The 54,938-nt window shown below is 36.9% G+C and carries 73 protein-coding genes and 1 pseudogene; 54 read left to right on the top strand and 20 right to left on the bottom strand.

All coding sequences use genetic code 11. The features are described 5' to 3' along the window. Positions 1 to 132: 132 nt before the first annotated feature. Entirely contained in the window at positions 133 to 699 is a 567-nt protein-coding gene (locus GQ593_RS08505) for a peptidylprolyl isomerase (RefSeq protein WP_160431663.1), read from the bottom strand. A 234-nt stretch (positions 700 to 933) separates the two neighbouring features. On the opposite strand from GQ593_RS08505, the gene GQ593_RS08510 reads away from it, so the two are divergent. The 3 genes from GQ593_RS08510 to robA all read left to right on the top strand — a co-directional run bounded on the left by GQ593_RS08510 (position 934) and on the right by robA (position 3,343). Beyond that, on the top strand, positions 934 to 1,647 hold the full coding sequence (locus tag GQ593_RS08510; RefSeq protein WP_160431664.1) for a phosphoribosyltransferase family protein: 714 nt from the start codon (positions 934 to 936) through the stop codon (positions 1,645 to 1,647). Between the two features lie 106 nt (positions 1,648 to 1,753). Next, positions 1,754 to 2,329 (top strand): Fe-S biogenesis protein NfuA, encoded by a 576-nt coding sequence (gene nfuA, locus GQ593_RS08515; protein ID WP_160431706.1) that lies wholly within the window; start codon positions 1,754 to 1,756, stop codon positions 2,327 to 2,329. A gap of 96 nt (positions 2,330 to 2,425) precedes the next feature. Next, positions 2,426 to 3,343, top strand: a complete 918-nt coding sequence (gene robA, locus GQ593_RS08520) for an MDR efflux pump AcrAB transcriptional activator RobA (protein ID WP_160431665.1) — start codon at positions 2,426 to 2,428, stop codon at positions 3,341 to 3,343. Positions 3,344 to 3,389: 46 nt separating this feature from the next. Here robA and trpR read toward each other — a convergent pair whose 3' ends face one another. Continuing rightward, positions 3,390 to 3,680: a trp operon repressor gene (trpR, locus tag GQ593_RS08525; RefSeq protein ID WP_237397723.1), complete on the bottom strand. Its 291-nt coding sequence runs from the start codon at positions 3,678 to 3,680 to the stop codon at positions 3,390 to 3,392. A gap of 11 nt (positions 3,681 to 3,691) precedes the next feature. Continuing rightward, complete coding sequence (gene sltY, locus GQ593_RS08530; protein WP_160431667.1) at positions 3,692 to 5,632, bottom strand: murein transglycosylase; 1,941 nt, start codon at positions 5,630 to 5,632, stop codon at positions 3,692 to 3,694. Between the two features lie 163 nt (positions 5,633 to 5,795). Between sltY and iscR the strand changes: the two genes are divergently transcribed. From iscR to rplQ, 35 genes are all read left to right on the top strand, one after another. Further along, positions 5,796 to 6,251 carry a Fe-S cluster assembly transcriptional regulator IscR gene (gene iscR, locus GQ593_RS08535; RefSeq protein WP_065638303.1) on the top strand — a complete coding sequence of 152 codons (456 nt, stop codon included), beginning with the start codon at positions 5,796 to 5,798 and terminating at the stop codon, positions 6,249 to 6,251. A gap of 44 nt (positions 6,252 to 6,295) precedes the next feature. After that, a complete protein-coding gene (locus tag GQ593_RS08540; protein ID WP_160431668.1) occupies positions 6,296 to 7,510 on the top strand; it encodes an IscS subfamily cysteine desulfurase in 1,215 nt (404 codons plus the stop codon). 15 nt (positions 7,511 to 7,525) lie between these two features. Further along, positions 7,526 to 7,912, top strand: coding sequence for a Fe-S cluster assembly scaffold IscU (gene iscU, locus GQ593_RS08545; RefSeq protein WP_085247144.1), 387 nt, complete (start codon positions 7,526 to 7,528; stop codon positions 7,910 to 7,912). Further along, complete coding sequence (gene iscA / locus GQ593_RS08550) at positions 7,912 to 8,235, top strand: iron-sulfur cluster assembly protein IscA (protein ID WP_085247145.1); 324 nt, start codon at positions 7,912 to 7,914, stop codon at positions 8,233 to 8,235. The genes iscU and iscA overlap by 1 nt, the downstream gene beginning before the upstream one ends. Positions 8,236 to 8,250: 15 nt before the next feature. Continuing rightward, entirely contained in the window at positions 8,251 to 8,769 is a 519-nt protein-coding gene (gene hscB / locus GQ593_RS08555; protein WP_160431669.1) for a Fe-S protein assembly co-chaperone HscB, read from the top strand. A 36-nt stretch (positions 8,770 to 8,805) separates the two neighbouring features. Continuing rightward, the gene (gene hscA, locus GQ593_RS08560; RefSeq protein WP_160431670.1) at positions 8,806 to 10,665 is read left to right on the top strand and encodes a Fe-S protein assembly chaperone HscA; all 1,860 of its coding nucleotides are present in this window, start codon (positions 8,806 to 8,808) and stop codon (positions 10,663 to 10,665) included. A gap of 14 nt (positions 10,666 to 10,679) precedes the next feature. Then, positions 10,680 to 11,018 (top strand): ISC system 2Fe-2S type ferredoxin, encoded by a 339-nt coding sequence (gene fdx / locus GQ593_RS08565; protein ID WP_160403062.1) that lies wholly within the window; start codon positions 10,680 to 10,682, stop codon positions 11,016 to 11,018. Between the two features lie 374 nt (positions 11,019 to 11,392). Then, positions 11,393 to 11,704, top strand: coding sequence for a 30S ribosomal protein S10 (gene rpsJ, locus GQ593_RS08570; protein ID WP_006120582.1), 312 nt, complete (start codon positions 11,393 to 11,395; stop codon positions 11,702 to 11,704). A gap of 31 nt (positions 11,705 to 11,735) precedes the next feature. After that, positions 11,736 to 12,362 carry a 50S ribosomal protein L3 gene (rplC, locus tag GQ593_RS08575; protein ID WP_065567159.1) on the top strand — a complete coding sequence of 209 codons (627 nt, stop codon included), beginning with the start codon at positions 11,736 to 11,738 and terminating at the stop codon, positions 12,360 to 12,362. A gap of 16 nt (positions 12,363 to 12,378) precedes the next feature. Beyond that, positions 12,379 to 12,981, top strand: coding sequence for a 50S ribosomal protein L4 (gene rplD, locus GQ593_RS08580; protein ID WP_065586696.1), 603 nt, complete (start codon positions 12,379 to 12,381; stop codon positions 12,979 to 12,981). Continuing rightward, entirely contained in the window at positions 12,978 to 13,280 is a 303-nt protein-coding gene (rplW, locus tag GQ593_RS08585; protein ID WP_034885052.1) for a 50S ribosomal protein L23, read from the top strand. Before rplD ends, rplW begins: the two co-directional genes overlap by 4 nt. Positions 13,281 to 13,298: 18 nt before the next feature. After that, positions 13,299 to 14,123: a 50S ribosomal protein L2 gene (rplB, locus tag GQ593_RS08590; protein ID WP_025314386.1), complete on the top strand. Its 825-nt coding sequence runs from the start codon at positions 13,299 to 13,301 to the stop codon at positions 14,121 to 14,123. Between the two features lie 19 nt (positions 14,124 to 14,142). Beyond that, positions 14,143 to 14,421 carry a 30S ribosomal protein S19 gene (rpsS, locus tag GQ593_RS08595; protein WP_024496505.1) on the top strand — a complete coding sequence of 93 codons (279 nt, stop codon included), beginning with the start codon at positions 14,143 to 14,145 and terminating at the stop codon, positions 14,419 to 14,421. 13 nt (positions 14,422 to 14,434) lie between these two features. Continuing rightward, positions 14,435 to 14,767, top strand: a complete 333-nt coding sequence (gene rplV, locus GQ593_RS08600; RefSeq protein WP_034884235.1) for a 50S ribosomal protein L22 — start codon at positions 14,435 to 14,437, stop codon at positions 14,765 to 14,767. Positions 14,768 to 14,781: 14 nt separating this feature from the next. Beyond that, positions 14,782 to 15,519 carry a 30S ribosomal protein S3 gene (gene rpsC, locus GQ593_RS08605; RefSeq protein ID WP_065638310.1) on the top strand — a complete coding sequence of 246 codons (738 nt, stop codon included), beginning with the start codon at positions 14,782 to 14,784 and terminating at the stop codon, positions 15,517 to 15,519. 12 nt (positions 15,520 to 15,531) lie between these two features. Continuing rightward, on the top strand, positions 15,532 to 15,942 hold the full coding sequence (rplP, locus tag GQ593_RS08610; RefSeq protein ID WP_034911153.1) for a 50S ribosomal protein L16: 411 nt from the start codon (positions 15,532 to 15,534) through the stop codon (positions 15,940 to 15,942). Further along, positions 15,943 to 16,134, top strand: coding sequence for a 50S ribosomal protein L29 (gene rpmC / locus GQ593_RS08615; protein WP_034902373.1), 192 nt, complete (start codon positions 15,943 to 15,945; stop codon positions 16,132 to 16,134). A gap of 1 nt (position 16,135) precedes the next feature. Beyond that, positions 16,136 to 16,396, top strand: a complete 261-nt coding sequence (gene rpsQ / locus GQ593_RS08620; protein ID WP_034911151.1) for a 30S ribosomal protein S17 — start codon at positions 16,136 to 16,138, stop codon at positions 16,394 to 16,396. Positions 16,397 to 16,590: 194 nt separating this feature from the next. After that, positions 16,591 to 16,962 carry a 50S ribosomal protein L14 gene (gene rplN, locus GQ593_RS08625; RefSeq protein WP_025314392.1) on the top strand — a complete coding sequence of 124 codons (372 nt, stop codon included), beginning with the start codon at positions 16,591 to 16,593 and terminating at the stop codon, positions 16,960 to 16,962. Between the two features lie 10 nt (positions 16,963 to 16,972). Then, on the top strand, positions 16,973 to 17,287 hold the full coding sequence (gene rplX / locus GQ593_RS08630; RefSeq protein ID WP_065561017.1) for a 50S ribosomal protein L24: 315 nt from the start codon (positions 16,973 to 16,975) through the stop codon (positions 17,285 to 17,287). A gap of 17 nt (positions 17,288 to 17,304) precedes the next feature. Next, the gene (gene rplE, locus GQ593_RS08635) at positions 17,305 to 17,844 is read left to right on the top strand and encodes a 50S ribosomal protein L5 (protein WP_065558584.1); all 540 of its coding nucleotides are present in this window, start codon (positions 17,305 to 17,307) and stop codon (positions 17,842 to 17,844) included. Between the two features lie 11 nt (positions 17,845 to 17,855). Next, positions 17,856 to 18,161: a 30S ribosomal protein S14 gene (gene rpsN / locus GQ593_RS08640; RefSeq protein ID WP_025314395.1), complete on the top strand. Its 306-nt coding sequence runs from the start codon at positions 17,856 to 17,858 to the stop codon at positions 18,159 to 18,161. Between the two features lie 17 nt (positions 18,162 to 18,178). Then, on the top strand, positions 18,179 to 18,571 hold the full coding sequence (gene rpsH / locus GQ593_RS08645) for a 30S ribosomal protein S8 (protein ID WP_065567155.1): 393 nt from the start codon (positions 18,179 to 18,181) through the stop codon (positions 18,569 to 18,571). An 11-nt stretch (positions 18,572 to 18,582) separates the two neighbouring features. Then, a complete protein-coding gene (rplF, locus tag GQ593_RS08650) occupies positions 18,583 to 19,116 on the top strand; it encodes a 50S ribosomal protein L6 (RefSeq protein ID WP_065638311.1) in 534 nt (177 codons plus the stop codon). 9 nt (positions 19,117 to 19,125) lie between these two features. Next, positions 19,126 to 19,479: a 50S ribosomal protein L18 gene (gene rplR / locus GQ593_RS08655; protein WP_025314398.1), complete on the top strand. Its 354-nt coding sequence runs from the start codon at positions 19,126 to 19,128 to the stop codon at positions 19,477 to 19,479. Positions 19,480 to 19,493: 14 nt separating this feature from the next. Continuing rightward, positions 19,494 to 19,994 (top strand): 30S ribosomal protein S5, encoded by a 501-nt coding sequence (gene rpsE / locus GQ593_RS08660; RefSeq protein ID WP_025314399.1) that lies wholly within the window; start codon positions 19,494 to 19,496, stop codon positions 19,992 to 19,994. A 6-nt stretch (positions 19,995 to 20,000) separates the two neighbouring features. Further along, complete coding sequence (gene rpmD / locus GQ593_RS08665; protein WP_025314400.1) at positions 20,001 to 20,180, top strand: 50S ribosomal protein L30; 180 nt, start codon at positions 20,001 to 20,003, stop codon at positions 20,178 to 20,180. Positions 20,181 to 20,185: 5 nt separating this feature from the next. Next, entirely contained in the window at positions 20,186 to 20,620 is a 435-nt protein-coding gene (gene rplO, locus GQ593_RS08670) for a 50S ribosomal protein L15 (RefSeq protein WP_065567153.1), read from the top strand. A gap of 8 nt (positions 20,621 to 20,628) precedes the next feature. Further along, a complete protein-coding gene (secY, locus tag GQ593_RS08675; RefSeq protein WP_160431671.1) occupies positions 20,629 to 21,969 on the top strand; it encodes a preprotein translocase subunit SecY in 1,341 nt (446 codons plus the stop codon). 26 nt (positions 21,970 to 21,995) lie between these two features. Next, positions 21,996 to 22,109 (top strand): 50S ribosomal protein L36, encoded by a 114-nt coding sequence (gene rpmJ / locus GQ593_RS08680; RefSeq protein ID WP_025314403.1) that lies wholly within the window; start codon positions 21,996 to 21,998, stop codon positions 22,107 to 22,109. Between the two features lie 170 nt (positions 22,110 to 22,279). After that, a complete protein-coding gene (gene rpsM, locus GQ593_RS08685; protein WP_160431672.1) occupies positions 22,280 to 22,636 on the top strand; it encodes a 30S ribosomal protein S13 in 357 nt (118 codons plus the stop codon). 15 nt (positions 22,637 to 22,651) lie between these two features. Continuing rightward, positions 22,652 to 23,041, top strand: coding sequence for a 30S ribosomal protein S11 (rpsK, locus tag GQ593_RS08690; protein ID WP_025314405.1), 390 nt, complete (start codon positions 22,652 to 22,654; stop codon positions 23,039 to 23,041). Between the two features lie 41 nt (positions 23,042 to 23,082). Then, a complete protein-coding gene (gene rpsD, locus GQ593_RS08695; RefSeq protein ID WP_065567150.1) occupies positions 23,083 to 23,703 on the top strand; it encodes a 30S ribosomal protein S4 in 621 nt (206 codons plus the stop codon). Positions 23,704 to 23,728: 25 nt separating this feature from the next. Further along, complete coding sequence (locus GQ593_RS08700) at positions 23,729 to 24,718, top strand: DNA-directed RNA polymerase subunit alpha (protein WP_034911133.1); 990 nt, start codon at positions 23,729 to 23,731, stop codon at positions 24,716 to 24,718. A 29-nt stretch (positions 24,719 to 24,747) separates the two neighbouring features. Further along, a complete protein-coding gene (rplQ, locus tag GQ593_RS08705) occupies positions 24,748 to 25,137 on the top strand; it encodes a 50S ribosomal protein L17 (RefSeq protein ID WP_025314408.1) in 390 nt (129 codons plus the stop codon). Between the two features lie 190 nt (positions 25,138 to 25,327). On the opposite strand, the gene GQ593_RS08710 is transcribed toward rplQ, so the two are convergent. From GQ593_RS08710 to fabI, 4 genes are all read right to left on the bottom strand, one after another. After that, positions 25,328 to 25,531 carry a SlyX family protein gene (locus GQ593_RS08710; protein WP_085247156.1) on the bottom strand — a complete coding sequence of 68 codons (204 nt, stop codon included), beginning with the start codon at positions 25,529 to 25,531 and terminating at the stop codon, positions 25,328 to 25,330. 60 nt (positions 25,532 to 25,591) lie between these two features. Next, positions 25,592 to 26,260, bottom strand: a complete 669-nt coding sequence (radC, locus tag GQ593_RS08715) for a RadC family protein (protein ID WP_160431673.1) — start codon at positions 26,258 to 26,260, stop codon at positions 25,592 to 25,594. Positions 26,261 to 26,435: 175 nt separating this feature from the next. Beyond that, positions 26,436 to 27,014: a peptidylprolyl isomerase gene (slyD, locus tag GQ593_RS08720; protein ID WP_160431674.1), complete on the bottom strand. Its 579-nt coding sequence runs from the start codon at positions 27,012 to 27,014 to the stop codon at positions 26,436 to 26,438. Positions 27,015 to 27,217: 203 nt separating this feature from the next. Then, complete coding sequence (gene fabI / locus GQ593_RS08725; RefSeq protein WP_085247159.1) at positions 27,218 to 28,006, bottom strand: enoyl-ACP reductase FabI; 789 nt, start codon at positions 28,004 to 28,006, stop codon at positions 27,218 to 27,220. 194 nt (positions 28,007 to 28,200) lie between these two features. Here fabI and tehB point away from each other — a divergent pair, with 194 nt between their 5' ends. Continuing rightward, the gene (gene tehB / locus GQ593_RS08730) at positions 28,201 to 29,061 is read left to right on the top strand and encodes an SAM-dependent methyltransferase TehB (RefSeq protein WP_160431675.1); all 861 of its coding nucleotides are present in this window, start codon (positions 28,201 to 28,203) and stop codon (positions 29,059 to 29,061) included. Positions 29,062 to 29,104: 43 nt separating this feature from the next. Here the strand turns inward: tehB and fmt are convergent, their stop codons facing one another. Both fmt and GQ593_RS08740 read right to left on the bottom strand, forming a co-directional pair. Further along, on the bottom strand, positions 29,105 to 30,067 hold the full coding sequence (fmt, locus tag GQ593_RS08735; protein WP_160431676.1) for a methionyl-tRNA formyltransferase: 963 nt from the start codon (positions 30,065 to 30,067) through the stop codon (positions 29,105 to 29,107). Between the two features lie 375 nt (positions 30,068 to 30,442). Further along, positions 30,443 to 32,320, bottom strand: coding sequence for an SLC13 family permease (locus GQ593_RS08740; RefSeq protein ID WP_160431707.1), 1,878 nt, complete (start codon positions 32,318 to 32,320; stop codon positions 30,443 to 30,445). Positions 32,321 to 32,531: 211 nt separating this feature from the next. Between GQ593_RS08740 and GQ593_RS14240 the strand changes: the two are divergent. The 8 genes and pseudogenes from GQ593_RS14240 to GQ593_RS08780 form a co-directional block, all read left to right on the top strand. Next, a pseudogene (locus tag GQ593_RS14240) lies at positions 32,532 to 32,953 on the top strand (thiamine pyrophosphate-binding protein); the annotation flags it as partial. A 145-nt stretch (positions 32,954 to 33,098) separates the two neighbouring features. Continuing rightward, entirely contained in the window at positions 33,099 to 33,404 is a 306-nt protein-coding gene (locus tag GQ593_RS08750) for a hypothetical protein (RefSeq protein ID WP_160431677.1), read from the top strand. Positions 33,405 to 33,418: 14 nt separating this feature from the next. Further along, positions 33,419 to 33,748 carry a hypothetical protein gene (locus GQ593_RS08755; protein ID WP_160431678.1) on the top strand — a complete coding sequence of 110 codons (330 nt, stop codon included), beginning with the start codon at positions 33,419 to 33,421 and terminating at the stop codon, positions 33,746 to 33,748. 55 nt (positions 33,749 to 33,803) lie between these two features. Then, positions 33,804 to 34,130, top strand: coding sequence for a hypothetical protein (locus GQ593_RS08760; RefSeq protein ID WP_160431679.1), 327 nt, complete (start codon positions 33,804 to 33,806; stop codon positions 34,128 to 34,130). Positions 34,131 to 34,314: 184 nt separating this feature from the next. Further along, positions 34,315 to 34,506, top strand: a complete 192-nt coding sequence (locus GQ593_RS08765) for a hypothetical protein (RefSeq protein WP_141683350.1) — start codon at positions 34,315 to 34,317, stop codon at positions 34,504 to 34,506. A gap of 569 nt (positions 34,507 to 35,075) precedes the next feature. Further along, on the top strand, positions 35,076 to 35,267 hold the full coding sequence (locus GQ593_RS08770; RefSeq protein ID WP_141683350.1) for a hypothetical protein: 192 nt from the start codon (positions 35,076 to 35,078) through the stop codon (positions 35,265 to 35,267). A 184-nt stretch (positions 35,268 to 35,451) separates the two neighbouring features. Beyond that, positions 35,452 to 35,649: a hypothetical protein gene (locus tag GQ593_RS08775; protein ID WP_160431680.1), complete on the top strand. Its 198-nt coding sequence runs from the start codon at positions 35,452 to 35,454 to the stop codon at positions 35,647 to 35,649. Positions 35,650 to 35,833: 184 nt separating this feature from the next. After that, complete coding sequence (locus GQ593_RS08780; protein WP_160431681.1) at positions 35,834 to 36,031, top strand: hypothetical protein; 198 nt, start codon at positions 35,834 to 35,836, stop codon at positions 36,029 to 36,031. A 181-nt stretch (positions 36,032 to 36,212) separates the two neighbouring features. On the opposite strand, the gene edd is transcribed toward GQ593_RS08780, so the two are convergent. Beyond that, positions 36,213 to 38,018 (bottom strand): phosphogluconate dehydratase, encoded by a 1,806-nt coding sequence (gene edd / locus GQ593_RS08785; RefSeq protein ID WP_160431682.1) that lies wholly within the window; start codon positions 38,016 to 38,018, stop codon positions 36,213 to 36,215. A gap of 42 nt (positions 38,019 to 38,060) precedes the next feature. After that, positions 38,061 to 38,588 carry a gluconokinase gene (gntK, locus tag GQ593_RS08790; RefSeq protein ID WP_160431683.1) on the bottom strand — a complete coding sequence of 176 codons (528 nt, stop codon included), beginning with the start codon at positions 38,586 to 38,588 and terminating at the stop codon, positions 38,061 to 38,063. Positions 38,589 to 38,879: 291 nt separating this feature from the next. Here gntK and gatA point away from each other — a divergent pair, with 291 nt between their 5' ends. The 7 genes from gatA to GQ593_RS08825 all read left to right on the top strand — a co-directional run bounded on the left by gatA (position 38,880) and on the right by GQ593_RS08825 (position 45,034). After that, entirely contained in the window at positions 38,880 to 39,332 is a 453-nt protein-coding gene (gene gatA, locus GQ593_RS08795; RefSeq protein WP_160431684.1) for a PTS galactitol transporter subunit IIA, read from the top strand. Positions 39,333 to 39,347: 15 nt separating this feature from the next. Continuing rightward, complete coding sequence (gatB, locus tag GQ593_RS08800; RefSeq protein WP_160431685.1) at positions 39,348 to 39,632, top strand: PTS galactitol transporter subunit IIB; 285 nt, start codon at positions 39,348 to 39,350, stop codon at positions 39,630 to 39,632. 4 nt (positions 39,633 to 39,636) lie between these two features. Further along, positions 39,637 to 41,019 (top strand): PTS galactitol transporter subunit IIC, encoded by a 1,383-nt coding sequence (locus tag GQ593_RS08805; RefSeq protein WP_160431686.1) that lies wholly within the window; start codon positions 39,637 to 39,639, stop codon positions 41,017 to 41,019. A 101-nt stretch (positions 41,020 to 41,120) separates the two neighbouring features. Beyond that, the gene (locus GQ593_RS08810) at positions 41,121 to 42,164 is read left to right on the top strand and encodes an alcohol dehydrogenase catalytic domain-containing protein (RefSeq protein ID WP_160431687.1); all 1,044 of its coding nucleotides are present in this window, start codon (positions 41,121 to 41,123) and stop codon (positions 42,162 to 42,164) included. Between the two features lie 94 nt (positions 42,165 to 42,258). Beyond that, on the top strand, positions 42,259 to 43,032 hold the full coding sequence (locus GQ593_RS08815; protein ID WP_160431688.1) for a DeoR/GlpR family DNA-binding transcription regulator: 774 nt from the start codon (positions 42,259 to 42,261) through the stop codon (positions 43,030 to 43,032). Positions 43,033 to 43,213: 181 nt separating this feature from the next. Further along, positions 43,214 to 44,158, top strand: a complete 945-nt coding sequence (lacC, locus tag GQ593_RS08820) for a tagatose-6-phosphate kinase (RefSeq protein ID WP_160431689.1) — start codon at positions 43,214 to 43,216, stop codon at positions 44,156 to 44,158. A gap of 21 nt (positions 44,159 to 44,179) precedes the next feature. Continuing rightward, entirely contained in the window at positions 44,180 to 45,034 is an 855-nt protein-coding gene (locus tag GQ593_RS08825; RefSeq protein WP_160431690.1) for a tagatose bisphosphate family class II aldolase, read from the top strand. A 1,125-nt stretch (positions 45,035 to 46,159) separates the two neighbouring features. On the opposite strand, the gene nagA is transcribed toward GQ593_RS08825, so the two are convergent. The 9 genes from nagA to GQ593_RS08870 form a co-directional block, all read right to left on the bottom strand. Next, on the bottom strand, positions 46,160 to 47,326 hold the full coding sequence (gene nagA, locus GQ593_RS08830; RefSeq protein ID WP_160431691.1) for an N-acetylglucosamine-6-phosphate deacetylase: 1,167 nt from the start codon (positions 47,324 to 47,326) through the stop codon (positions 46,160 to 46,162). Then, complete coding sequence (gene agaF, locus GQ593_RS08835) at positions 47,316 to 47,753, bottom strand: PTS galactosamine/N-acetylgalactosamine transporter subunit IIA (RefSeq protein ID WP_160431692.1); 438 nt, start codon at positions 47,751 to 47,753, stop codon at positions 47,316 to 47,318. Before agaF ends, nagA begins: the two co-directional genes overlap by 11 nt. A 10-nt stretch (positions 47,754 to 47,763) precedes the next feature. Beyond that, on the bottom strand, positions 47,764 to 48,660 hold the full coding sequence (locus GQ593_RS08840) for a PTS system mannose/fructose/sorbose family transporter subunit IID (protein ID WP_160431693.1): 897 nt from the start codon (positions 48,658 to 48,660) through the stop codon (positions 47,764 to 47,766). Then, on the bottom strand, positions 48,650 to 49,426 hold the full coding sequence (agaW, locus tag GQ593_RS08845) for a PTS N-acetylgalactosamine transporter subunit IIC (protein WP_160431694.1): 777 nt from the start codon (positions 49,424 to 49,426) through the stop codon (positions 48,650 to 48,652). Before agaW ends, GQ593_RS08840 begins: the two co-directional genes overlap by 11 nt. A 15-nt stretch (positions 49,427 to 49,441) precedes the next feature. Next, positions 49,442 to 49,930, bottom strand: coding sequence for a PTS N-acetylgalactosamine transporter subunit IIB (gene agaV, locus GQ593_RS08850; RefSeq protein WP_160431695.1), 489 nt, complete (start codon positions 49,928 to 49,930; stop codon positions 49,442 to 49,444). Positions 49,931 to 49,977: 47 nt separating this feature from the next. Further along, positions 49,978 to 51,144, bottom strand: a complete 1,167-nt coding sequence (locus tag GQ593_RS08855; RefSeq protein ID WP_160431696.1) for an SIS domain-containing protein — start codon at positions 51,142 to 51,144, stop codon at positions 49,978 to 49,980. A 49-nt stretch (positions 51,145 to 51,193) separates the two neighbouring features. Continuing rightward, on the bottom strand, positions 51,194 to 51,976 hold the full coding sequence (agaR, locus tag GQ593_RS08860) for a transcriptional repressor AgaR (protein WP_160431697.1): 783 nt from the start codon (positions 51,974 to 51,976) through the stop codon (positions 51,194 to 51,196). A 656-nt stretch (positions 51,977 to 52,632) separates the two neighbouring features. After that, a complete protein-coding gene (locus GQ593_RS08865) occupies positions 52,633 to 53,793 on the bottom strand; it encodes an ABC transporter permease (RefSeq protein WP_202115434.1) in 1,161 nt (386 codons plus the stop codon). Further along, positions 53,790 to 54,902, bottom strand: a complete 1,113-nt coding sequence (locus GQ593_RS08870; protein WP_160431698.1) for an HlyD family secretion protein — start codon at positions 54,900 to 54,902, stop codon at positions 53,790 to 53,792. Before GQ593_RS08870 ends, GQ593_RS08865 begins: the two co-directional genes overlap by 4 nt. Between the last annotated feature and the right edge of the window lie 36 nt (positions 54,903 to 54,938).

Below are 54,938 nucleotides of genomic sequence, written 5' to 3' on the forward strand. Positions count from 1 at the left end.
CATAGAAGAATTCCTCTTATCATGGACTCTTCTCTATTAGATCAAAGAACTCGCCAAAAAGCGAGTTCTTTGTCATCAATCTGAAACCACTTGAAAAAGTGGTTTTTTTATTTCTTTGATAGTATCAATTATTTAATTACTTTCAATAACAGTCGCTTTTTTAATGTAAATCGGCTCAACAGGTACATTTTGATGAGGACCTACACGTTTAGTTTGTACATTAACAATCTTGTCAACGACCTCCATGCCTTTAATCACTTTACCAAACACCGCATAACCGTACTTTGCTGGAGATTGGTAATTAAGAAAACTATTATTAGCTACATTGATAAAAAATTGGCTAGTTGCACTATTTACTTCACCGGTTCTTGCCATTGCAATGGTGCCGATATCATTTTTTAAGCCGTTATCTGCTTCATTTTTGATGGGTGGATTATTATCTTTGAACTGTAGTTGATCATCAGCACCACCACCTTGAATCATAAAGCCTGGAATGACGCGATGAAAGGTCAAATTCTCATAGAATCCACTGTTTACATAATCAAGAAAATTTTTAGTGGTAATTGGGGCATGTTCGCTATCTAGTTCAATTTCAATGTCGCCCATGCTGGTTTGTAATAATACTTTGGTGTCTGCAAAAGCAACGGTAGAAAGCAAAGTTAGTAATATTGTAATAAATAATAGTTTGATTTTTTTCATATATTAATTCCTTGAACCCAGGGGGGAGGCTGATTATACCGGATATTTGATTATTATAAATAACTATTATGAAAAATCAGATAATTTTTTGTGTTATAGATCGTAGAAGTATTTAATTGTATGCAGTTACAAGATTAGTTTGTCTATTATATTTTGTTTCTTGATAAGAAAAACAAAAGTCAGTGGTTTATAAAAAAATGGTTTTTATGACTTCAGTTTTTATATTGAAACGTTATGTTACCTGAAACTTTTTTACAAATAAGTCTATTAAATTTTATGCGATGTATTTTATGTGATATGCCTTTATTTTTATCTCATCATAGTATTTGTAGCCAATGTGTTAAAAATCTACCTAAATTTAATAAGGTTTGTCATCAATGCTGTTTGCCGCATTCTTTATCGACTGATATCTGTTATCGTTGCCGTGCAAAGAAACCGTACTGGGATGAGCTCATTGCTGTTTCAGAGTACATTAATCCACTAAAAAAATTGATTCATCATTTAAAGTTCTATCGTAAAATTGAACTAAATACTGCATTGGCAAGATTGATGTTTTTAGCTTGGTATCAACGGCGAGAAGTCGATGCTTTAATTAAACCCGATTTGGTCACTTGTGTGCCACTGCATCATATTCGTTATTGGTCTCGTGGTTTTAATCAAGCTGAGTTATTAGCACAACCAATTGCGAGATGGTTAAATCGTGACTTTTTTCCTTATCTATTATCTCGAAAACCAACTGTGCAAGATCAAAAAAATCTATCGCTTACCGAACGAATCGCTAATGTTGAAACGCTTTTTATGTGCCACCAAGATCTTTCCCACAAATCGGTGATGCTTATTGATGATATCGTCACAACCGGTAATACGATTAATGCTATTAGCCAGCAACTCAAAAAATGTGGTGCAACAAGTGTCCATATTGTTTGTTTATGTCGTACAGTATTGTAAAATCCTGAACAACCCCTATAATAACCAACAAAGTTAGTCAACTATTATTATCAATGATATTAGGTCTGTCTATTACCTAATTACATTAAAGTGAGGGATTATGTCTATTATCACTATTTCTGAATCAGCGCAAAAGCACTTTAAAAAATTGCTTGCTAATCAACCTGAAGGAACACAAATTCGAGTCTTTGTTATGAATCCCGGTACGCCAAGCGCTGAATGTGGGGTTTCTTATTGTCCGGCTGATACTGTAGAAGATAGCGACATAGAAGAAAATTTTGCTGATTTTTCAGTTTATATTGATGAAATGAGTGCACCATTTTTAGAAGAAACGGTTATTGATTATGTGACTGATGAATTAGGTTCGCAGTTAACATTAAAAGCACCAAATGCAAAAATGAAAAAAGTGGCTGATGATGCACCACTTATTGAACGTGTTAATTATGCAATTCAAGCGCAGGTTAATCCTCAGTTAGCCAGTCATGGCGGGCATGTGAGTTTAGTTGAGTTGACCGACGATAATTATGTTATATTGCAATTTGGTGGTGGATGTAATGGTTGTTCAATGGTTGATTACACTTTGAAAGAAGGTATCGAAAAACAATTAATGGCAGAGTTTCCTGAACTTGCTGGTGTAAAAGATATTACTGAACATCAAGCAGGAGCGCATTCTTTTTGTTAGAAATAGCTGGAAATAATTTTTATTTAAACCTTGCTTATTACTAAGATTAAGTCATAATCGATAGATGTTTGCCATTTGATATTGTGATGGAGTTTTATGAATCAAGTTAGTATTATTTCAGATCTTATCGTTTGGATTGAAAAAAATTTGGAACAGCCATTATCTATTGATCATGTTGCACAAAAATCAGGCTATTCTAAGTGGCATTTACAACGTATGTTTAAAGATGTAACCGGTCAAGTTCTTGGTACTTATATTCGCCATCGTCGTTTAACTTATGCCGCACTTGCTTTGCGTATGACAAGTAAGCCTATTTTAGATATTGCGATGCAATATCGTTTTGATTCCCAACAAACTTTTACCCGATCTTTTAAAAAACAATTTAATGAAACTCCAGCAAGTTACCGTCGGGGGGAATTTTGGGATCCTACAGGGTTAACACCGGCTATTGAACTTAATAAAAACCGGCTTTCATTGCCCGAGCCAAAGTTTGTGAATATGCCTCAAAAAACTTTTTGGGGTATTACCTTTAAGAATAACTGCAATTTGAGTCAATTATTGGATGAAGAAAATAAACTAAGATCGCAATTTTTTTATAATTATATATCTCGTTGTGGTCATACATGTGAAACCCTACCAGACAAAATTTATGCTTTTAGCAGGATATTAAAAAGCAAAGATAATGCCAATGAACAAGAGCTTCTTTATACCATCGCTTTAGATCATAATAATAATCTTGAAAATATTGAACAGGTTGTGAGTGAAGGGGGCTTGTATCTTTGTTTTAAATATATTGGCTCTCCTGATGAGTTTTGTGATTTTATTTCGCAAGTGCATTTAGCCGCTATGCCAGCTTTAAAAGTACGTTTACGTAGCTCTAGTTGTGTAATTGAAATTCATCATAACCATCATGATGGTACCGCTGAGTCGGTTAAGGATATCACACATATGGAGTGTGATTATTGTGTGCCGGTTGTTACTGAAAGTGAAGTCAATATCCAATCCAGTTTATAGTTATTATGTGATATAAAAATCGGTTAATAGATATTGACTGATGTATTTAATTATTTGAATTTAATAAAATATTTTCTAACCATTTTTTGAATTCTGGGGTTACTTCTTTTAGACTGTTCGATCCGCGTGTTACAGTCGCAATGCCTATTCCAAGCTGGTCTTTTAGTTGGCGTTGATTGATTGAACCATCAAGTAATGAATGTACAATTTTGACGCGAGTAATTAAAGCGTCGCGCTCATCAGCGGTCATTAATAATTTTAATATATCAAGTGAATAACCATCGTTAAATGCTTGGTGTAATATTGCAACCGTCTGTTGCCATTCATTAGTTTTCATTATAATCACCATTAATATTGTTTATTAAATTCATTTGAATTAAGAATATTGACATTTTTTTGCCCTAAGACTATTTGATAAATGTAATCATATACCAATACATTTTTCACATAATTACGCGTTTCGGTAAACGGTATGCTATCAATAAATGCAACAGCATCGAGTTTTCCATGACTATTATTAAGCCATCTTTTTACACGATTAGGGCCTGCATTATAAGCTGCTGAAGATAATATACGATTATTTTCATTTTGTAGATAAACAGTGTTTAAATAGGAAGTACCTAATTCTATATTAGTTTTAGGATCAAACAATTGTCCCGATGAAACATAAGTGACTGAATTGACTTTTTTAGCGGTTTCTTTGGCTGTCGCTGGCATTAATTGCATAAGTCCGCGGGCGCCGGCAGGGGACTTGGCAGTGGTATCTAGCGCACTTTCTTGACGAGAAATAGCTAAAGCATAAGATAACTTAACTGCTTTATCTTTTAATGCGTTGTTATATAAGTCTTTGTACATAATTGGTAAACGTTCAGTCCAGTTATTCCAAAGCTTACCAGCAATGGTTGCTTGAATACTAAGATCACCCCAGCCTTTTTGTAAGGCATATTGAGCTAATGCTAAATATTCATTTTTGTTGGTTTGCTTATTTAACATATATCGCCATTCGTTGCTTGATTCTGATACCATACCCAAATAATATAACTCGTTAATTCTTTTTATATAGGGTTGATTATCATATTTAGACTTTAGTGTTGATATTTCAGATGGTGTAATCTTTTTAGATTGGTTATTGAGCGAGTAAGGTTGATTAAGTGTTTGTGCACTTACCATACCATAAAATCCACGTTTGCTTGTCAGTGTTTGTAAAATTTGGTTAGCTTCATTTTTTTGATTTTTATTGAGTAATACTCGAGCTTGCCAATATTGCCACTCTTCTTTTAATTGATCGTCTGGCGGTAATTGCGCTATCCAATAGGCAATATCAGTAAAGTTATAGTCATCGATAGCCAGGCGGATGCGCTTTTCCACTAATGTAGTATCATGATATTTAGCAATATAGTTATCACGCCATTTAATTTGTGCATCAGTTGCGGAATCTTTAAAGTAGCTGTTAGCCAAACTCTTTTGTAATGCAACTTGCTCAGCTTCACTTAAAGTTTGCTGTTTAACCAGTTTTGGCAATAACGATGCTGCTAAGTTGCTATCTGCCTTTACTAAGCGAGGAAATGATGCGAAGACAATTTTTTTAGTCAAAGGGCTAGCTTTAATATTTTTTGAAAAAGCTTCTAATTTTTTAGGATTATCAAGTACAGCGAGTAAATGACTTTTGATTGTTTTGTTGTTGTCATCAAGTAAGTTAGCTAGATGTCTGGCTAATTTTAAATTATGTGCTTCAATAGCTAGTTCAATACGTGATAGTATTAAATTAGCTGTGCGCTTACCTACTTGAGCCCATGCATCGAGTAATGGATCGCATGCAGAAGGAAGTTCTTTACCAGTCATCCAAAGCGATTCAATAGCGCTAAAGGCCGCCTTATTATTTCCTTGTTGTAGCAATGCATATTGATAGCGACAATTAGAGAGTGTGGAATTATCTTTGGGGAATGAAACGATTGCACTCCAATCTTGACGATTGCTTAATTCTGTTAGATAAGATTGTATTAATGAAGATGTTAGCGGAAAGTCACTGTATTGTTTGACAAAATCACTTACCATTTGTGGTGAAACTAATTTAATATTATTCTGAAAAAACTGTATGGCAGCATAAGGGTATAATGGATAATCTTTTATGGCAGTGAGCAATGTTTGCTGTTGTTCAAAATTTAGTGATTGATAAGAATTAAGCCATCTTTGATAATGTTCTCGTAGCGCCTTTTGAGAATCAGTCGCGTAAGTGTTACTTGTGAACAGTAGGCCTATTATTAAAAAATAACGTAAAACTAATTTCATCCTTTAACCCCTATCAGAATTCATTTTTATTAGATTAGCATATTAAGCTATGATTCGTCGATGATGAACTACAGCTTAATTCCTACTAAAACACTCAACTAAATACTTGACTAAATTAAGAGGATATATACAATAAGCGTTAACAAATATAGGGGAATAATCAATGAAACTGACATCAAAAGGACGATATGCAGTGACGGCAATGCTTGATGTTGCTCTACACGCTGATTCAGGACCGGTATCACTTGCTGATATTTCAGAGCGTCAAGAAATTTCACTTTCTTATCTGGAACAATTGTTTGCTCGATTACGAAAAAATGGTTTAGTTCAGAGTGTTAGAGGTCCTGGCGGTGGTTATATACTGAGCCGTTCTATGGATCAAATTGCGATTAGCTCAATTGTTAAAGCTGTCGATGAGACAGTGCATGCAACAAAATGTCACGGGCAAGATGGATGCCAAGGCGGTGTTAGGTGTTTAACTCATACACTATGGAATGATTTAAGTGAACGAATTGAGGACTTTTTAACGAGCATTACATTGAGTGAACTGGTCAATAATAAAGAAGTTAAAGCCGTAGCTAGTCGACAAAGTAATATACAACACGTTCAAATTAATTAATAAAATACAATATATAATACAGAATTTGTCATTGGGAGTAATTAATGAAACTACCTATTTATATGGATTATGCAGCAACAGCGCCTGTAGATCCTAGAGTTGCTGAAAAAATGATGCAATATTTAACGCCAGACGGTATATTTGGTAATCCGGCATCTCGTTCCCACAAATTTGGTTGGCAAGCTGAAGAAGCAGTTGATATTGCACGTAATCAAATAGCTGATCTTATCGGAGCCGATGCGCGCGAAATCGTTTTTACGTCAGGTGCAACTGAAGCGGATAATTTAGCAATCAAAGGTGCTGCTCATTTTAATCAAGCCAAAGGTAAGCACATTATTACTTGTAAAACAGAGCACAAAGCTGTACTTGATACTTGTCGCCAACTTGAGCGGGAAGGCTATGAAGTGACTTATTTAGCACCAGAATCTAATGGTATAATCAATCTAGATAAACTTGCAGAGGCAATGCGTAGTGATACAACCGTTGTATCAATTATGCACGTCAATAATGAAACAGGTGTAATACAAGACATCGAAAAAATTGGTGAGATGTGTCGTGAGCGAGGCATTGTTTTTCATGTTGATGCAACACAATCGGTTGGTAAATTACCCATTGATGTGGCTAACTTAAAAGTTGATTTAATGTCATTTTCGGGTCATAAGATTTATGGTCCAAAAGGTATTGGTGGCCTTTATGTAAGACGCAAACCACGTGTGCGCATTGAAGCACAAATGCACGGTGGTGGTCATGAACGTGGGATGCGATCAGGCACTTTACCGGTACACCAAATTGTGGGTATGGGCGAAGCATACCGTATCGCTAAAGAAGAGATGGCAACCGAAATGCCACGCTTATTAGCCTTAAAAAATCGTTTATGGAATGGTTTAAAAGATATCGAAGAAGTCTATCTTAATGGATCTTTAGAGCACAGTGTGCCAAATATCTTAAATGTGAGCTTTGCTTATATTGAAGGTGAATCATTGATGATGGCTTTAAAAGATTTAGCTGTTTCGTCTGGTTCGGCGTGCACGTCTGCGAGCTTAGAGCCATCTTATGTACTTAGAGCATTAGGTCTGAATGATGAGCTTGCACATAGTTCAATTCGTTTTTCTATTGGTCGTTTCACCAAAGAAGAAGAAATTGATTATGTTATTAAATTAATTAAAGAATCTATTGGTAAGTTAAGAGATTTATCGCCGCTTTGGGAAATGTTTAAAGATGGCATTGATTTGACAAAAATTAAATGGTCAGCACATTAAAATTAGGAGTAAATTATGGCATATAGTGAAAAAGTCGTTGATCATTATGAAAATCCACGTAATGTTGGTTCATTTGATCAAAATGATCCTAATGTTGGTAGCGGTATGGTTGGCGCGCCAGCGTGTGGGGACGTGATGCGTCTACAAATAAAAGTGAATGATAACGGCATTATTGAAGATGCTAAGTTTAAAACTTATGGTTGTGGTAGTGCAATTGCATCAAGTTCTTTGGTTACCGAATGGATAAAAGGTAAATCATTAGATGAAGCCGAAGCAATCAAAAATACCGATATTGCTAAAGAACTTGCTTTACCTCCAGTTAAAATTCACTGTTCGATTCTAGCGGAAGATGCAATTAAAGCAGCTATTGAAGATTATAAAACCAAAAAAGGACAACGCTAATGGCGATCACATTGACTCATAGCGCAGCTGATCGTGTCCAAGCTTTCCTTGCCAATCGCGGAAAAGGTATTGGATTACGATTAGGGGTTAAAACATCCGGTTGTTCTGGTATGGCGTATGTTTTAGAATTTGCCGATGTGATTAATGATGATGATAACGTCTTTGAAGACAAACAAGTCAAAGTTATCGTCGATAAAAAGAGCTTAGTGTATATTGATGGTACGGAACTTGATTTTGTTAAAGATGGATTGAACGAAGGTTTCAAGTTTAATAATCCCAATGTGCAACATGAATGTGGTTGTGGTGAAAGCTTTAATGTGTAATTGGACACAATAATTATGGTTAATTACTTTAAGCTATTTAATTTGCCGGTGCAATTACCGGTAAATACTATTGAGCTAACCACTCATTATCAGCAATTGCAAAGGCAATATCACCCAGATAATTTTGCCGCTGCAACCGATAGTGATAAAGTGGCAATTGTTCAAAAATCAGCAACCATTAATGATGGTTACCGTACGTTAAAAAATCCAATCAAAGCCGCTGAGTATTTTTTATCTCTACAAGGTTTTGATGTGGCAACTGAACAAAATATTATTCATGATGCCGATTTTTTAATGGAGCAATTCGTTTTACGTGAAAGACTTGATGATATCGAAAGCAAAGGTAATTTTGAGTTATTAGATGATTTTCATGCTGAAATTATTGCGCGTCAAAATACCGTTTATAATGAATTATTACAATTTATTGCTAATCAAGATTGGTCAACTGCACTTAATCAGATCTATAAAATCCGCTATCTTGCCAGGTTGATTGAACAAATCGAAAAGTTACAAGAAAAGCAATTTGATTTATAATTTAAAATAAGTAACGTATCGATAGAGATAGATTAAATGGTATTATTACAGATCAGTGAACCAGGGCAAACTCCACTACCACATCAGCGTCGTCTTGCAGTAGGGATTGATCTTGGTACAACAAATTCATTAGTAGCAACAGTTCGAAGCGGACAAGCAGAGGTATTGCCTGATTTAGAAGGTAATTCACTGTTACCATCTGTTGTACATTATGGTGTTGATCATGATGATAACCCCGTTATCACGATTGGTAAAAATGCCAAAGACAACGCCGTTAATGATCCGCAAAATACAGTCAGCTCTATTAAGCGATTAATGGGGCGAAGTTTATCTGATATAGATTTATCACATTTTCCTTATAGTTTTTCACAAACTGAAAATGGTGTTCCTTTATTAAACTTGTCTAATGTTCAAGTCAATCCGATACAAGTTTCATCAGAAATTCTCACCGCTTTAGCTGAGCGGGCAAAAGAGAGTTTGCAAGGTGAAATTGATGGGGTAGTTATTACCGTGCCGGCCTATTTTGATGATGCACAACGGCAAGCAACAAAAGATGCTGCAAAATTAGCTGGCTTGCATGTACTGCGTTTACTCAATGAGCCTACAGCAGCTGCGATTGCCTATGGTTTAGATTCTGGAAAGGAAGGGGTTATCGCTGTTTATGATTTAGGTGGTGGTACTTTTGATATTTCTATTTTGCGGTTAAATAAAGGTGTTTTTGAAGTCCTAGCAACCAGTGGTGATTCTGCACTTGGTGGTGATGATTTTGATCAGTTACTGGCTGACTATATAAAGAAGGAATTAGGATTAGTTAATAATATAGACCCTTATATTAATCAAAAAATCAGTAACCAAGCGACCGAAATAAAAATTCTACTGAGTCGTCAAGATTCGGCTGTATTGTCGTTTGATAATCAGTCATTAACTATTACTCGCCAGCAATTTCAACAATTAATTGAGCCATTGGTTAAACGTACTTTAGCTGTTTGTCGCCGAGCGTTAAAAGATGCCGAGATTAGTGTAGATGAAGTGGTTGAAGTTGTTATGGTTGGTGGCTCTACTCGCGTGCCATTAGTACGGCAATCAGTGGGACATTATTTCAAAACTAATCCGTTAACATCTATTGATCCGGATAAAGTAGTTGCCATTGGTGCAGCTATTCAAGCTGATATTTTGGTTGGGAATAAGCCTGATTCGGATATGTTATTACTTGATGTGATCCCATTGTCGTTAGGCATTGAAATCATGGGCGAATTGATTGAAAAAATCATTCCACGTAATAGTACGATCCCATGTGCAAGGGCTCAAGAATTTACCACTTTTAAAGATGGTCAAACAGCAATGATGATTCATGTTTTACAAGGAGAACGTGATAGTGTCGCTGACTGTCGATCTTTGGCTCGTTTTACACTGCAAGGTATCCCCCCGATGCCGGCAGGTGGTGCGCACATTAGGGTGACTTTTCAAGTTGATGCCGATGGTTTATTAAATGTTACAGCAATGGAAAAATCAACAGGTATTGAAGCGACTATCCAAGTAAAACCTTCATATGGATTAACTGATAATGAAATTGCTAATATGATTCAAGATTCAATCAGTTATGCAGAGCAAGATAAACAGATTCGAATGCTTGCTGGACAAAAAGTTGAGGCAGCTAGAGTGCTTGAAAGCTTACAAAGTGCCTTAGATAAAGATGCTGACTTATTAAATGAAAATGAGCTGAGCCAGATTTTAGCAGCTAAGCATCAATTACAAGTAGCAAGTGAATCAGATGATAGTTACACAATTGAAAAGCAAATTAAAGTTGTTGATAACATGACACAAGATTTTGCTGCCAAGCGAATGGACAGATCTATTCGTCATGCTTTAACTGGTCATAGAATTGATGATATTTAACTAACGAGATTATTATGCCAAAAATTACTTTTTTACCGAATGCCGATCTTTGCCCAGATGGAAAAACTGTTGAGGCGCAAGAAGGTGAATCTATTTTGGAAGTGGCATTGCGCAATGATATTGAAATTGAGCATGCATGTGAAATGTCATGCGCTTGTTCTACATGCCACTGTATTGTTCGCAAAGGATTCGATTCTCTAGACGAAAGTGATGAACAAGAAGATGACATGTTAGACAAAGCGTGGGGGGTTGAGCCTCATAGCCGTTTAAGTTGTCAAGCTCGTGTCACAAATCAAGATCTAGAGGTCGAGATTCCAAGATATAGCCTAAATCATGCCAAAGAAGATCATTAACTCGCTATCATAATGACGAATGATATCCATTATAGTTCGCTATAAAAATTAATCTTAAATCTGGTTATTTGATTGAAATTTGATGCTTATAAATCAGTAACCAGAAAAAACGCTTTATCTTTAAACCTAAATATCTGTATTTATTTCTTGCCGTTAGTTAACTAAAGGGGTATAATCAGTCCACTTTGTTTATTGCCTTTATATAAGCAAATGAGAAAAAGATATAATTGCTATATAGAAAATAGCTAATTATATCAACAATACTCCCGATTTGGGGGTTACGAAAAAGAACGGATTACACTCTCCTGTCAATCGAAACAGGGCAAGAGGAGTAGTCTTTTGTTATAACTTTTAAATAATGGAGCTCTGGTCTCATGTCGAACCAAAGAATCCGTATCCGGTTAAAAGCGTTTGATCATCGTTTGATTGATCAATCAACTGCTGAAATTGTAGAAACCGCGAAGCGCACTGGTGCGCAAGTTCGTGGTCCTATTCCATTACCGACACGCAAAGAGCGTTTTACTGTATTGATTTCTCCGCACGTTAATAAAGATGCACGTGATCAATACGAAATTCGCACTCATAAACGTCTAGTTGATATCGTTGAGCCAACTGAAAAAACAGTTGATGCTTTAATGCGTCTAGATCTTGCTGCCGGTGTTGATGTGCAGATCAGTTTAGGTTAATCCTAAGCTGAATGATTGAGAGGTCGAAACAATGATTGGTTTAATCGGTCGTAAAGTAGGAATGACACGTATCTTCACCGAAGAAGGTGTTTCTATTCCTGTCACCGTAGTAGAAGTTCAAAGCAACCGCATTACTCAAGTTAAAACACTTGAGAATGATGGTTATCAAGCTATTCAGGTTACTACAGGCAGTAAAAAAGCAAGCCGCGTAAACAAACCTGAAGCAGGTCATTTCGCTAAGGCTGGCGTTGAAGCTGGTCGTGGTCTATGGGAATTCCGTTTTGAAGAAGGCGAATTTACTGTAGGTCAAAGTATTAACGTTGATATTTTCACTGACGTTAAAAAAGTTGATGTTACTGGAACATCTAAAGGTAAAGGTTTTGCTGGCGTAACTAAGCGTTGGAATTTCCGTACTCAAGATGCAACTCATGGTAACTCTTTGGCACACCGTGGTCATGGCTCTATCGGTCAAAACCAAACTCCGGGTAAAGTGTTTAAAGGTCGTAAAATGGCAGGTCACTTAGGTAATGAACGTGTAACTGTTCAGAACTTAGATATTGTACGTGTTGATGCAGAACGTAATCTTTTATTAATTAAAGGTGCAGTTCCTGGCGCAATCAATAGTGACGTAATTGTTAAACCGGCAATCAAGGCTTAACGTCGAGGAGATAGAGATGGAATTAGTAGTAAAAGACGCGCAAGCGCTTTCTGTTTCCGAAACTACCTTCGGACGTGAGTTTAATGAAGCGTTAGTTCATCAAGTAGTTGTTGCTTATGCATCTGCTGCTCGTCAAGGTTCTCGCGCACAAAAAACTCGTGCAGAAATCGCTGGTTCAGGCAAAAAACCATGGCGTCAAAAAGGCACAGGTCGTGCTCGTGCAGGTTCTGTTAAGAGCCCAATTTGGCGTAGTGGTGGTGTAACATTTGCAGCAAAACCACAAGATCATAGCCAAAAAGTTAACCGTAAAATGTATCGTGGTGCATTAAAGAGTATTTTCTCTGAATTAGTGCGTCAAGAACGTTTAGTTGTGGTTGAAACATTTACTGTTGAAGCACCTAAGACTAAATTATTAACTCAGAAATTAAATGATATGAACCTGAATGATGTTCTTATTATCGCTTCTGAAGTTGATGAAAATCTTTTCTTAGCAGCACGTAACTTGCATAAAGTTGATGTGCGTGATGTGGCAGGTATTGATCCAGTTAGTTTGATTGCATTTGACAAAGTGGTTATCACTGTTGATGCCGTTAAACAAGTAGAGGAGATGTTAGCATGATTCGTGAAGAGCGTCTGCTTAAAGTCCTGCGAGCACCACATGTTTCTGAAAAAGCATCTATTTCAATGGAAAAAACAAATACATTAGTATTGAAAGTTGCTAAAGATGCTACTAAGAGAGAGATTAAAGCCGCAGTTGAACAACTATTTGAAGTTAAAGTAGATGACGTTAATACCCTTGTTGTTAAAGGCAAAGTTAAACGTCGTGGTCAACAAATCGGTCGCCGTAGCGACTGGAAAAAAGCTTACGTTACTTTAGCAGAAGGTCAAAATTTAGACCTTGCTGGCGTCGCTGAGTAATTCGGAGGAGTAAGAACAATGGCAGTTGTTAAGTGTAAACCTACATCTCCGGGTCGTCGCCACGTTGTTAAAGTGGTTAACCCAGAGTTGCATAAAGGTAAGCCTTATGCACCGTTGCTTGATTCAAAAAGCAAAACTGGTGGTCGCAATAATAATGGTCGAATCACTACCCGTCATATTGGTGGTGGTCATAAACAACATTATCGTATTGTCGACTTTAAGCGTAATAAAGATGGTATTCCAGCAGTTGTTGAACGTTTGGAATATGATCCAAACCGTAGTGCAAATATTGCATTGGTTTTATATAAAGACGGTGAACGTCGTTATATTTTAGCGCCTAAAGGCTTAAAAGCAGGTGATCAGATCCAATCTGGTGTTGATGCATCAATTAAAACAGGTAACTGTTTACCAATGCGCAATATTCCAGTCGGTTCTACCGTGCATAATATTGAAATGAAACCAGGTAAAGGCGGACAACTTGCTCGCTCTGCTGGTAGTTATGTTCAAATCGTTGCGCGTGATGGTGCTTATGTAACATTACGTCTACGTTCAGGTGAAATGCGTAAAGTATTATCTGATTGCCGTGCTACTATCGGTGAAGTGGGTAATTCAGAGCATATGCTTCGCGTATTAGGTAAAGCGGGTGCAGCGCGTTGGCGTGGTGTTCGTCCTACTGTTCGCGGTACAGCAATGAACCCGGTAGACCATCCACATGGTGGTGGTGAAGGTCGTAACTTTGGTAAACATCCTGTGTCTCCATGGGGTCAAAAAGCCAAAGGATTGAAAACGCGTAGCAACAAACGTACTGATAAGTATATTGTTCGCCGTCGCAATAAGAAATAATTAATATAGAGGATTAGCTATGCCACGTTCTCTCAAGAAGGGTCCTTTCATTGACCTACACTTGCTGAAGAAGGTAGAGAAAGCGGTGGAAAGCGGGGACAAGAAACCAATTCGTACTTGGTCCCGTCGTTCAACGATCTTTCCTAATATGATCGGATTGACCATCGCTGTCCATAATGGTCGTCAGCACGTTCCAGTTTATGTTTCCGACGAAATGGTTGGTCATAAATTGGGTGAATTCGCGCCGACTCGTACTTATCGCGGTCACGCAGCTGATAAGAAAGCTAAGAAGAAATAAGTAGGAGAAAGAGATGGAAACAATTGCAAAGTACCGCCACGCTCGTTCTTCTGCACAAAAAGTTCGCTTAGTTGCAGATCTTGTTCGCGGTAAGAAAGTGTCTCAGGCACTAGATATTTTAACGTACACCAATAAAAAAGCGGCTGTACTTGTTAAAAAAGTATTAGAGTCTGCTATTGCTAATGCAGAGCATAACGATGGTGCTGATATTGATGATCTAAAAGTTGCGAAAATTTTCGTAGACGAAGGCCCAACCATGAAGCGTATTATGCCTCGTGCGAAAGGTCGCGCAGATCGAATTTTGAAGCGTACGAGTCACATCACCGTGATCGTCTCAGATCGCTAGGCTGGAGAATAGCAATGGGTCAAAAAGTAAATCCAAATGGTATCCGATTAGGCATTGTCAAGCCTTGGACATCTACATGGTATTCGGGTACAAAGACATTCGCTGATAATTTAGAAAGTGATTTTAGAGTGCGTCAATTCTTGAATAAAGAATTAGCACAAGCATCAATCTCTAAGATTGTGATCGATCGTTCAGCAGAAACTAACGTTCGCATTACTATTCACACTGCTCGTCCAGGTATTGTGATTGGTAAAAAAGGTGAGGACGTTGAAAAATTACGTAATGCCGTAGCTTCTATTGTCAATAAATATAAAGACAAAAAAGAGAAACGCGATGTTGCAGTCCAAATTAATATTGCCGAAGTTCGTAAACCAGAACTTGATGCTAAATTAGTGGCTGATAGCATTACTTCTCAGTTAGAACGCCGTGTTATGTTCCGTCGTGCTATGAAACGTGCGGTACAAAACGCAATGAAAGCGGGTGCTAAAGGTATCAAAGTTGAAGTAAGTGGTCGTTTAGGCGGCGCTGAAATTGCTCGTAGTGAATGGTATCGTGAAGGACGTGTGCCTTTACATACATTACGTGCTGACATCGACTATGGATTGTCTGAAGCATTAACTACCTATGGTATTATTGGTGTTAAAGTGTGGATCTTCAAAGGTGAGATCCTTGGTGGTATGGCTGCCGTTGAACAAGCAGAAAAACAACCTGCTGCTCAACCGAAAAAGCAGCGCAAAGGCCGAAAACAATAAGGAGCGTCGCTGATGTTACAACCAAAGCGTACAAAATTCCGTAAAGTGCACAAGGGCCGCAATCGTGGTCTAGCTGTAAGTACTGATGTTAGTTTCGGTACATTCGGTCTTAAGGCTGTAGGTCGTGGTCGTTTGACTGCGCGCCAGATCGAAGCGGCACGTCGTGCAATGACTCGTGCAGTTAAGCGTCAAGGTAAAATCTGGATTCGAGTTTTCCCTGATAAACCAATTACTGAAAAACCACTTGCGGTGCGTATGGGTAAAGGTAAGGGTAACGTTGAATACTGGGTTGCACAGATTCAACCAGGTAAAGTCCTTTATGAAATGGACGGTGTACCGGAAGAAGTTGCTCGTGAAGCATTTGCGTTGGCAGCTGCAAAACTGCCAATTAAAACCACCTTTGTGATTAAGACGGTGATGTAAATGAAAGCAAAAGAGCTACGCGAAAAAAGCGTTGAAGAGTTAAATACTGAACTTCTTAATTTATTACGTGAGCAATTTAACTTACGTATGCAATTAGCTGGAGGTCAGTTAACACAGACTCATATGTTAAAACAAGTGCGTCGTAATATTGCACGTGTTAAAACATTATTAACTGAGAAGGCGGGTGCGTAATATGACTACTGAAGTAAAAATTCGTACTCAGCAAGGTCGTGTTATTAGCGACAAAATGGATAAATCTATTACTGTAGCTATAGAACGTAAAGTGAAGCATCCGTTATATGGTAAGTTCATTAAACGTACGACTAAATTGCATGTACATGATGAAAACAACGAGTGTGGTATTGGTGATACTGTAGAAATTAAAGAGTGTCGTCCATTATCAAAAACCAAATCTTGGACTCTTGTTCGAATCGTTGAAAAAGCAGTTATCTAATCTTTTTGATTAAAAACTGTACATAATATAATAAACGGCTGAGCGGCCGTTTATTTTATGCTATCCATTTTATTTGAGTGGTGTTATACTATGCGCCCTCACGTAAGTGGGTTTTTGGTTGTCTATTCTTATCCATGGTAGTTGAAGTGGATGAAGGTAGATTAGACAATAATTTATTTATACGGAGCATTAAAATGATCCAAGAACAGACTAGGCTAGATGTTGCCGATAACTCTGGCGCACGTAGCGTAATGTGTATCAAGGTTCTCGGTGGATCGCACCGTCGTTATGCAGCGGTAGGTGATATCATCAAAGTTACCATTAAAGAAGCAATTCCACGTGGTAAAGTTAAGAAAGGTGATGTGCTTAAAGCTGTTGTTGTGCGCACTAGAAAAGGTGTTCGTCGTCCTGATGGATCTGTCATTCGTTTCGATCGTAATGCTTGTGTTATTTTAAATAATAACAGTGAGCAACCGATTGGTACGCGTATTTTTGGACCGGTCACTCGTGAACTTCGTTCTGAGAAGTTTATGAAGATCATTTCATTAGCACCAGAAGTACTGTAAGGAGCGGGTAATGGCAGCGAAAATCCGTCGAGAAGATGAAGTTATCGTGTTAACCGGTAAAGATAAAGGTAAACGCGGTAAAGTAAAAAGCGTTTTGTCTACTGGGAAAGTGATTGTTGAAGGTATTAATTTGGTGAAAAAACATCAAAAACCAGTACCTGCATTAAATCAAGAAGGTGGAATTGTTGAAAAAGAAGCAGCAATTAATGTTTCTAACGTGGCAATTTTCAACCCAGCTACAGGCAAAGCAGATCGCGTAGGCTTTCGTATTGAAGACGGTAAAAAAGTCCGTTTTTATAAGTCTACTAATGAATTAATCAATTAAGTAATTTGGAGTGTACGATGGCGAAACTGCATGATTACTACAAAGCACAGGTAGTAAATAAACTGCAAGAACAGTTTGGCTACAAATCTGTCATGCAAGTCCCTCGGATCGAAAAGATCACCTTGAATATGGGTGTGGGTGAAGCAATTACTGATAAGAAATTATTAGATAATGCGGTTGCAGATTTAGCTGCAATCAGTGGTCAAAAACCACTTGTCACAAAAGCACGCAAATCAGTTGCTGGTTTTAAAATCCGTCAAGGGTATCCTATTGGTTGTAAAGTCACTTTACGTGGCGAACGTATGTGGGAATTTTTTGAACGTCTAGTTTATATTGCTCTTCCTCGTACTCGAGATTTTCGTGGTTTAAGCGCAAAATCTTTTGATGGTCGTGGTAACTATAGCATGGGTGTTCGTGAGCAAATCGTTTTCCCTGAAATCGATTATGATAAAGTTGATCGTGTTCGTGGTTTAGATATTACTATCACAACAAGTGCACAATCAGATGAAGAAGGCCGAGCTTTATTATCTGCCTTTAACTTCCCATTTCGTAAGTAAGGTAGGGCATAATGGCTAAACAATCAATGATTGAACGCGATAAAAAACGCGTAAAGCTAGCAGAAAAATATTTTGCAAAGCGTCAAGAATTAAAAGCGATTATCTCTGATCTTAATGCATCAGATGAAGATCGTTGGAATGCAGTGCTTAAATTGCAAACGCTTCCTCGTGATTCTAGTCCATCACGTCAACGTCGTCGTTGTCGTCAAACTGGTCGTCCTCATGGCGTCCTTCGTAAGTTTGGTTTAAGTCGTATTAAGGTTCGTGAGTCAGCCATGCGTGGTGAGATTCCTGGTCTTAAAAAGGCAAGTTGGTAATCAGGGGAGTGTTATAGATGAGCATGCAAGATCCTATAGCAGATATGTTGACCCGTATTCGTAACGGTCAATCTGCGAATAAAGTTGCAGTCACCATGCCTTCCTCTAAGCTGAAAGTGGCTATTGCCAATGTGCTAAAAGAAGAAGGTTATATCGGGGACTATAAAGTTGTTGGTGACACTAAGCCAGAATTGGAAATTACTTTAAAATATTTCCAAGGCAAAGCTGTTGTAGAAAGTATCAAACGTGTTAGCCGTCCAGGTTTACGTATTTATAAACGTAAAGATGAATTACCAAAAGTTATGGCTGGACTAGGTATCGCAGTTGTTTCTACTTCTAAAGGTGTTATGACTGATCGTGCAGCACGCCAAGCAGGTCTTGGTGGTGAAATTATCTGCTACGTAGCGTAAGGGAGAAAAAAATGTCTCGTGTTGCAAAAGCACCTGTCGTTGTTCCTGCTGGCGTAGAGGTAAAACTCAATGGTCAGGTAATTACGATTAAAGGTAAAAATGGCGAGTTATCTCGCACAATAAATAATGCTGTTGTGATTAATCAAGAAGAAGGTCAAATTAAATTTGCTCCTCGTGATGGTTTTGCAGATGCTTGGGCTCAAGCAGGTACTGCTCGTGCATTGATTAATGCAATGGTCATTGGTGTTACTGAAGGTTTTACTAAAAAACTTCAGCTAGTTGGTGTCGGTTATCGTGCACAAGTTAAAGGTAATGCAATTGGTTTATCTCTTGGATATTCACATCCAATTGAACATCAATTACCTGCAGGTGTAACAGCTGAATGTCCTTCTCAAACTGAAATCGTGCTAAAAAGTGCTGATAAACAGTTAATTGGACAAGTAGCTGCTGATATCCGTGCTTATCGTCGTCCTGAGCCTTATAAAGGTAAAGGTGTTCGTTACGCAGATGAAGTTGTGCGTACTAAAGAAGCTAAGAAAAAGTAAGGTAACACTATGGATAAGAAATCAGCTCGTATCCGTCGTGCAACTAAAGCGCGTCGCAAGATGCATGAACTACTTGCAACTCGCTTAGTGGTTCACCGCACTCCGCGTCATATTTATGCGCAGATTATCGCACCAAACGGATCAGAAGTACTGGCAGCTGCTTCTACATTAGAAAAAGCTATCAGTGAAAGTTTAAAATACACCGGAAACAAAGATGCAGCAGCGGCGGTTGGTAAAGCAATTGCTGAACGTGCATTAGCGAAAGATATCAAAGAAGTTTCATTTGATCGTTCAGGTTTCCAATATCATGGTCGAGTTCAGGCGCTAGCAGATGCTGCTCGCGAAGCTGGCCTACAGTTCTAAGGTAGGAGTTAAAGATGTCAAACATCGAAAAACAAGCTGGTGAACTGCAGGAAAAACTAATCGCAGTTAACCGAGTTTCTAAAACCGTAAAAGGTGGTCGTATTTTTAGTTTTTCTGCACTAACAGTTGTTGGTGACGGTAATGGCCGCGTAGGTTTTGGATATGGTAAAGCACGTGAAGTGCCAGCAGCAATTCAAAAAGCAATGGAAAAAGCACGTCGCAATATGATCAACGTTGCATTAAATAACGATACATTACAGCATCCAGTTAAAGGTGCTCACACAGGTTCTCGTGTTTATATGCAACCAGCATCAGAAGGTACTGGTATTATCGCTGGTGGTGCAATGCGTGCCGTTTTGGAAGTTGCAGGTGTTCGTAACGTTCTAGCTAAAGCATATGGTTCTACTAACCCAATTAATGTGGTTCGTGCAACGATTGATGGCTTAGAAAATATGAAATCACCTGAAATGGTTGCTGCTAAACGTGGTAAAACCGTCGAAGAAATTTTGGGGTAAGTAACCATGGCAAAAACAATTAAAATTACACAAACTCGTAGTTCTATTGGTCGTCTACCGAAGCACAAAGCGACGTTAGTTGGTCTTGGATTACGTCGTATTGGTCATACTGTTGAGCGTGAGGATACACCTGCTATTCGCGGTATGGTAAACCAAGTTTATTACATGGTTAAAGTAGAGGAGTAATAGTAATGCGTTTAAATACTTTATCTCCTGCTGAAGGTTCAAAGCATGCACCAAAACGTTTAGGTCGAGGAATCGGTTCTGGACTGGGTAAAACAGGTACTCGTGGTGTTAAAGGTCAAAAATCTCGTTCAGGCGGTGGCGTTCGTCGCGGCTTTGAAGGTGGTCAAATGCCTTTATATCGTCGTTTACCAAAATTTGGTTTTACCTCACGTAAAGCTCTAGTTACAGCTCAAGTTCGTCTTTCTGATTTGATGAAAGTCGAAGGCGATATTGTTGACCTAAATAGCTTGAAAGTTGCAAATGTGATTAATTCGCATATCGAATATGCAAAAATCATGTTATCTGGTGAAGTAACTAAACCAGTAACGGTTCGTGGTATTCGAGTAACAAAAGGTGCTAAAGCTGCAATTGAAGCTGCTGGCGGAAAAATTGAGGAATAATTAGAAAGATGGCAAAGCAACCAGGATTAGATTTTCAAAGTGCACGAAGTGGTAGTGGTGAGCTTAAAAGACGTTTGATGTTTGTGCTTTTGGCGCTTATTGTGTTTCGTCTTGGCTCTTACATTCCTGTTCCTGGTATTGATACTAAAGCGTTATCGGATTTGTTAACGAAAGCATCGTCTGATGGTATCGTTGGTATGTTCAATATGTTCTCTGGTGGTGCTTTAAGCCGTGCTTCAATTTTTGCTTTAGGGATAATGCCTTATATTTCTGCATCAATTATTGTGCAGTTATTAACGTCAATTAGCCCTAAACTTGCAGAATTGAAGAAAGAAGGTGAATCTGGTCGTAAAAAAATTAGTCAGTACACTCGTTATGGCACGCTTGCTCTAGCAATTGTACAGGCAGTTGGTATTGCGACTGGTTTGCCGAATATTCCCGATTATGAAAAAGTTGTGATTAATCCGGGATTTTCTTTCTATTTTATCGCATCGGTTAGCTTAGTTACTGGCACTATGTTTCTTATGTGGCTAGGTGAACAGATCACAGAGCGAGGTGTAGGTAATGGTATTTCAATCATTATCTTTGCGGGTATCGTGGCTGGTCTACCTCATGCAATATATGAAACAATTGAACAAGCTCGTTCTGGTTCATTGCATCCGATTTTATTATTAGTAGTTGCTGCATTAGTTGTTGGTGTTACTTATTTTGTTGTGTTTGTTGAACGTGGTCAACGACGTATTGTTGTTAACTATGCGCAACGCCAGCAAGGTCGTCGTGTTTACGCGGCACAAAGTACACACTTACCATTAAAGATTAATATGGCAGGCGTTATTCCGGCAATATTTGCCTCGACAATTGCTATGTTACCGTCAATGATGGCTTCTTGGTTTCAAGGAGATGGTGAAGGATGGAGATATATTATTGTACTTATTAAGCAATATTTTTCTCATGAGCAACCTTTATACATAATCTTTTTTGCAGCAGCGATTGTCTTCTTTTGTTTCTTTTATACAGCATTGGTTTTCAATCCAAGAGAAACAGCAGATCAGCTTAAAAAATCTGGTGCATTTATTCCAGGTATTCGCCCAGGTGAACAAACATCTAAGTATATCGACAAAGTGATGACTCGTTTAACGCTAATTGGCGCAATCTACATTACTTTTGTATGTTTGGTACCAATGTTTATGACAAGCGCAATGAATGTTCCTGTTCAATTTGGTGGGACATCTTTATTAATTGTTGTTGTTGTAATCATGGATTTTATGGCACAAGTACAGACTTTAATGATACCAAATCGTTATGAGTCAATGTTAAAGAAAGCGAATCTTAAAGGCTACGGCCGATAAGTTAGCCAGAAGTTACGGAGAGAAAAATGAAAGTTCGTGCTTCAGTCAAGAAATTATGCAGAAATTGTAAAATCATTAAACGTAATGGCATTGTTCGTGTTATTTGCGTTGAAGGTAAGCACAAACAACGTCAAGGTTAATTTATTTAATCCAAAAGTTGAGCTTCTGCATATTTTACTTGCCAAAGTATAGTAAAGCTGGCTAGAATAGCCAGCCTACATTTAGTTGTGAATTCACTGTTTGAGTATCCTGAAAACGGGCTTTTCAGTATGGTGAATTCATTAGATTATTAATAATAAAGGAGTGCATAGTGGCCCGTATAGCAGGCATTAACATTCCTGATCAACAACATGCTGTAATTGCGTTACAAGCAATTTATGGAATTGGAAGTACTCGCGCTAAGACAATTTGTGCTCAAGCGGGTATTGCTGAACATGTGAAGATCAGAGAACTATCTGAAGATCAGATTGAAACGTTACGTGAACAAGTCGCTAAATTCACAGTTGAAGGTGATTTACGTCGTGAAGTAACTATGAGTATCAAGCGTTTATTAGACCTTGGTTGTTATCGTGGCATGCGTCACCGTCGTGGACTACCAGTCCGTGGTCAACGCACAAAGACTAACGCTCGTACCCGTAAGGGACCGCGTAAGCCAATCAAGAAATAATTGAGGTATAATTAAATGGCAAAGACACCTGTTCGTACACGTAAACGTGTAAAAAAGCAAGTTTCTGATGGTATAGCTCATATTCATGCATCATTCAACAATACAATCGTAACTATTACCGATCGTCAAGGTAATGCGTTGGGTTGGGCAACCGCTGGTGGTTCTGGTTTCCGTGGCTCTCGTAAGTCAACTCCGTTTGCAGCTCAAGTGGCCGCAGAACGTTGTGCTGAAGCCGTCAAAGATTACGGAATTAAGAATCTAGAAGTTATGGTTAAAGGACCTGGTCCTGGTCGTGAGTCAACAATTCGTGCATTAAATGCAGCGGGTTATCGCATCACTAACATTACTGATGTTACTCCGATTCCTCATAACGGTTGTCGTCCACCAAAGAAACGTCGTGTTTAATTTTTTAAACATTGAATGTTTAGGATTATTGGAGAAATAAAATGGCAAGATATTTGGGACCAAAACTCAAATTAAGTCGTCGTGAAGGTACAGATTTATTCCTTAAATCTGGTGTCCGAGCGGTTGATAGTAAATGTAAATTAGAACAAGCTCCTGGACAACATGGTGCGCGTAAACCGCGTTTATCCGATTATGGTGTTCAGTTACGTGAAAAACAAAAAGTTAGACGTATTTATGGAATTTTAGAACGTCAATTCCGTAATTACTATAAAAGCGCTGCGCGTATTAAAGGCAATACTGGTGAAAACCTACTTGGTCTTTTAGAACGTCGCCTAGATAACGTTGTTTATCGCATGGGATTTGGTGCAACTCGCGCTGAAGCTCGTCAATTAGTTAGTCATAAAGCTGTTCTTGTTAATGGTCGCGTTGTTAATATTGCATCTTATCAAGTTTCACCTGAAGATGTGATTAGTGTTCGCGAAAAATCAAAAAAACAAGCACGTATTAAAGCCGCTTTAGAGCTAGCTGAGCAACGTGAAAAACCAACATGGTTAGAAGTTGATGCTAGCAAAATGGAAGGTGTATTTAAACGCTTACCAGAACGTTCAGATTTATCTGCTGATATCAACGAACATTTGATCGTCGAACTTTACTCTAAGTAAAGTTTAGCACTTAAGAGAGGACATAATGCAGGGTTCTGTAACAGAGTTTTTAAAACCTCACCTAGTTGATGTTGTTCAATACAGCCAAACACATGCCAAAGTGACTTTAGAGCCACTTGAGCGTGGTTTTGGTCATACTTTAGGTAATGCACTACGCCGCATTTTATTATCATCTATGCCGGGATATGCAGTAACCGAAGTTGAAATTGACGGTGTTCTGCATGAGTACAGTACTAAAGAAGGCGTTCAAGAAGATGTACTTGATATTTTGCTTAATTTAAAAAAATTAGCAGTACGAGTACATACTAAAGATGATGTGATGCTGACTTTAAACAAATCAGGTATTGGTGCAGTAACTGCATCTGATATCACTCATGATGGTGATGTTGAAATTGTTAATCCTGATTTAGTAATTTGTCATCTTACTGATGCCAATGCTTCAATTAGTATGCGTATTCGTGTACAACGAGGACGTGGTTATGTCCCTGCTTCTGCTCGCGTTAAGTCAGAAGATGAAGAACGACCAATCGGTCGTCTGTTAGTTGATGCATGTTATAGCCCTGTCGAGCGTATTGCTTATTCTGTTGATGCTGCTCGTGTGGAACAACGTACGGACTTAGATAAACTTGTTATCGATATGGAAACCAATGGTACTATCGATCCTGAGGAATCTATTCGTCGTGCATCAACTATTTTGGCTGAACAACTTGAAGCTTTCGTTGATTTACGTGATGTGCGTCAACCAGAAGTGAAAGAAGATAAACCGGAATTTGATCCAATTCTTTTACGTCCAGTAGATGATTTGGAATTAACTGTTCGGTCTGCTAATTGCTTAAAAGCAGAAGCAGTTCATTATATTGGTGATTTAGTACAACGTACCGAAGTTGAGTTACTTAAAACCCCTAATCTTGGTAAGAAATCACTTACTGAAATTAAGGATGTACTCGCATCTCGTGGTTTATCTTTAGGCATGCGTCTTGAGAACTGGCCACCAGCAAGTATTGTTGAAGACTAAAATAAAATTTATATAAGAAGGATAAAGTTATGCGCCATCGTAAAAGTGGTCGTCAACTGAACCGAAATAGCAGCCATCGTCAAGCAATGTTTCGTAACATGACTAGTTCACTTGTTGAACATGAAATCATCAAAACTACATTGCCTAAAGCAAAAGAGTTGCGTCGTGTTGTTGAACCGTTAATTACGCTAGCCAAAAGCGATAGCGTAGCTAATCGCCGTCTGGCTTTTGCTCGTATCCGTGATAAAGATACAGTTAAGAAATTATTTTCAGATTTAGGTCCACGTTTTGCTACCCGCCCAGGTGGTTATGTACGTATTTTAAAATGTGGTTTCCGTGATGGAGATAATGCTCCAATGGCTTATATTGAATTAGTTGATCGCCCTGCAGTAGAAGAAGCAGAAGCAGCAGCTGAATAAGTATTAAATCATTGTGTATTAAAACCGGCTATATGCCGGTTTTTTATTTTCTAATTTAGATTGATCGTAATTACTTTAATTTACAGTTTATTGAACTTATTGTGGATAACTATCTACTAAGTGATATCAAGATATTATTGGTTGGGTAGATAAATTTCCAAACGACAGTTATTTAACTTGATAAGCATAATTAATAATGTGGTGGTGGCGTTTCTTCAGATAAATTAGCAATATTTGATGGTTGAGTAGCTTGTAGTTTTTGGGATAATAACGTTAATTGTTCTTTTAATTTACTTATATCTGCTTGAAGGTGTGTCACCATTTGGTTTAATTCTTCAATGGTAACTTCTTGAAAGGCAACTTTAGTTTCTAGCAATTCTAGTTGTTTATTCATAAAATAGGTTCATGTATGAGTTAGTAGGTAATAAGCTTACATTGTAAGTAAAAATAACGATTAAATCCATCCGCGTTCGGCAAAAGAAACATACTCACCTTTACCGATCACGATATGATCAACGATTCGAATATCAATTAAGTCACATACTTGTTCTATTTTTTTTGTGAGAATGCGATCTGCTTGGCTTGGTTCTGACATGCCAGAGGGGTGATTATGAGCTAAAATTAATGCTGCTGCATTAAGTTGTAGTGCTCGCCTTGCTACTTCTCGAGGATGTACTTCTACACAATTATAAGTACCAAAAAACATCTCTTCTGAATAAATGACATGATTTTGGTTATCTAAAAAAATCACCATAAAGACCTCACGATCTTTATTCACTAATCGACTGGCTAAATAGTGATGTGTTATAGTTGGTGAAGTAAGCGAGTTTTCGTTGTTCATTTTAACCTTTAGATATCGATGTGAAAGTTCGACAACCGCTTTTAATTGTGTATATTTAGCTGTACCTAATCCTTTTTTTTGGCAAAAATCATTATGGCTTGCATTTATTAGATGATAGACAGAACCAAACTCATTTAATAATTTTTGAGATAACTCTAAAACGGGTAAATTATGGGTGCCTGTACGTAAAAAAAGAGCCAGTAATTCTGCATCACTGAGAGTTTCAACGCCAAATTTCAAAAGCTTCTCACGTGGCATTAATGCAACTGATTGTGAAGGCATAATTGTTAGATTCCAATAATTGTAAAACCCAAATTATTAAAGGAAAAATTAATCAGGTAAAATGATAATGTAAAATATTGGGAGTTATTTCACAAATTATTAGGCAATATTAAATATATGTTAAATAAAAAGCGCTATGCAGCGCTTTTATAATTTCATTTTAATGGGGGATGGATTAGTGACAACCACATCCTCCATGACCACCGCCACAGCAACCCGTGCTTTCATCATCTTCATCTTCATGAGAGTGATGACCACCACAGCCACAGCCACCATGTCCGTGATCATGTCCATGTTCACCATGAATATGACCATGAGCAATTTCTTCTTCAGTTGCTTCACGGATAGCTAATACTTCAACATTAAATTTTAGGTCTTGCCCTGCTAGCATGTGGTTGCCGTCAATAGTAACGCTATCGCCATCGATAGCAGTAATTTCAACAGGTAAAGAACCCTGATCAGTATCTGCAAAAAAGCGCATGCCTACTTCGAGTTCATCAACGCCGACAAATACATCACGAGGAACATTTTGTACAAGTGCATCATTAAAATCACCATAGGCATTAATTATTTCAACTTCAAATTTATCACCAACTTGATGACCTTCTAGCGCGTTTTCAAGATCTTGTAATAGATTACCAGCACCTTGTAGATATTCAAGGGGGGCAGTAGCGGTTGCTTCGTCAACTAAAACGCCATCTGTAGTACGCACTTGATATGCCATACTCACTACTGTATTTTTTGCTATTTTCATTTTTTCTCCAACAAACTGTTACCGTGCAAATTGGCATAAATTTTAACGGAAAAAACAGTATATGTATTCTAAATTTTATGTTTTTGTTCAAAACTTACAAAAAGAATAATATAAGTAAGTAAGATAGTAATTTGATATTAAATATCATTAAAAAGGCGCAACCATGAATAGTTTAGCGCCTTTTTCATATATGATGAGATTGCTTATTTAAGTTCTAACTCATTCATTGCAGCGATGCTAAATCCACCATCGACGTGAATTACTTCACCAGTAATGCCTGATGCTAAATTAGAACATAAAAATGCTGCTGAATTGCCGACATCTTCAGTAGTCACTGTGCGACGAATTGGGGTTACTGATTCGCAGTGAGATAACATCTTTTTGAAATCTTTAATGCCTGATGCGGCAAGTGTACGAATTGGACCTGCTGAAATTGCATTAACACGTACACCTTCTGGCCCCATGGCATTTGCCATATAACGTACATTGGCTTCGAGTGATGCTTTAGCAAGACCCATCACATTATAGTTAGGGATTGCACGTTCAGCGCCAAGGTAAGAAAGCGTAACCAGTGCTGAGCCTGGATTTAACATTGACCGGCATGCTTTAGCCATGGCAACAAAGCTGTAAGAGCTGATATCGTGAGCGATTGAAAACCCTTCACGAGTCACAGCATTAACATAATCACCATCTAATTGATCACCCGGTGCAAAAGCGATAGCGTGGACAAAACCGTCGAATTTATCCCATGTTTTTGCAAGTTCAGTAAATAGTTCTGTGATGCTTTCATCATGTGCAACATCGCAAGGTAGAACGATTTTTGAACCAAAATCAGCGGCAAACTCCTCAACACGACCTTTTAATTTATCGTTTTGGTAAGTAAAAGCGAGTTCAGCACCCTCACGATGCATAGATTGTGCAATACCGTAAGCAATAGAACGGTTACTTGCAACACCCGTAACAAGTATACGTTTGCCTGTTAAAAATCCCATAAATTGTTCCTCTAATGTTTTCACTATATAGTCTAGGATGGTGAAGATTATATGTTGATCAAGCCAACTTCGCTACAATAAATTTATGTTTCGCCACTTGTTGTTGTTTTATCTGATGTTACTGCGAGTTGTTTAGACGCTCAATAATTGACTATAATAGTCAACTATTGATTTGTTTTAAGGATGATATTATTTTGGAAAATTTATTTAATTATAAAATGTTACCTGTCTGGGATGTTAAAAATTTACCACAAGTGTTTTGCGAAAAATACCATACCCAAGAAGGTACATGGGTACAGTTACACATTATTGCTGGTTGCTTAGATCTCGAGATATTAACAACGCAAGAGGAGATCAAAAGTCGACACCATTATGATATATTGCATCAACCACCACTTATATTACCATTGCATTGGTATCGTATTGCCAATGTATCGGATGATCTACAATGTCAGTTAGCATTTTATTGTCAGCCAGAGGATTATACTTATAAAAAGTACCAAATGACTAAAACACATTCTGAAGTGGTGTCAGCTTGTCAATTTATTCCTAAAGGTAGAGTATTAGATCTTGGTTGTGGTTCTGGCCGTAATTCGCTTTATTTACAATTATTAGGTTTTGACGTCAACGCTGTTGATAAATCGGAACTGAGTATTAATAATTTACAACAGATTATTCATAATGAGAATCTAAACCATATTAATGCTTCTCTCTATGATATTAACCAAGCCAACTTAAAAGGTGAATATGATTTCATTCTCTCAACAGTTGTGATGATGTTTTTACAACCAGATAAAATCCCAGATATTATTCATAATATGCAGGCTATCACTAAACTTGGCGGTTATAATCTTATCGTCTGTGCAATGTCGACGGCTGATTATCCTTGTTCAGTGGGATTTTCATTCACATTTAAAGAACAAGAATTACTCAATTATTATCAAGATTGGGAAATCCTAAAATACAATGAAGATATAGGTCAATTACATAAAACTGATATTCATGGTAATCGTATAAAATTGAGATTTGCAACACTGTTAGCGAGAAAACGATAAATATTACAGGATTAAATATCCTGTAATATTGTAGTTTGAATGCTTAATCCATACTGAGCTTTTCGCCAACAACAAACCAAGACTGACGAGAATTTAATAAATCTTGTGCTGACATTGGTTTTTTACCCGCTGGTTGGAGCTTTGTCATATTTAATGCGCCTTTGCTTGTTGCGATGCAAATGCCGTTTTTGTCTGCTTGCAAAATCGTGCCAGCAGGCTGTTTTGAATCAATTTCAACGATTTGAGCTTGCCATACCTTAACCGATTCGCCATTAACGATAAAATAGCTAACCGGCCATGGGTTAAAAGCGCGAACACAACGCTCGAGTTGCTCGGCAGATAAATTCCAATCAAGTTTGGCTTCTTGTTTGGAAAGCTTTTCGGCATAGGTAACTTTCGCTTCATCTTGCTTTTCTGGTTGGATTTTCCCTTCACTGATTAACGCTAATGTATCAAGCAAGCCTTGGGGACCAAGCTTTGCTAGTTTTTCATACAGCGATGCGCTAGTATCGGCTGGCTCAATTGGGCAGGTAAGCTTATAAAGCATATCACCTGTATCAAGTCCTGCATCCATCTGCATAATGGTAATGCCCGTTTCTTGATCTCCTGCCCAGCAAGCACGCTGAATCGGTGCTGCGCCACGCCAGCGTGGTAATAATGAACCATGCACATTTAAACAACCTAGTTTGGGCATATCAAGCACCGCTTGTGGCAAAATAAGCCCATAAGCAACAACAATCATAATGTCAGCATTAAGTTCAGCGATGATTTTTTGGTTTTCTTCGGATCTAAGCGTTGCGGGTTGATAAACAGGCAGACTATTTTCAATCGCTAATTGTTTAACAGGACTTGCAGTTAATTTATTACCACGACCCGCAGGGCGATCGGGCTGCGTAAAAACTGCTATCACATTATGCTTCGTATCAATAAGCGCTTTTAAATGGGTAGCTGCAAAATCAGGGGTTCCAGCAAAAATAATATTTAATGGTTTAGTTGCATGAGGCATAAGTATTATGTCCATAATCGATAAATTATATGGATTATACCTGAAATTTTAGAGAGAATCTTTAATCAAAAAGATATCACAATTATTATAAATACCTTTTATTTGTATCAAATTTGAAGGTAATACGTATAAAAGTAGAAGATGATGAACTACCCCTCTTTCATAAAGATTAATAATAGTATTTTTTAGAGATTATTTTGGGTTAGCTAGGTTTTAGACATTATCACTATTGCTATTTATTTCACTCAATAGACAATACACCCGAAGCTAACTATTACCAAATCATGTCCATAAAACCGGCAAAAGCTATAAAAAATCAGTAAATCTATTTAACTTTTTAATTGTTTTTTAAAGAAAACAATAAAGTGTTAGTTTTTAAAACGGAAAAAATATTGGCACTAAAGCAATATCCACCGCCATTACCAAAAAAGTTAACGGTACGCCAATTTTAACAAAATCCCCAAAGCTATATCCACCCGGTGCAACCACCATGGTTTTAATTGGTGATGATACGGGGGTAATAAATGATGCCGATGTGGCAATGGCAACCGTCATGGCAAATGGGTAGGGCGAATAATCAAATTTTAGTGCTAAATCAATGGCGATTGGTGCAATTAAAATGGCGGTTGCAGTATTGGATATAAATAACCCAATGGTTGAACATAATAAAAAAATAAATGTCAGCACCATGTAAGGCCCGAAAGAACGTAGGTGAACTTCAAGCCAAGCAGATATAAGCGAAATACCGCCTGTTTTATTGAGAGCGAGGGCAAAAGGCATCATACCAATAATTAAAATTAAGGTTGGCCAGTGTATGGATTTATAGGCATTAGTCATATCAATACAGCGTGTCGCGCCCATTAATAAGCAGGCAATTAACGCAGCAACCACATTGGGCACAATGCCGGTTACCATTAACGTAATCATAATCGCTAGGTTAATTAACGCCAGCGGCGCTTGTGAACTTGCTGGTGCGATATCATCAATATCCGATGGATAGTCTAATACCACAAAATCACTGGTTCGCGTTTGTAATTTTTGTATTGATCCCCAGTCACCACAAACCAATAGTGTATCACTCATCTGTAAACGTTCTTGGAATAAGTTGTTTGTTTCAACGGGGGCATGATTACGCCAAATGCCAATTACTGTTAGAAAATATTTCCCTCTAAAATTGATTTCATTGAGTGTTTTTCCACATAGTGTGGATTCGGGCAGTAGGGCGACTTCGGTCATACCGACTTGTTTAACTTGCTCTGAAAAATACTCACCGCGTAAAATTTTTGGTTCAAGATTATTGGTGGTTAAAAAGGTGCGATAATCTGCCTCCGAGTGTGACATATCCAGTAGCAAAATATCATTTTCACGAAACTCAGTTGAACCATTAACGGGAATTAATACTTTGTGAAATTTGCGCCAACGTTCAATACCAATAACATTTACGCCATGTTCACTACGCAAATGCAAGCCATCAATTGTGCGCCCAACAAAAGGCGATCCCGCTAATATTTGTGCTCGGTGGGCACGGCCAATTAATTTATAGTCACGGATTAAATCGGTAATTTTTCGTCTTTGCGGTTGGGTGTTGGTTGGGGTGACTTGTTCAGCTGTGAGCAACCAATTGCGTGTTAACGTACAATAGATGACCCCAACAACTAAAACTCCTAAACCAATTGGTGTAATTGAAAAAAAACCAAACTCGTTTAATTTAAAATGATTGAGCTCACTGTTAACAACAAGGTTTGGTGCGGTTGCAACTAAAGTCATCATGCCACTAATTAAAGCGGCAATACAAAGTGGCATCATTAATTTTTTAACGTGAATACCTGTGTGGTTGGCAATACTAATGGCAACAGGAATGAAAATGGCAACTACCCCTGTTGAACTCATCACTGAGCCGAGTAATGCAGCGCCTAACATGATATAGATAATAATGCCAATATCGTTTTTGCCAGCTATTTTAAGAATATATTCGCTCATTTTGTATGAGACGCCCGTTCTCACTAAGCTTTCCCCAATAATAAATAATAGCGCAATTAAGATGATATTGGGATCACTAAAGCCTGCTAATGCCTCCGCTGGTGTTAATACACCACTAATGGTGATAGCTGTAATTGTGAGTAATGCAATAATGTCCATTCTCAATTTACTAAATGAGAAGAGTAAAATGGCGATAAATAACAATAAACAGACGATAATAAAAGGAAAATATTGGTTTAAATAATCAGGCAAAAAAGCAGTAATCGACGACATTAAACTATGCCCAGATGACGATTGTTCCACGGGATATGACTCTATTATTTCAATAAGATTTTCGACATAATACCTTGATTTATTGCGATAGGGAATATGTTTCCTTAAACTTTGTTGTGCAACATCATCACAATGGCTCTGTTTTTAGTATTTATTGCTGTTTATGTTAAATTCTATTCGCGTTATTAAAATGTGGGTGTAATTTATGCAAATGAGGGAATACATTCAAAAACCTTTTAGGAGATTATATGTCATCAAAAAAACAGTTGCACAAATTATTGTTGATATTTTAGCTGAGGTTGGGGTTAAGCATTGCTATGGTATTGTCGGAGATACGTTAAATCAGATTTCATCAGCTATTAAAAAAAGTAATATTGAGTGGGTTCATGTTCGTCATGAAGAAGTGGGGGGGCTTTTGCAGCAGGGGTAGAAGCTTATTTAACAGACCAAATTACGGCTTGTGCTGGATCTTGTGGGCCAGGAAGTTTACATTTTATTAATGGTATTTATGAAGCACAACGTAATAAAGTACCTGTTATTTTATTGGCAAGCCAATTGGTGACTTCGCAACAAGGTACCGATTTTCCGCAAGAAGTGGATTTTCAATGCACCATGAAGTGCAATTCGTCTTGTACCATAAGACTGATAGCTCTGATAAAATAGCGTCACGATTTTATCAGCATAAAGTTTTGCAATTAATCAATTTAATCGCGCTAATTCAGCAAAATTCAAATTATTTCATTATGGTAGAAAGGATTTGACACGAGCATATAGACAGATGAATAAATGGTTGTTAAGTTCTGAAATAGTAAGTGATGTTATGTCTTTAAGTGAAATTTATCAAGAGGCTAAAAATATATTAGTTAAAGATAATGAAAGTAGTGAGACAAATCTATATATTTCAAACCCAGAAAAGATTGATAATATAGAGAAAATTGTAGATAGTTGTGCAATAGTAATATGTGTTACAGGTAGTGAATCTGATGTAGATGACCAACCTAATTACTCGTTGTGTACGCGCTTGGATGGTACTACATATCGGCAATATTTTGATGGCCATATTGAAGAAGGTTCTATTGAATAACAGGAATAACACAGATGATTATATTGATATACATTGCGTATTACTTTTTCTCTATTTTGCCTATTATTATTACCTATCGCTTTAGAAAATATACAATAAGTGATTATCAATATAATAAAAAGTTGAAATGGCAAAGGTGCATTATGTTGGTTTTCAATTATATTGCTCTGGGTATCCAAATTATAATTGCATGTGAACTCGAACGTATCGTTCGTTCTAATCAAGATTATGGCCCTCTTTTATTATCAGCATGTATATTTTTAATTATTTATAATTTTTTTACAATATCCTGGTTAGAAAGCCCAAAAGAGTATTTAAAAAAGAAAAAGAAAAAATGGAAATAATAATGAATTTAGTAAAGTTAGCTTTCCACCATTAACAACTAGAGAAATAACACAGATGATTATATTGATTTACATTGCGTATTACTTTTTCTCTATTTTGCCTATTATTATTACTTATCGCTTTAGAAAATATACAATAAGTGATTATCAATATAATAAAAAGTTGAAATGGCAAAGGCGCATCATGTTGGTTTTCAATTATGTTGCTTCAGTTGTTCAAATTATAATTGCATGTGAACTCAAACGTATCGTTCGTTCTAATCAAGATTATGGCCCTCTTTTATTATCAGCATTTATATTTCTAATTATTTATCCTTTTCCAATATCCTGGTTAGAAAGCCCAAAAGAGTATTTAAAAAAGAAAAAGAAAAAATGGAAATAATAATGAATTTAGTGAAGTTCGCTTTCCACCATTAACAACTAGAGAAATAACACAGATGATTATATTGATATACATTGCGTATTACTTTTTCTCTATTTTGCCTATTATTATTACCTATCGCTTTAGAAAATATACAATAAGTGATTATCAATATAATAAAAAGTTGAAATGGCAAAGGTGCATTATGTTGGTTTTTAATTATGTTGCTGCAGCTGTTCAAATTATAATTGGATATGAACTTAAACGTATCGCTCGTTCTAATGAAGATTATGGTCCTCTTGCATTATCAGCATATATATTTCTAATTATTTATCTTTTTCCAATATCCTGGTTAGAAAGCCCAAAAGAGTATTTAAAAAAGAAAAAATGGAAATAATAATGAATTTAGTGAAGTTAGCTTTCCACCATTAACAACTAGAGAAATAACACAGATGATTATATTGATTTACATTGCGTATTACTTTTTCTCTATTTTGCCTATTATTATTACCTATCGCTTTAGACAATATACAATAAGTGATTATCAATATAATAAAAAGTTGAAATGGCAAAGGTGCATTATGTTGGTTTTCAATTATATTGCTCTGGGTATCCAAATTATAATTGTAAGTGAACTTAAAATTATAGTACGTTCTAATCAAGATTATGGTCCTCTTGCATTATCAGCATTTATATTTCTAATTGTTTATAGTCTTTTTCCAATATCCTGGTTAGAAAGCCCAAAAGAGTATTTAAAAAAGAAAAAGAAAAAATGGAAATAATAATGAATTTAGTGAAGTTAGCTTTCCACCATTAACAACTAGAGAAATAACACAGATGATTATATTGATTTACATTGCGTATTACTTTTTCTCTATTTTGCCTATTATTATTACTTATCGCTTTAGAAAATATACAATAAGTGATTATCAATATAATAAAAAGTTGAAATGGCAAAGGTGCATTATGTTGGTTTTTAATTATGTTGCTGCAGCTGTTCAAATTATAATTGGATATGAACTTAAACGTATCGCTCGTTCTAATGAAGATTATGGTCCTCTTGCATTATCAGCATATATATTTCTAATTATTTATCTTTTTCCAATATCCTGGTTAGAAAGCCCAAAAGAGTATTTAAAAAAGAAAAAATGGAAATAATAATGAATTTAGTGAAGTTAGCTTTCCACCATTAACAACTAGAGAAATAACATAGATGATTATATTGATATACATTGCGTATTACTTTTTCTCTATTTTGCCTATTATTATTACTTATCGCTTTAGAAAATATACAATAAGTGATTATCAATATAATAAAAAGTTGAAATGGCAAAGGCGCATCATGTTGGTTTTCAATTATGTTGCTTCAGTTGTTCAAATTATAATTGCATGTGAACTCAAACGTATCGTTCGTTCTAATCAAGATTATGGCCCTCTTTTATTATCAGCATTTATATTTCTAATTATTTATCCTTTTCCAATATCCTGGTTAGAAAGCCCAAAAGAGTATTTAAAAAAGAAAAAGAAAAAATGGAAATAATAATGAATTTAGTGAAGTTCGCTTTCCACCATTAACAACTAGAGAAATAACATAGATGATTATATTGATATACATTGCGTATTACTTTTTCTCTATTTTGCCTATTATTATTACCTATCGCTTTAGAAAATATACAATAAGTGATTATCAATATAATAAAAAGTTGAAATGGCAAAGGCGCATTATGTTGTTTTTAAATTATATCGTTGCTTTTTTCGAGGCGTTTATTGCCGGACATAGAAAAACAATCCATAACTATAGTTCTGACTATGAGCTTTTACTTTTCTCATCAGGAATATTTATTTGTATTTACATTTTTAGCATAGGGTGGTTAGAAAGCCCAAAAGAGTATTTAAAAAAGAAAAAGAAAAAATGGAAATAATAATGAATTTAGTGAAGTTCGCTTTCCACCATTAACAACTGTCGCATTACCTTCCAAACAAATTGTAGAAATTCCTCGCGTTGTTTACAGTGCATCTCAAAGCGCTATAAACAACGAGAAGAATTTCTACAGTGAGACTGATTGGTCAGTTTCTGCCGCAATATGCGGCAGATTTTTAGTATTAAAAGCTTACTGCCCCTTCTTCTGCGGAAGTTAAATTTTTACGAATAACGGTGAACAGTTCGCGACCATAGCCAAGATGTGACTCGGTCAAATCGAAAGGATAAGGTTGACGTTTAGCCAGTTCTGTTTCCTCAACTAATAATGTTATTTCGCCAGTTTGACCATTAACTCGAATCATATCACCTTCTTGGACTTTACTTAATAAACCACCATCATAAGCTTCAGGGGTAATATGAATCGCTGCTGGGACTTTACCAGATGCTCCCGATAATCGACCGTCAGTTAACAAGGCAACTTTATAGCCTTTATCTTGTAGTACACCCAGCGGCGTTATTAGTTTATGTAACTCTGGCATACCAATTGCTTTTGGTCCTTGATAAAGCACAACAACCACACAGTCTTTGTCTAATTTACCTGCTTTATATTCGGCTTCTAAATCATATTGGCTATTAAAGATCACTGCTGGCGCCTCAATAATTTGATGTTCAGATGCTACCGCAGAGGTTTTCATAATAGCACGGCCAAGGTTGCCTGACATCACTTTTAATCCACCATGTGAATTAAACGGTTTTTTGATTGAGGCAATGACGCTCTCATCTAATGATTTTGTTGGACCTTCGCGGAAAGTGAGTTTGCCATTTTCTAAAATTGGCTCTTGAGTATAGCGGCTAAGCCCTCGTCCAACCACAGTTTCAACATCTTCATGCAATAAACCACCGGCTAATAATTCTCGAACCAATAAAGATGTGCCACCAGCGGCTTGGAAGTAGTTAATATCAGCAGGCCCATTTGGATAGATTCGACAAAGTAAAGGCACAACGGTTGATAAGTCTGAAATATCATCCCAATTGATAATAATGCCGGCAGCTTTCGCCATGGCAACAATATGCATGGTTAAATTTGTTGAACCACCTGTTGCAAGCAGTGCAACTAAACCGTTGACAATCACTTTTTCATCGACCATTTTACCAACAGGCATATAATTTCCTGATTGGTTGGTCAGGCGAGTAATCTGTTTAGCAGCAGCATTAGTTAATTCAAAACGTAATGCGGTTTCAGGATGAACAAAAGCTGCACCAGGCAAATGTAATCCCATTAATTCAATCACCATCTGGTTACTATTGGCTGTACCATAAAAAGTACACGTCCCGCTGGTGTGATAAGAGGCTGATTCTGACTCCAGTAAATCTTCTCGCGAAGCTTTACCTTCAGAGTAAAGTTGGCGGATACGTACTTTTTCTTTATTGGATAACCCCGATGGCATCGGGCCTGCTGGCACAAAAATAGCAGGTAAGTGACCAAATGTTAATGCACCAATAAATAACCCGGGTACGATTTTATCGCATATACCAAGATAGAGTGCACCATCAAACATATTATGTGAAAGTCCAACGGCAACTGACATCGCAATTACATCGCGGCTCATTAATGACAGTTCCATCCCAGGCTCGCCTTGTGTCACACCATCGCACATGGCAGGTACCCCTCCCGCCATTTGCCCAACGGCGCCAACTTTGTGCAGTACGTTGCGAATTTGCTCCGGATAAAATTCGTAAGGCTTGTGCGCTGAAAGCATATCGTTGTAAGAACTAATAATACCAATGTTACTTTTTAAGATATTTTTTAGATCCTTTTTGTCATCAATACAACAAGCAGCAAAACCATGCGCTAAATTGCTACATGGTAAACTAGATCGTGTTACTTGTTTACTTATAGCATGTTCTATTTTTTGTAAATAAGCAGCACGAGAAGCCTTAGAACGCTCAATAATACGTTGGGTTACAGCTTGGACAGTCGGATTCACATTAACCTCTTCTTTCAATTGTATCGTTTTTTTATTGGTTTTTTAGCAATGGCATATTGCGCGTATTACTTGTTCAGTATCGTGCACAACCTCGTTTAATGATTGTTCAATGTTGATGTTGTAAACATCTTTCTCATCGGTGGTTGGTTCTTCAAGCGTATCAAATTGCGACTGAAGCATACCGGTTTTTTGGAAGTGACCTTTGCGTTTCGCTAGACGTTCAGCAATGACATCATAGCTGCCTTTTAAATAAATAAAATGCATGTTTTCGTTTTCACCACGAATAATATCCCGATATTTTCGCTTTAATGCCGAACAGATAATAATTGAAACATCGTTAACATTACTCATGGCAAAGGCAGCATTACTGATTAAGCTAAGCCAAGGCATTCGATCTTCATCGTTTAAGGGGGTGCCGCTGCGCATTTTTAGAATATTGGCCTTTGGATGTAAAAAATCACCATCTAAAAAAGCAGCCTCTAGGTTGTAGGCCACTTGTTTGGCAACCGCTGATTTACCACAACCTGATACACCCATTAATACAAAAACGTGTTTATTTTTTTTAGTCATTACTGGTCCTTTGTATACCTTTGCTTGTTACGGGTAACATTTTTACACGTTCATCTTTTTTTGCAATCTAAAAAAGTGTCTTTTGTGATCTGGATCAGATTTTATTTTGATTCTTAAATAGCTAGTCAGTTATTTATTTGTTGATCTTTACAGTGAAAAATAGATTTCGATCACAAAAACATAAAATCTTATTTGCTTTTTAATTCGAAAGACAATAACCTTTCGATATTACTTTTGTTTTCGAAAGTTATAGTTTAAAAACTTACATAAAAATAATAGGGGAGAACAGCAATGAACAAATGTCAGCTTCTTTTCCAAGACAATCTTAAATTTGATAATGAATTAGAGGCATTAACTTATATTAGCGAACAACTACAGCAAAAAGGGATTGTTAAAGAAAGCCATTTGCAGGCTTTAATTGACAGAGAGGCATTATTTCCAACGGGTATTGCTTTTGATGGATATGCAGTGGCGATTCCGCATTGTGAAGCAACGCATGCTAATACACCAGCAATTTTTATTGTTCGCACTCAAACACCGGTTGCTTTTCATCGAGCCGATGAGGACAGCACCGTTGATGTTTCATTGATTATTTCACTTGTTGTTACTGCCCCAGAAGATCAAATTGAACTATTAAAAGCACTTTTTTCAAATCTACAAAATGAAGACTTCTATCAGTTTTTATTAAATGCCCCGCAAGATGAAATAGTGGTGCATTTTAATAACGAGATATTTAACCAATAAGTTTCAGGAGGCATTATGAAAAAAAAGATTATTGTTGCTTGTGGCGGTGCGGTTGCAACATCAACTTTAGCTGCAGAAGAGATAAAAGAGTTGTGTAGCGAAAATAATATTCAACTTGACCTAATTCAATGTCGTATCAATGAAATCAATACGTTTATTGATGATGTTGATTTGATTTGTACTACAGCCAGAATGGATCAAAGTTTTGGCGATATTCCAATTGTTCATGGCATGCCTTTTGTATCCGGCGTGGGTATCGACCAGTTGAAAGAAAAAATTTTATCTATTTTAAAAGGATAAATCTATGTTTACTGAAATTATGCAGTACATTTTGGATCTTGGTCCATCGGTGATGTTACCCATTGTGATTATCCTATTTTCGTTAGCGCTAAGAATGAAAGTGGGTGATGCACTAAAAGCGGGGATTCATATAGGTATAGGGTTTGTTGGTATCGGTCTGGTTGTTGGTTTGCTAACTAGCTCGGTTGGGCCAGCAGCGCAAGCGATGGCCGAGCGGTTCGATATTAGCCTAAATGTTATTGATGTCGGTTGGCCAGGGGCTGCACCAATGACTTGGGCATCACAAATTGCTTTAGTTGCTATTCCTATCGCAATTGGTGTGAATATTGTTATGTTAGTTTTAAGGTTAACTCGTGTGGTTAATGTGGATATTTGGAATATATGGCACATGACCTTTACTGGCGCACTTGTTTATATTGCAACCGGCTCTTACTGGCTTGGTATTGCAGGGGTTATTGTTCATGCCATTATTGCTTATAAACTCGGTGATTGGTTTGCCAAAGAGACCAAAGAGTTTTTTGAGCTTGACGGTATTGCAGTGCCACATGGTACGTCCGCATATTGTGGCCCAATTGCTGTTTTTGTTGATGCTGTCATTGAAAAAATGCCAGGCATTAATAAGATTAATTTTAATGCTGTTGATATGCAAAAACGGTTTGGTGCGTTTGGTGAACCTGTCACTGTTGGCTTATTCATGGGCATCATATTAGGTTTATTAGCTGGATATGGTGTGAAAGAAACACTGCAACTAGCGATTCAAACTGCAGCGGTAATGTTATTAATGCCACGTGTGATTAAGCCTATTATGGATGGATTAACACCGATATCTAAGCAAGCGCGTAAACACTTGCAATCAAAATTTGGTGGGCAAGATTTTCTTATTGGTTTAGATCCTGCATTGTTGTTAGGGCATTCAACAGTGGTATCGGCGAGTTTAATTTTTATTCCATTAAGTATTTTTATCGCCATCATCCTACCTGGTAATGAAGTTTTACCTTTTGGTGATCTGGCAACTATTGGCTTTTTTATCGCAATGGGAGTTGCGGTGCATCAAGGGAATCTGTTTAGAATCATTGTTTCAGGCTCTATTATTATCACCATTACACTTTGGATTGCCACCCAAATGGTTCCATTGACAACAAAACTAGCCATTAATGCAGGCACGATGACTGCGAGTAATGGTGTTTCAGTTGGGGCAATGGATCAAGGTGGTTCGCCAATTACTTATCTTATGGTTCAGTTGGTCAACTTGGAACAACCTATTGGTTTTGCCTTTATTGGATTGTTTTATCTTTTCTGCTTATTTTTGACCTGGAAACGTGCCCAAAAATACCAGTTATTTTTGAAAAATCAATCATTAGCTCAAGAAGATGGAGTAATAAAATAATTCCAAAATAATCATTACCAAAATCAATCAGAAAGCTTTCACTCAGTAATGAGTGAAAGCAATACATAAACGTAATTTGTTTACCATTAAAGGAAAATAACATGAAAGCGGTTGTTGTCAATGAAGAGGGAGCTTTATCTATACAGAATATAGAAATGCCCAAAATAACATCTCCAGATCAAATTTTAGTAAAAGTCGCTTATTGTGGATTATGTGGTTCAGATATTCCGCGTATATTTCACCATGGTGCTCATTTTTACCCCATTACACTTGGTCATGAATTTAGTGGCACCGTTGTGGATAAGGGGCATGGCGTGACAGAGTTTGAGCATGGTGATTTAATCTGTTGCGTACCATTATTGCCATGCTTCAAATGTGATGAATGTCAAAAGCATTACTATTCACTCTGTAAAAATTACACTTTTGTGGGTTCAAGGATAGCTGGTGGCTTTGCGGAGTATATTGTATTAGATAAGAAAAATGCATTTAAATTACCTAAAGGTATCAGTCCACTTGAGGGTGCTTTTTTTGAACCAATGACCGTTGGGATGCATGCATTGCTATTGGCGGATGGATGTGAGGGCAAAAATGTTGTCATCGTTGGTGGTGGTACAATCGGATTACTTGCAATGCAATGCGCCAAGGCAATGGGAGCCAAATCAGTTGCGGTTATTGATATTAACCAGCAGCGCCTCGATCTAGCCAAACAATTAGGCGCTGATGCGGTATATCATTCTCAAGACCTTAGCGCCGACGCGATTTATCATGCTTTATCTTCATCTCGCTTTGAGCAAATTGTATTAGAAACGGCAGGTTCACCTGTTACAGTCAACTTAGCCATTGCAATTGCAGGCCCTAGAGCGAAGATAGCTTTGGTTGGGACACTTCATCATGATATTACACTTCCAGAAAAAACATTCGGACTGATTTTACGAAAAGAGTTACATATTTTAGGTAGTTGGATGAACTATTCAGCGCCATGGCCAGGTAAAGAGTGGCAACTGGTGAGTCAGTATTTTATGGATGGAAAAATAAAACTTGATGAACTGATTGCTGGCATGGGTGACTTTGATTCATTTATTAAACAAGTTACAGCCTTAAATGGTCGCCCTATGAATGGCAAAATTTTATTAAATTGCATGTAATTATTTTGATTTAAGTCAGCCATTGAAAATGAAACCTTATCTTTTGATTCTGTTTGTTATACACTGCTAAAAAATTTTCGAAAAAGGAAATAGTATGAATGCAAGTGAAAGACGCCAACAGATAGTAGAACTTCTTAATATGAAAGGGACGGTATTAGTTTCTGATTTGTCGGAACAGTTTAATGTTTCGGAGGTCACAACCAGAACCGATCTGAGATTGCTAGAAAAACAAGGAGTGCTAACACGATTTCATGGCGGAGCAACCAAAATCATGAATAACGGTGACTTAAAATCATTTAAAGAGCTGCAATTAGAAGAACGTTATCAGCGATTTATAGAAGCTAAAAAACGTATTGCAATTGAAGCGGTTAAACATGTTAAAGAAGGTGACACTATTATTTTAGATAGTGGTAGTACTACCATGTTGATAGCAGAAGAACTGGTAAAATTGAAGCATATTACTGTGATTACCAATAGTCTTACTTCTGCATTTATATTATCAGACAATAGTGACATTATGCTATTTATGTGTGGTGGTACACTTAGACATAAAACGCGTTCTTTTCATGGAAAAATTGCTGAGCAATCGTTAACTGGCATCTCTGCTGATATTTTGTTTGTTGGTGCAGATGGAATTGATGCAAAAAGAGGAATAACAACGTTTAACGAAGGTTACACTATCAGCAGTGTTATGGCTAATGTCGCCAAAAATGTGATTGCCGTGCTCGATTCATCAAAATTTGGGCGTAATGGGATTAATGTTGTGTTACCACTTAACCAACTTGATACCATTATTACCGATACTGATGTTGACAGTAGCTGTAAACAAGAATTTGTGGCAAAGGGTATTAAATTAATAGCGGTTTAATATTTGTGCTTACACTCGTGTGTTTTTATATCTTAATTGGTCATAAATATTAAAAACCATTACTCGTTTAGGTTCGATATCCTAAACGATAAAAGTTTTTACTTTTAGCCAAGTCGATTTAATGATAGTGATCATTTAAACCTGTTATTTCTCCCAACGATATCAATGCGTAGGAGAGAATATGATATTAACAATTACGATGAACCCTTCGGTGGATATATCGTATCCATTAAATAAATTAGCGATTAATGATATTAATCGAGTCTCAGAGGTAAAAAAAACCGCAGGAGGTAAAGGACTTAATGTAACTCGCGGCATTAAATACTCAGGTATTCCCGTTCTTGCATCAGGCATTATTGGTGGAACAACGGGCGAGTATATTCAAAAACAATTAGATAACGATAATATTAATTACAACTTTTATATCACCCAACATGAATCAAGAAACTGTATTGCCATTTTACATGAGGGAAACCAAACTGAAATCCTCGAGTCAGGGCCTGTATTAGATAATCATGATGTTAATGTTTTTCTGGAACACTACCAGAATTTGCTTAGCCAAGCGCAGGTTATTGCTATTTCAGGGTCATTGCCACAAGGATTTCCAGTTGATTTTTATACTCAATTAATTGAAAAGGCAAATAAGTATCAGATCCCAGTATTGCTAGACTCATCGGGTAAAATGTTATTAGAAACACTCGAGTCTAAAAATAAACCTTTTTTAATCAAACCCAATAAAGATGAACTACAGCAGATTATTCAAATGGATATCGATCCAAATGATGTAGCTTCATTAGTTAAAGCCGTTAATCATCCTTTACTGAATGATATTGCTTTTATCATCATCTCATTAGGTAAAAATGGCGCTTTTGCTCGCTGTCATCACAACTATTACCAAGTTTCAATTCCTAAAATTAACGTGGTTAATCCTGTTGGATCGGGTGATGTTACGTTAGCTGGGCTTGCTGTTAGCATTCATGAAAATGAAGCTATAGAGGTAATGCTTAAACGTGCGATGACCATGGGAATGCTAAATGCAATGGAATCGCAAACCGGTTTTGTCAATATGGATAATTATGACAAGTATTATCAACACGTTAAAGTGACAAAAATCATTGCAAAATAACAGATTAATGAGGATTAAATTATGTATCTTATTTCTAGCCAAGAGATGTTAAAAAAAGCTCAACGTGAATGTTATGCCGTGCCTGCATTTAATATACACAACCTTGAAACTATCCAAGTTGTTATTGATACCGCTAAACAGATGCAATCCCCCGTGATACTTGCAGCAACACCAGCAACTTATAGTTACGCAGGAATACAGTATTTAATCAGTATTTGTAAAACAGCCGCAAGCATTCACCATTTTCCTTTTGCGTTACATTTGGATCATCATGAAGATATCAGTGATATTCAAACAAAAATAGAGGCAGGAATTAGATCGATTATGATTGATGCTTCGCATCACCCCTTTGAAGAAAACATTGACATAGTTAGTAAAATGGTTGCTTTTAGTCATAAATATAATGCCAGTGTTGAAGCCGAACTAGGTCGATTAGGCGGGCAAGAAGATGATCTTATTGTCGATCATAAAGACAGCGCTTTTACTGATCCCGATGCCGCTAAAGAATATGTTGAACGAACTCGGATTGACTCTTTAGCGGTGGCAATCGGTTCAGCACATGGCTTATATAAAGGCGAGCCAAAACTGGATTTTGACCGTTTAGCAAAAATTCGCGCTAAAGTTGATATTCCTTTGGTCTTACATGGTGCATCGGGCATTCCCGAACAAATGGTTAAACAATCGATTTCTTTGGGCATTTGTAAAGTGAATGTGGCAACCGAATTAAAAATTGCCTTTTCAGATGCTTTAAAACAAGATTTTAAACTCCATCCTGACGCCAACGATCCAAGGCACTATATGCAGCCAGCAAAAGCCGCCATGAAAAAAATTGTTGAAGATAAAATTCGTATTTGCGGTAGTGCAGGTAAATTATAATATGAAAGATTAAGGCGTTGTTTTGAGTTAGCTAGAACGTTAATCAATTCATTACCAGCAGTTGCTCGCTGCTGGTTAAAATGCGTTAAGTGACAGCAAGTTAATTATGTGTAGGAATGACTCGTGTTGTTTACCGTAATTTGCAAAACGATTGTAATATATAGAAATAACGCTGTATCCCAAACAGGCGATATGGCGCCTATATCATAAAGAAAAACCACCGTCACCGATTTGGCTAACCGCTTTATGAGCAGTCATCCAGCCATTAATTGCACCGAAAGACCTCATTAAACATTAAATAACCAGCCCCCATTGAATATAAAACATGGAAACAGATAGCGTCATTTTCTAGGTGAGTTGTGTGCACACTATCGCGTATTAACCCGTCTGTTTACTTTTTATCTTCTATTTTTTGTAAAAAATATTCAGGATTCTATACCGTTTCGCGATGAGTTAAGACTTCTCAGTTTCCCATTTATTAAAATATGTGATAGTCATCGTATCAATCAAATATGCACAAAATCTGCTTGCACAAACGGCTGGAAAAGTCGCAAGAGATAGCGATTTTAATAGCGATTTTGGTGTTCACTTTTGGGCGCTATTTTTGTAAAAAATATTCAGGATTCTATACCGTTTCGCGATGAATTTAGACTTCTCTGTCTCCCATTTATTAAAAGATGTGATAGTCATTGTATCAATCAAATATGCACAAAATCTGCTTGCCAACAAACGACTGGAAAAGTCGCAAGAGATAGCGACTTTAATAGCGATTTGGTGTTCACTTTTAGGCGCTATTTTTGTAAAAAATATTCAGGATTCTATACCGTTTCGTGATGAATTAAGGCTTCTGTGTATCTCATTTATTAAAATATGTGATAGTCATCGTATCAATCAAATATTCGCAAAACCTGTCAGCCTTAAACGAATGGATAAATTGAAAGTGTAATACGTTCGTTAATGGAGAGGTCGCACAATTGGCAAATAATGAGCGATGCAAAAGATAAAAAACTAAATGTTTAAGCGAGTTTCGACAAAACGCCGTATCATTTTTGAGGATTACTTTCATCATGAAGTGTAAACAACTCGGCGTTCATCTATCGTTTTATTCAATACAATATAGATTTTTTATATATCAGATATATATTGTTTTTTGAACTCTTTTGATTTATAAACCACGTTTCCATTGACTATTGTGGCAATTAAGTGATTGTGGTTATCAAGTAGTACTAAATTAGCCCGTTTATTTGCTGTAATACTACCTAGGTCGTGATCAATTCCTAATGCTTTTGCTGGATAATAACTTCCGTGTAACCAAGCTTGTTCAAAACAAATATTAGTAAACTTGGCAAAGTTATTAACTGCACAATCTAGCGTTAAAGCGCTACCGGCTAGCCCTCCATTATTAGTTTGCACTACATTATCTTGCATGTGTACCAACAATTTTCCTAAATAGTAATTACCATTAGGCATTCCTGTTGCTCGCATTGCATCTGTGATGAGCAATAAATTTTTACCACAACATTTATGGGCAATTGCAACAGCTGCTGGATGAACATGATGCCCATCTACTATTATTTCTGTCTGGCAATTATCAAGGGTTAATGCTGCACCAACAACTCCTGGGGCACGATGATTTAACCCTGACATGCCATTATAACAATGCACTACACCACTCGCTCCAGCTGAAAGAGCTAGTTTAGTTGTTTGATAATCGGCATTAGTATGTCCAAGCATGACACGGATTTTTTTTGAACATAACCATTTTATGATGGATAGTGATTCTGGGTACTCAGGGGCTAGGGCAATGCATTTTAGTGTCCCTTCCGCTAGTTTTAGCCATCTTTCTATTAGTGTGCGATCTAGTCCATGTAATAGCTCTTCTGGATGAGCACCTTTATGGATAGCTGTAAAAAAAGGACCTTCTAAGTACGAACCTAATAAGGTTGCACCTGCTACTCCTTGTTTGATACTGTTTTTAACTTGTACTAATGCTGCTTCAATCTTTTCATGGGATTCTGTCACTGTTGTTGCTAAAAAAGCACCAACACCATGTTGGGCTAAAAAGCAGCTTATTGTATTTAATGATTCGTGAGTAGCATCCATGGTATCAGCCCCCATGGCGCCATGGATATGGGTATCAATAAGCGCAGGTAATACTTTGATATCATTCGCGCATGGTTTATTAGTTATATCAATATCGGTAATTCTATCACCTTTAATTGTGATAATAGCATTTTCTAACCAACCTACTGGAGTTAACAACCGCTTAGCATGAATTTTTTTAAATTCCATCGGAACACTCCTGGTTAATAGTTGGTTTTTTTTGCTGTTCATGCCATAAACTGCTAATACTGTTTTGGGCATTTTCAACTAATTTTAACCGCAAGGTTTGTATATCTAACTCATCACGCTGTAATAATATTTCAAGTAAGAGAGGCATATTAATCCCACTAATTACCTCAATATGTTTAAATTGCGAACTTAGCATTGCAGATAGTTGAAACGGCGAACCACCAATAATATCAGTTAAAAAAATAACACCATCACCTTTATCACACTCTTTTAATGATGCAGTTAATTGTTGTTCTAGTTGCTCACAGCTCATACCATCAGGAAAATTAACTGCACTAAATTGTGCTTGTGTGCCGATGATTTGGATTACTGCTTGGTAAAGCCCAGTAGCAAAGCTACCATGGCCTGTTAAGATCACTCCGACCATAATTAGTCCTCTATAAAAATCCTATTAATTTACCTAAAATACCAATTACTACCGTTAAACCAATTAATTTGACTGGTGAAAAATTTCGTTTCATCAGGAAATAAACAATGAGTGTAAAACTTAGTGGTAGTAAATTAGGCATTAATTTATCAAGAACGTCGGCTTGTAAAGCAATGTGCGCTTGACCTGCATTGATTTCTAGCGGTGTTACTAAGTGTACATAAGAGGCAATTAAAGCCCCAATTACAGTCATACCGACAATCGATGCAGCGTGTGAGATACGTTTAGTGTGATTTTTCAATAAAGGTAAAGCACTGGTACCTGCACGATAACCATAATGAGCAAGCCCAAAACGCAAGCTGAAGTGTACTGCATTGAACATTAATAAAAAGATAATCGGGCCAAAAAAGCTACCTTCTAGGGCTAATGACGCACCAATGCCTGCACATATCGGTAATAAAGTAAGCCAAAATAACGCATCCCCTATACCACCTAAAGGCCCCATTAATGCAACTTTAACCGCTCGGATAGTTGAGATATTTTCTTTCCCTTTTTCCATAGCTAACACTAAACCCGATAAAAAAGTAACATCGAAGGGATGAACATTAATAAATTCCATATGCATATGCATGGCGTTTTTTAAATCATCTTTATTTTTATGAATTTTACGTAATGCTGGCAAAATGGTGAATAGCCAACCCCCTGCTTGCATACGTTCATAGTTAAATGAAGCTTGCAGTGCAAGTGAGCGAAACGCCATTCGGTTAATATCACCTGTGGTTAAAGTGACATCTTGACTTTGGTCACAATAAGTATCTGTTAATACTTTACTCGTCGCTAATGCTTGTTCCATGCGTTTTTCGGCTTTTGCTGCCATTTTTGTTTCATTATCATTATTAAATTCCATCTTCCACCTCCATTGAACTTGCTGGTTTATCACTGTTGCTGTTGTCTCGGCTATAATTAAAAAAATCGATCATTGCAATGGCTAATGCACTTAATGCAATAGCTAAAATTGGTAATTTAAGGTATGTCACTCCAAGAAAACCAAGTATAAAATAAGCAATATAAGTTTTTTTCATCATGATTTTCATTAACATAGCAAAACCAATGGCAGGCATCATTCCTCCTGCAACGCTAAGCCCATCAAGTAACCATTGAGGTGATTTTTGGACTAATTCTGTTGCTGTATTTGCACCCAAATAGATAGGTAAAAATGCAACGATAAAATAGAAACCAAATAAAATAATCATGCCAAGATAGTTAATCCATTCAATGCCTTTAAAATTGAGTTGATCAATATAGCGATCGCATTTGTGCATCATTGAGGAGTAGATAGTAAATAAAATAGTGATGCAGCCTTGTACAGCAATAGCAAATGGTACAGCAATACCGATTGCAACTTTAGGATCGGCGTGAGTTAAAATCGCAAAAGTTGTACCAATCACCCCTCCAATAACAACATTTGGTGGTTGGGCACCTGCTAATGGCACCATGCCCATCCATACTAATTCTAGTGAACCGCCAACATATAAACCTGTGGTGACATCACCTAAAATTAAACCAACTAAAGGACCAATTACAACTGGTCTGTGTAAGTGCGTAAGTCCATCAAATAGGTCTACACCAGCAATACCTGCTAGTAGTCCAATTAATAATGCATCCATTAACATTGCAATTTCTCCTTGTTAAGATAAATTGAGTAAACCTGCTATATTTTCACCTGCTTCGTCAGGTACTCGGCGAATTTCGCAGGTTACACCTAACCGATTCAGTTCTTTAAATGCCATAACGTCATCATCATCAACTGATACAGTTTTATGTATTTGCTTTTTGCCTTCTGAAAAGTGCATATTGCCGATATTGACAAATTTGATTGGTACACCACCTTTTACTAACGTTAAAACATCTTGTGGTGTTTTACATACGATAAATATTTTTTGACGTTCAGCAGCTTTACCAATAATGTCGATGGTTTTTTGTAAGGTAAAGTAACGGGTTTGAATGCCTTCTGAGATAACCATATCCATTAAGTTTTGTTGTACGGGATCTTGTGCTGCACTATCATTGGCTACTAATAGCAAATTAGCACCAAGTGCATTAACCCAAGTCACACCAACTTGGCCATGAACTAAACGGTTATCAACACGCGTCATAAGAATATTGGGTTTGCTCATATTGATTTGCTCCTTTTATTTGGTTTATTGATCTTAAAACTGTGTATTTACACTTTATTGAAAGGGTAAATTGTGACGCCTTTTACCACTCTATTGACTTCACCTGTTGGGCAGGGATTGTCTGGTGTTAAACCACAGCTTAGTGATTTTTCAAAAGCGAGCATTTGGGCAAAGATAAGATATGGGAAGATGAGCCAACAATCAGCAATGTCACTATCAACTGATAATATATGCTCATTATTGCTGTGTTGGCCAGTTAACGCCAGCACATCCGAGGCAATGCGATCATCAATCAGCTCATTAAACAGATCGGTATCATATTTATGTACATATGCATTGTTAGAAAAAAAGCAAATAATTAAGCTTTGCTTATCTACCATAAATTTAGGACCATGGCGTAACCCTAATATTGAATCAAAACGACTGGCTATATTACCAGCAGTGAGTTCTAATATTTTTAAAGCTGATTCTTGTGCAATACCAGTAAAACAACTACTGCCAACATAAATAACACGTTTATGCAATTGAGTTGCTAGTTGCTTAGTTATTGTTTGCCATTCAATTAATTTTTTCTCGCTGATGTTAGCAATTTCCATCACGGCATCATGTGCTTGCTTATCTTCAAAATTACCTAAAATTAATAAAGTTGCCAGCATCATACTGCTAATACTTGAAGTCATCGCAAAGCTTAAATCATTTGTGCCTTCAGGCATAATTAATTCAAAAATACGTTCTTTATTATTTGTTTTAGATGCGTATTCGGTTAAGGCACTATTTGGATTACAAGTTAAAAAAAGATGATAACAGTCGGGTATTAATTGATTGGCAAGTTTAACTGTCGCAACGCTTTCGGGACTATTTCCTGAACGAGCAAACGATACAATTAAGGTTTTTTTATTGCTTCGTAGGTATTGTAATGGGCTAGCCACAATCTCAGTTGTACCATATGCAAAAACATTGCGATGTGTATGTTCACGAAGCCAAGGTGCAAGAGCAATCCCTCCAAAAGCTGATGATCCTGCGCCAGTTAAAATAATGTCTAAATTAGGATCGGCAAGCAGAGGTTGTAAAAATTGTTGTAATTCGGCTCTTTTTTGTGTAACTAGTTTGAGCACATTACGCCAAATTTGAGGTTGTTGGCAAATTTCTTTAGCGGTATGCTGTGCATTGCGTTGTGCTAACCAATCTAATGAATAATTTAAATATTGTTGCATAATATATATCCTGTTTATTGAATAATTGTATTGTTAAAAATAATGATATTTATGGATCGGCAATAACAACATTGACGCCTAATTCATTTAATTTGGTTAAGTAATCTTCTTTGATATTTGAATCAGTTATCAGTGTGTTTATAAGGTTAATTTTTTCTATCATGCAGAAACTTTTACGACCAAATTTTGTGGAATCGGTGATCGCAATGATTTGTCCAGATACTTGACACATTATTCGATTAACCGATGCTTCACCAAAATTTGGAGTAGTAATACCTGCGTTTAAATCAAAACCATCTACTCCTAAAAAAAGTTTATTAAAGTGATACATTTTTAACTGCTGTTCTACCGTAGGACCTGAAATTGAGTAGGCCTTTTTTCTAATATTTCCACCTGCAATAATGACTTCAATGTCAGAATTAATTGATAAGTCGTAGGCAATGTTGATAGCATTTGTAAAAACAATTAGGTTTTCTTTTTCGAGTAGGTATGGCACCATTGCCGAGGTGGTAGATCCAGAGTCAAGTATAATATGATCCCCATCATTGACCATTTCAGCAGCTTTTTGTGCAATTTTATTTTTTATATCTGAATTTATACGGCTTTTATCAAATAGGGGTTTATCAAGTGCAAAAGCTTTATTGATCATTGCCCCACCATATGAACGTAATGCACATCCCTTTTTTTCTAAATATCGCAGGTCATTACGGATGGTGACAGTTGAGACTTTGAATAACTTACTCAAGTTATTTACTGTTACTGTATTTTCATTTTCTAACAAATGAATGATCTTTTCTCGGCGTTGTAGTGTATTGATGGATTCTTCATTCATAACATATCAATTATCTTTGTTTCGTTCTTTTACTAAATTTAAACATAGAGTAGACAATGAAAAATGTTAGATAAGTCACAAAACTGATTTAATAAAAAAAAACGCAAAATCCTTTTTATTCGAAACAAAACGAAAGTAAGTTGAGATGTAATGAACAGTATTAAAAAACATAATAGTGCTGTTAATTATACAATTATAGGAAGGACTATCATGAACAATAGGAAAGTTTTAAGTAAATTTAAAATAATAAGATTTCGTTTTGTGATGTGATGGTGATCACAAATTTCATTATTTAGGAGAAACATTTCTAGAAATTATAGTTTTTTAAATAAAAAACAGCTAGGAATGGCTTGCGTTGTTTAGTGTAATTTGTAAAACCTGTCAGCCTTTAAACGAATGGATAAATCGAAGGCGTAATACGTTCGTTAATGGAGAGGTCGCACAATCAGCAAATAATGAGCGATGCAAAAGATAACAAACTAAAATTTTAAGCGAGTTCCGACAAAAAGCCGTATAATTTTTGAGGATTATTTTCACCATGAAGTGTAAACAACTTGGCGTTTACCTACAGATAATTTTATCAATTATTTTGTTTCGAGCGAGGCATTGTTATTTTTAATAAAGTTTAAAACGCTCGAAACTAAAACCACCAATAATTATGATGCATTAGCTGTCTTTTTGACTCGCTCAACAAACATCATTACCACAAAAGCAATAACCGTTAAATAGATGATGTAAGCCCCATAAGTTGCTAACATATCAATCAGCGAACGCCCTCGCATGGCAAAATCGCGGAAAAATCGAAATAACCAAACTAATGGAAATGCATGGCTAATGTAGTATGTCCAAATTGGCATAATACCCACTGCCATTGTCGATCCCCCCATAATAAACCCCGGCGGAACCAAGAAGATCATTCGGCTTGCACCTTCGCCCGGATTTTTTGTTGTCCAAGAAAGTAAAAAGGCTAACCAACCAAAAGCAAGCCCTGTCATAAATACACTTGGTACAAAAGCAAAATAGTTACCTTCAAAACGCAGTTGTCCAAATATTACCAGTATAGCGGTAATAAGGGTTAATGCGGTTGTGTAAAATAGCGCATAAGGAATTGTTCTTGCAAGTAAAGATAAGAAGCCTCTTTCTATGGCTATTTGCCACATGCCAGTTACTTTTAATCGACCAATAATCATTAATGAGGTTAACCCGTAAGTTAATGATGAGAAAAAGTAAACAAAATAAATAATTGTCGAAATTGTCGATGAACTTGCCGGATTAAACAGGTAGCGTGTTTTAAGTTGCATGGGTGATAAGGTCGCTTCAATGCCTTCTTTACCAAGCCCTAATGCGGCGATTTTACCAACACTCAGTTCGGCACCTAATTCAGGAATATATTCATTAAGACTTTGTAGTACTTTGGCATTTTGTGCATCATTGGTGTCATCAGCAAAATAACCTAGGCGAACGGTTTGCTCGCCTTTTTTTAAGCTTTTTTCTAAGCCTTTAGGAATATATAAAACACCTAAATTACGGTCGTGTGAAACTAAGGTTATGGGGTTTACTGGCGATCTTATGACCTCGGTTACTTCAATGTAAGGTGATGTATTGACTTTACTAATTAATTCCGTCGAATAATTTGAGCCGTCAAGGTCAATCACTGCAATTTTACCTTCAAATACGGCTCCGTGACTTAATACAATAGAAAACACCAGCGAAACAATGGCCGCTAAGCCAAGCGAAACTTTATAATAAGGTATAAAGTGACCTGACAACATAGCATCAAGCTCTTCGAGCATAGATTTAATGATGTTTTGCATCATTGATCCACCTCAAGTGTCATTCCGGTTAATAGTTTTGGAATCGATTCTATGTAAATTCTAACTTGATAAGAGGTTAGATCGGCTTGACCACGTTCTCGAGTCATACGTAAATCGGCAAATGATGGCGCAGCGGTGGCAAAGCGCACTTTACCTTTTACTTCTTTATTCAGTGCAATCACATTAGCGGTGACAGTTGTGTCAGGTTGATAATCATTCACCATTTTTTCATTCACATAAATGTCGATATATTTGCGGTTAGTTTCTAACAATACTGCGGGTGCGCCGTTTGGTACCATTTCGCCATCTTCAAACATCAGTTTTAATATTTTTCCATCTTCAGGTGCTGTTAACGTTAGTCGTTCATAATTGAGTTGTAGCTGTTTTAATTCGGCTTCACCTTGCGCAAGTTGTGCTTTAAGCTGTGCTAATTGATTTTGGCGATTTTGGAGCTTTTGCCGTGCAATTAAGATGGACTTTAATGTCATGCCGGTTGCATTTTGTGTTTGCTCAAATTGGCTTATTTGTTCTGGTGTTGCGCCAATCATTAAAGTCGATAATTGACTTTCAATTTGCACAACTTGCATTTTGGCATTAATAAATGCATTACGTGCATTATCAAGTTGTGACTGTGAGTTGCCACCTGTTTTGCGTAATTGGGTTTGGCGATTAAATTCAGTTGTCGCTAAATTGCGAGCAGATTTTGCTGCTTCTAAATTGGCTTGTACTTCTTCAATTTTGCGCCAAGTTGTTAATTCTGAAAGGTTAGTCTCGTTTTCCGTAATTTCAATAGCGGCTTGTTCTTGATTGACTGCTGCTTTCTGGCTATCAACTAAAGCTTGTAAGCGATCGATAGCCAGCTTGGTATCGATATCTTCTAATTGCATTAACCGATCACCTTTTTTTACCATTTGTGATTCTTGCACAAATCGCTGGGTGACTTTTCCGCCGACATTTTGAAAGGCAATATTAATCTCGTCAGCCGTTAATACGCCAGATTTAATGCTTTTGGCAACAGATACCGCATCATTTCTTGAACCTACAAAGATTAAAAATGAGCCAAAAATGAGTAGAAGTAAAAAGATAACAGGAATTTTGACATTTTTTTTCATATATAGCTTGTTTTCCATTTATTTAGTCAGCTAACT

The organism is Gilliamella sp. Pas-s25 (assembly GCF_009795885.1).
Lineage (GTDB): Bacteria > Pseudomonadota > Gammaproteobacteria > Enterobacterales > Orbaceae > Gilliamella.

Excerpts from the sequence above, each read along its gene's own strand:
- rpsJ (WP_006120582.1), top strand. The coding sequence starts at position 11,393 with ATGTCGAACCAAAGAATCCGTATCCGGTTAAAAGCGTTTGATCATCGT.
- rplB (WP_025314386.1), top strand. The coding sequence starts at position 13,299 with ATGGCAGTTGTTAAGTGTAAACCTACATCTCCGGGTCGTCGCCACGTT.
- GQ593_RS08780 (WP_160431681.1), top strand. The coding sequence starts at position 35,834 with ATGTTGTTTTTAAATTATATCGTTGCTTTTTTCGAGGCGTTTATTGCC.
- gntK (WP_160431683.1), bottom strand. The coding sequence starts at position 38,588 with ATGACTAAAAAAAATAAACACGTTTTTGTATTAATGGGTGTATCAGGT.
- fabI (WP_085247159.1), bottom strand. The coding sequence starts at position 28,006 with ATGGGATTTTTAACAGGCAAACGTATACTTGTTACGGGTGTTGCAAGT.
- rpsH (WP_065567155.1), top strand. The coding sequence starts at position 18,179 with ATGAGCATGCAAGATCCTATAGCAGATATGTTGACCCGTATTCGTAAC.
- rpsD (WP_065567150.1), top strand. The coding sequence starts at position 23,083 with ATGGCAAGATATTTGGGACCAAAACTCAAATTAAGTCGTCGTGAAGGT.
- fmt (WP_160431676.1), bottom strand. The coding sequence starts at position 30,067 with ATGCCTCATGCAACTAAACCATTAAATATTATTTTTGCTGGAACCCCT.
- GQ593_RS08815 (WP_160431688.1), top strand. The coding sequence starts at position 42,259 with ATGAATGCAAGTGAAAGACGCCAACAGATAGTAGAACTTCTTAATATG.
- rplV (WP_034884235.1), top strand. The coding sequence starts at position 14,435 with ATGGAAACAATTGCAAAGTACCGCCACGCTCGTTCTTCTGCACAAAAA.
- rplC (WP_065567159.1), top strand. The coding sequence starts at position 11,736 with ATGATTGGTTTAATCGGTCGTAAAGTAGGAATGACACGTATCTTCACC.
- rpsN (WP_025314395.1), top strand. The coding sequence starts at position 17,856 with ATGGCTAAACAATCAATGATTGAACGCGATAAAAAACGCGTAAAGCTA.
- rpsQ (WP_034911151.1), top strand. The coding sequence starts at position 16,136 with ATGACTACTGAAGTAAAAATTCGTACTCAGCAAGGTCGTGTTATTAGC.
- GQ593_RS08505 (WP_160431663.1), bottom strand. The coding sequence starts at position 699 with ATGAAAAAAATCAAACTATTATTTATTACAATATTACTAACTTTGCTT.
- rpmD (WP_025314400.1), top strand. The coding sequence starts at position 20,001 with ATGGCAAAAACAATTAAAATTACACAAACTCGTAGTTCTATTGGTCGT.
- rpsK (WP_025314405.1), top strand. The coding sequence starts at position 22,652 with ATGGCAAAGACACCTGTTCGTACACGTAAACGTGTAAAAAAGCAAGTT.
- agaW (WP_160431694.1), bottom strand. The coding sequence starts at position 49,426 with ATGTTAATGGATGCATTATTAATTGGACTACTAGCAGGTATTGCTGGT.
- rplQ (WP_025314408.1), top strand. The coding sequence starts at position 24,748 with ATGCGCCATCGTAAAAGTGGTCGTCAACTGAACCGAAATAGCAGCCAT.
- rplX (WP_065561017.1), top strand. The coding sequence starts at position 16,973 with ATGGCAGCGAAAATCCGTCGAGAAGATGAAGTTATCGTGTTAACCGGT.
- GQ593_RS08770 (WP_141683350.1), top strand. The coding sequence starts at position 35,076 with ATGTTGGTTTTTAATTATGTTGCTGCAGCTGTTCAAATTATAATTGGA.
- GQ593_RS08740 (WP_160431707.1), bottom strand. The coding sequence starts at position 32,320 with ATGTCGTCGATTACTGCTTTTTTGCCTGATTATTTAAACCAATATTTT.
- lacC (WP_160431689.1), top strand. The coding sequence starts at position 43,214 with ATGATATTAACAATTACGATGAACCCTTCGGTGGATATATCGTATCCA.
- GQ593_RS08755 (WP_160431678.1), top strand. The coding sequence starts at position 33,419 with ATGATTATATTGATATACATTGCGTATTACTTTTTCTCTATTTTGCCT.
- rpsC (WP_065638310.1), top strand. The coding sequence starts at position 14,782 with ATGGGTCAAAAAGTAAATCCAAATGGTATCCGATTAGGCATTGTCAAG.
- GQ593_RS08510 (WP_160431664.1), top strand. The coding sequence starts at position 934 with ATGTTACCTGAAACTTTTTTACAAATAAGTCTATTAAATTTTATGCGA.
- rplD (WP_065586696.1), top strand. The coding sequence starts at position 12,379 with ATGGAATTAGTAGTAAAAGACGCGCAAGCGCTTTCTGTTTCCGAAACT.
- rplP (WP_034911153.1), top strand. The coding sequence starts at position 15,532 with ATGTTACAACCAAAGCGTACAAAATTCCGTAAAGTGCACAAGGGCCGC.
- GQ593_RS08710 (WP_085247156.1), bottom strand. The coding sequence starts at position 25,531 with ATGAATAAACAACTAGAATTGCTAGAAACTAAAGTTGCCTTTCAAGAA.
- rpsE (WP_025314399.1), top strand. The coding sequence starts at position 19,494 with ATGTCAAACATCGAAAAACAAGCTGGTGAACTGCAGGAAAAACTAATC.
- rplF (WP_065638311.1), top strand. The coding sequence starts at position 18,583 with ATGTCTCGTGTTGCAAAAGCACCTGTCGTTGTTCCTGCTGGCGTAGAG.
- radC (WP_160431673.1), bottom strand. The coding sequence starts at position 26,260 with ATGCCTTCACAATCAGTTGCATTAATGCCACGTGAGAAGCTTTTGAAA.
- GQ593_RS08810 (WP_160431687.1), top strand. The coding sequence starts at position 41,121 with ATGAAAGCGGTTGTTGTCAATGAAGAGGGAGCTTTATCTATACAGAAT.
- rplO (WP_065567153.1), top strand. The coding sequence starts at position 20,186 with ATGCGTTTAAATACTTTATCTCCTGCTGAAGGTTCAAAGCATGCACCA.
- agaR (WP_160431697.1), bottom strand. The coding sequence starts at position 51,976 with ATGAATGAAGAATCCATCAATACACTACAACGCCGAGAAAAGATCATT.
- gatA (WP_160431684.1), top strand. The coding sequence starts at position 38,880 with ATGAACAAATGTCAGCTTCTTTTCCAAGACAATCTTAAATTTGATAAT.
- rplE (WP_065558584.1), top strand. The coding sequence starts at position 17,305 with ATGGCGAAACTGCATGATTACTACAAAGCACAGGTAGTAAATAAACTG.
- GQ593_RS08775 (WP_160431680.1), top strand. The coding sequence starts at position 35,452 with ATGTTGGTTTTCAATTATGTTGCTTCAGTTGTTCAAATTATAATTGCA.
- fdx (WP_160403062.1), top strand. The coding sequence starts at position 10,680 with ATGCCAAAAATTACTTTTTTACCGAATGCCGATCTTTGCCCAGATGGA.
- robA (WP_160431665.1), top strand. The coding sequence starts at position 2,426 with ATGAATCAAGTTAGTATTATTTCAGATCTTATCGTTTGGATTGAAAAA.
- iscA (WP_085247145.1), top strand. The coding sequence starts at position 7,912 with ATGGCGATCACATTGACTCATAGCGCAGCTGATCGTGTCCAAGCTTTC.
- slyD (WP_160431674.1), bottom strand. The coding sequence starts at position 27,014 with ATGAAAATAGCAAAAAATACAGTAGTGAGTATGGCATATCAAGTGCGT.
- rplW (WP_034885052.1), top strand. The coding sequence starts at position 12,978 with ATGATTCGTGAAGAGCGTCTGCTTAAAGTCCTGCGAGCACCACATGTT.
- GQ593_RS08840 (WP_160431693.1), bottom strand. The coding sequence starts at position 48,660 with ATGGAATTTAATAATGATAATGAAACAAAAATGGCAGCAAAAGCCGAA.
- trpR (WP_237397723.1), bottom strand. The coding sequence starts at position 3,680 with ATGAAAACTAATGAATGGCAACAGACGGTTGCAATATTACACCAAGCA.
- GQ593_RS08855 (WP_160431696.1), bottom strand. The coding sequence starts at position 51,144 with ATGCAACAATATTTAAATTATTCATTAGATTGGTTAGCACAACGCAAT.
- GQ593_RS08540 (WP_160431668.1), top strand. The coding sequence starts at position 6,296 with ATGAAACTACCTATTTATATGGATTATGCAGCAACAGCGCCTGTAGAT.
- iscR (WP_065638303.1), top strand. The coding sequence starts at position 5,796 with ATGAAACTGACATCAAAAGGACGATATGCAGTGACGGCAATGCTTGAT.
- hscA (WP_160431670.1), top strand. The coding sequence starts at position 8,806 with ATGGTATTATTACAGATCAGTGAACCAGGGCAAACTCCACTACCACAT.
- agaV (WP_160431695.1), bottom strand. The coding sequence starts at position 49,930 with ATGAGCAAACCCAATATTCTTATGACGCGTGTTGATAACCGTTTAGTT.
- rpmJ (WP_025314403.1), top strand. The coding sequence starts at position 21,996 with ATGAAAGTTCGTGCTTCAGTCAAGAAATTATGCAGAAATTGTAAAATC.
- agaF (WP_160431692.1), bottom strand. The coding sequence starts at position 47,753 with ATGGTCGGAGTGATCTTAACAGGCCATGGTAGCTTTGCTACTGGGCTT.
- GQ593_RS08765 (WP_141683350.1), top strand. The coding sequence starts at position 34,315 with ATGTTGGTTTTTAATTATGTTGCTGCAGCTGTTCAAATTATAATTGGA.
- hscB (WP_160431669.1), top strand. The coding sequence starts at position 8,251 with ATGGTTAATTACTTTAAGCTATTTAATTTGCCGGTGCAATTACCGGTA.
- rpsS (WP_024496505.1), top strand. The coding sequence starts at position 14,143 with ATGCCACGTTCTCTCAAGAAGGGTCCTTTCATTGACCTACACTTGCTG.
- GQ593_RS08825 (WP_160431690.1), top strand. The coding sequence starts at position 44,180 with ATGTATCTTATTTCTAGCCAAGAGATGTTAAAAAAAGCTCAACGTGAA.
- rplN (WP_025314392.1), top strand. The coding sequence starts at position 16,591 with ATGATCCAAGAACAGACTAGGCTAGATGTTGCCGATAACTCTGGCGCA.
- GQ593_RS08870 (WP_160431698.1), bottom strand. The coding sequence starts at position 54,902 with ATGAAAAAAAATGTCAAAATTCCTGTTATCTTTTTACTTCTACTCATT.
- rpmC (WP_034902373.1), top strand. The coding sequence starts at position 15,943 with ATGAAAGCAAAAGAGCTACGCGAAAAAAGCGTTGAAGAGTTAAATACT.
- GQ593_RS08865 (WP_202115434.1), bottom strand. The coding sequence starts at position 53,793 with ATGATGCAAAACATCATTAAATCTATGCTCGAAGAGCTTGATGCTATG.
- GQ593_RS08750 (WP_160431677.1), top strand. The coding sequence starts at position 33,099 with ATGAATAAATGGTTGTTAAGTTCTGAAATAGTAAGTGATGTTATGTCT.
- secY (WP_160431671.1), top strand. The coding sequence starts at position 20,629 with ATGGCAAAGCAACCAGGATTAGATTTTCAAAGTGCACGAAGTGGTAGT.
- sltY (WP_160431667.1), bottom strand. The coding sequence starts at position 5,632 with ATGAAATTAGTTTTACGTTATTTTTTAATAATAGGCCTACTGTTCACA.
- rplR (WP_025314398.1), top strand. The coding sequence starts at position 19,126 with ATGGATAAGAAATCAGCTCGTATCCGTCGTGCAACTAAAGCGCGTCGC.
- GQ593_RS08760 (WP_160431679.1), top strand. The coding sequence starts at position 33,804 with ATGATTATATTGATTTACATTGCGTATTACTTTTTCTCTATTTTGCCT.
- nagA (WP_160431691.1), bottom strand. The coding sequence starts at position 47,326 with ATGGAATTTAAAAAAATTCATGCTAAGCGGTTGTTAACTCCAGTAGGT.
- gatB (WP_160431685.1), top strand. The coding sequence starts at position 39,348 with ATGAAAAAAAAGATTATTGTTGCTTGTGGCGGTGCGGTTGCAACATCA.
- GQ593_RS08700 (WP_034911133.1), top strand. The coding sequence starts at position 23,729 with ATGCAGGGTTCTGTAACAGAGTTTTTAAAACCTCACCTAGTTGATGTT.
- GQ593_RS08805 (WP_160431686.1), top strand. The coding sequence starts at position 39,637 with ATGTTTACTGAAATTATGCAGTACATTTTGGATCTTGGTCCATCGGTG.
- iscU (WP_085247144.1), top strand. The coding sequence starts at position 7,526 with ATGGCATATAGTGAAAAAGTCGTTGATCATTATGAAAATCCACGTAAT.